At 68.7% G+C, this 47,399-nt stretch carries 35 protein-coding genes and 10 pseudogenes; 11 read left to right on the forward strand and 34 right to left on the reverse strand.

The features are described from left to right. The 3 genes from ACFUPX_RS35475 to ACFUPX_RS35485 form a co-directional block, all read right to left on the reverse strand. Positions 1-186: LacI family DNA-binding transcriptional regulator (locus ACFUPX_RS35475; protein WP_383332306.1), on the reverse strand; the 186-nt coding region annotated here is incomplete at its 3' end. A gap of 1,088 nt (positions 187-1,274) precedes the next feature. Further along, positions 1,275-2,093 (reverse strand): serine protease, encoded by an 819-nt coding sequence (locus ACFUPX_RS35480; RefSeq protein WP_383332238.1) that lies wholly within the window; start codon positions 2,091-2,093, stop codon positions 1,275-1,277. Further along, entirely contained in the window at positions 2,090-2,455 is a 366-nt protein-coding gene (locus ACFUPX_RS35485) for a CU044_2847 family protein (RefSeq protein ID WP_383332240.1), read from the reverse strand. Before ACFUPX_RS35485 ends, ACFUPX_RS35480 begins: the two co-directional genes overlap by 4 nt. A gap of 637 nt (positions 2,456-3,092) precedes the next feature. Between ACFUPX_RS35485 and ACFUPX_RS35490 the strand changes: the two are divergent. Beyond that, a pseudogene (locus ACFUPX_RS35490) lies at positions 3,093-3,445 on the forward strand (transposase family protein); the annotation flags it as partial. A 127-nt stretch (positions 3,446-3,572) separates the two neighbouring features. On the opposite strand, the gene ACFUPX_RS35495 reads toward ACFUPX_RS35490, so the two are convergent. Beyond that, positions 3,573-3,956, reverse strand: a complete 384-nt coding sequence (locus ACFUPX_RS35495) for an SH3 domain-containing protein (RefSeq protein WP_383332242.1) — start codon at positions 3,954-3,956, stop codon at positions 3,573-3,575. A gap of 1,252 nt (positions 3,957-5,208) precedes the next feature. Continuing rightward, positions 5,209-5,487 (reverse strand): annotated as a pseudogene (locus ACFUPX_RS35500) (transposase); the annotation flags it as partial. Positions 5,488-5,839: 352 nt separating this feature from the next. Between ACFUPX_RS35500 and ACFUPX_RS35505 the strand changes: the two are divergent. Then, positions 5,840-5,938: pseudogene (locus ACFUPX_RS35505) on the forward strand (IS5/IS1182 family transposase); the annotation flags it as partial. A gap of 28 nt (positions 5,939-5,966) precedes the next feature. Further along, positions 5,967-6,463: pseudogene (locus ACFUPX_RS35510) on the forward strand (hypothetical protein). On the opposite strand, the gene ACFUPX_RS35515 reads toward ACFUPX_RS35510, so the two are convergent. The 24 genes and pseudogenes from ACFUPX_RS35515 to ACFUPX_RS35630 all read right to left on the reverse strand — a co-directional run bounded on the left by ACFUPX_RS35515 (position 6,420) and on the right by ACFUPX_RS35630 (position 37,578). Next, the gene (locus tag ACFUPX_RS35515; protein WP_383332244.1) at positions 6,420-7,070 is read right to left on the reverse strand and encodes an IS5 family transposase; all 651 of its coding nucleotides are present in this window, start codon (positions 7,068-7,070) and stop codon (positions 6,420-6,422) included. The pseudogene ACFUPX_RS35510 and the gene ACFUPX_RS35515 sit on opposite strands and share 44 nt — an antisense overlap. A gap of 5 nt (positions 7,071-7,075) precedes the next feature. After that, positions 7,076-7,156: pseudogene (locus tag ACFUPX_RS35520) on the reverse strand (hypothetical protein); the annotation flags it as partial. A gap of 609 nt (positions 7,157-7,765) precedes the next feature. Beyond that, positions 7,766-8,638 carry an immunity 49 family protein gene (locus ACFUPX_RS35525; protein ID WP_383332246.1) on the reverse strand — a complete coding sequence of 291 codons (873 nt, stop codon included), beginning with the start codon at positions 8,636-8,638 and terminating at the stop codon, positions 7,766-7,768. Beyond that, complete coding sequence (locus tag ACFUPX_RS35530) at positions 8,635-13,764, reverse strand: hypothetical protein (RefSeq protein WP_383332248.1); 5,130 nt, start codon at positions 13,762-13,764, stop codon at positions 8,635-8,637. Before ACFUPX_RS35530 ends, ACFUPX_RS35525 begins: the two co-directional genes overlap by 4 nt. A 587-nt stretch (positions 13,765-14,351) precedes the next feature. Continuing rightward, positions 14,352-15,071 carry a hypothetical protein gene (locus ACFUPX_RS35535; protein WP_383332250.1) on the reverse strand — a complete coding sequence of 240 codons (720 nt, stop codon included), beginning with the start codon at positions 15,069-15,071 and terminating at the stop codon, positions 14,352-14,354. Between the two features lie 13 nt (positions 15,072-15,084). Continuing rightward, positions 15,085-16,464, reverse strand: a complete 1,380-nt coding sequence (locus ACFUPX_RS35540) for a hypothetical protein (RefSeq protein ID WP_383332252.1) — start codon at positions 16,462-16,464, stop codon at positions 15,085-15,087. Between the two features lie 31 nt (positions 16,465-16,495). Next, complete coding sequence (locus ACFUPX_RS35545) at positions 16,496-18,559, reverse strand: hypothetical protein (protein WP_383332254.1); 2,064 nt, start codon at positions 18,557-18,559, stop codon at positions 16,496-16,498. A gap of 4 nt (positions 18,560-18,563) precedes the next feature. Beyond that, on the reverse strand, positions 18,564-20,420 hold the full coding sequence (locus ACFUPX_RS35550; protein WP_383332256.1) for a hypothetical protein: 1,857 nt from the start codon (positions 20,418-20,420) through the stop codon (positions 18,564-18,566). Further along, a complete protein-coding gene (locus tag ACFUPX_RS35555) occupies positions 20,417-25,300 on the reverse strand; it encodes a hypothetical protein (protein WP_383332258.1) in 4,884 nt (1,627 codons plus the stop codon). Before ACFUPX_RS35555 ends, ACFUPX_RS35550 begins: the two co-directional genes overlap by 4 nt. Further along, positions 25,297-25,722 (reverse strand): GPW/gp25 family protein, encoded by a 426-nt coding sequence (locus ACFUPX_RS35560; RefSeq protein WP_383332260.1) that lies wholly within the window; start codon positions 25,720-25,722, stop codon positions 25,297-25,299. Before ACFUPX_RS35560 ends, ACFUPX_RS35555 begins: the two co-directional genes overlap by 4 nt. Before the next feature lie 2 nt (positions 25,723-25,724). Further along, on the reverse strand, positions 25,725-26,021 hold the full coding sequence (locus ACFUPX_RS35565; protein WP_383332262.1) for a PAAR domain-containing protein: 297 nt from the start codon (positions 26,019-26,021) through the stop codon (positions 25,725-25,727). 10 nt (positions 26,022-26,031) lie between these two features. After that, on the reverse strand, positions 26,032-26,670 hold the full coding sequence (locus ACFUPX_RS35570) for a phage baseplate assembly protein V (protein WP_383332264.1): 639 nt from the start codon (positions 26,668-26,670) through the stop codon (positions 26,032-26,034). After that, entirely contained in the window at positions 26,670-27,779 is a 1,110-nt protein-coding gene (locus tag ACFUPX_RS35575) for a phage late control D family protein (RefSeq protein WP_383332266.1), read from the reverse strand. Before ACFUPX_RS35575 ends, ACFUPX_RS35570 begins: the two co-directional genes overlap by 1 nt. Continuing rightward, on the reverse strand, positions 27,760-28,443 hold the full coding sequence (locus tag ACFUPX_RS35580) for a peptigoglycan-binding protein LysM (protein ID WP_383332268.1): 684 nt from the start codon (positions 28,441-28,443) through the stop codon (positions 27,760-27,762). Before ACFUPX_RS35580 ends, ACFUPX_RS35575 begins: the two co-directional genes overlap by 20 nt. Positions 28,444-29,774: 1,331 nt before the next feature. Then, positions 29,775-30,197, reverse strand: a complete 423-nt coding sequence (locus tag ACFUPX_RS35585; protein WP_383332270.1) for a phage tail protein — start codon at positions 30,195-30,197, stop codon at positions 29,775-29,777. 3 nt (positions 30,198-30,200) lie between these two features. After that, a complete protein-coding gene (locus ACFUPX_RS35590) occupies positions 30,201-30,389 on the reverse strand; it encodes a DUF6760 family protein (RefSeq protein ID WP_383332272.1) in 189 nt (62 codons plus the stop codon). Beyond that, on the reverse strand, positions 30,386-30,724 hold the full coding sequence (locus ACFUPX_RS35595) for a hypothetical protein (RefSeq protein WP_383332274.1): 339 nt from the start codon (positions 30,722-30,724) through the stop codon (positions 30,386-30,388). The genes ACFUPX_RS35590 and ACFUPX_RS35595 overlap by 4 nt, the downstream gene beginning before the upstream one ends. Positions 30,725-30,756: 32 nt before the next feature. Further along, positions 30,757-31,197, reverse strand: coding sequence for a phage tail protein (locus tag ACFUPX_RS35600; protein ID WP_383332276.1), 441 nt, complete (start codon positions 31,195-31,197; stop codon positions 30,757-30,759). Beyond that, the gene (locus ACFUPX_RS35605) at positions 31,194-32,711 is read right to left on the reverse strand and encodes a phage tail sheath family protein (protein WP_383332278.1); all 1,518 of its coding nucleotides are present in this window, start codon (positions 32,709-32,711) and stop codon (positions 31,194-31,196) included. The genes ACFUPX_RS35600 and ACFUPX_RS35605 overlap by 4 nt, the downstream gene beginning before the upstream one ends. Before the next feature lies 1 nt (position 32,712). After that, positions 32,713-33,621, reverse strand: a complete 909-nt coding sequence (locus ACFUPX_RS35610; protein WP_383332280.1) for a hypothetical protein — start codon at positions 33,619-33,621, stop codon at positions 32,713-32,715. Further along, positions 33,618-34,298: a hypothetical protein gene (locus ACFUPX_RS35615; RefSeq protein ID WP_383332282.1), complete on the reverse strand. Its 681-nt coding sequence runs from the start codon at positions 34,296-34,298 to the stop codon at positions 33,618-33,620. The genes ACFUPX_RS35610 and ACFUPX_RS35615 overlap by 4 nt, the downstream gene beginning before the upstream one ends. Next, positions 34,295-34,861, reverse strand: coding sequence for a DUF4255 domain-containing protein (locus tag ACFUPX_RS35620; protein ID WP_383332284.1), 567 nt, complete (start codon positions 34,859-34,861; stop codon positions 34,295-34,297). Before ACFUPX_RS35620 ends, ACFUPX_RS35615 begins: the two co-directional genes overlap by 4 nt. Beyond that, complete coding sequence (locus ACFUPX_RS35625; protein ID WP_383332286.1) at positions 34,858-36,852, reverse strand: ATP-binding protein; 1,995 nt, start codon at positions 36,850-36,852, stop codon at positions 34,858-34,860. Before ACFUPX_RS35625 ends, ACFUPX_RS35620 begins: the two co-directional genes overlap by 4 nt. A 60-nt stretch (positions 36,853-36,912) precedes the next feature. Further along, positions 36,913-37,578, reverse strand: a complete 666-nt coding sequence (locus ACFUPX_RS35630; RefSeq protein WP_383332288.1) for a LuxR C-terminal-related transcriptional regulator — start codon at positions 37,576-37,578, stop codon at positions 36,913-36,915. 425 nt (positions 37,579-38,003) lie between these two features. Here ACFUPX_RS35630 and ACFUPX_RS35635 point away from each other — a divergent pair, with 425 nt between their 5' ends. The 3 genes from ACFUPX_RS35635 (at position 38,004) to ACFUPX_RS35645 (ending at position 41,216) form a co-directional block, all read left to right on the forward strand. Continuing rightward, the gene (locus ACFUPX_RS35635; RefSeq protein WP_383332290.1) at positions 38,004-38,648 is read left to right on the forward strand and encodes a LuxR C-terminal-related transcriptional regulator; all 645 of its coding nucleotides are present in this window, start codon (positions 38,004-38,006) and stop codon (positions 38,646-38,648) included. A 95-nt stretch (positions 38,649-38,743) separates the two neighbouring features. Beyond that, positions 38,744-39,097, forward strand: coding sequence for a hypothetical protein (locus ACFUPX_RS35640; RefSeq protein ID WP_383332292.1), 354 nt, complete (start codon positions 38,744-38,746; stop codon positions 39,095-39,097). A 307-nt stretch (positions 39,098-39,404) separates the two neighbouring features. After that, positions 39,405-41,216 (forward strand): P-loop NTPase fold protein, encoded by a 1,812-nt coding sequence (locus tag ACFUPX_RS35645; protein WP_383332294.1) that lies wholly within the window; start codon positions 39,405-39,407, stop codon positions 41,214-41,216. A 329-nt stretch (positions 41,217-41,545) separates the two neighbouring features. Here ACFUPX_RS35645 and ACFUPX_RS35650 read toward each other — a convergent pair whose 3' ends face one another. The 4 genes and pseudogenes from ACFUPX_RS35650 to ACFUPX_RS35665 form a co-directional block, all read right to left on the reverse strand. Then, the gene (locus tag ACFUPX_RS35650; protein ID WP_383332296.1) at positions 41,546-42,007 is read right to left on the reverse strand and encodes a hypothetical protein; all 462 of its coding nucleotides are present in this window, start codon (positions 42,005-42,007) and stop codon (positions 41,546-41,548) included. A 97-nt stretch (positions 42,008-42,104) separates the two neighbouring features. Next, positions 42,105-42,233: pseudogene (locus tag ACFUPX_RS35655) on the reverse strand (AAA family ATPase); the annotation flags it as partial. 137 nt (positions 42,234-42,370) lie between these two features. Beyond that, the gene (locus ACFUPX_RS35660) at positions 42,371-42,583 is read right to left on the reverse strand and encodes a hypothetical protein (RefSeq protein ID WP_383332298.1); all 213 of its coding nucleotides are present in this window, start codon (positions 42,581-42,583) and stop codon (positions 42,371-42,373) included. 630 nt (positions 42,584-43,213) lie between these two features. Further along, positions 43,214-43,363, reverse strand: a pseudogene (locus ACFUPX_RS35665) (AAA family ATPase); the annotation flags it as partial. A 668-nt stretch (positions 43,364-44,031) separates the two neighbouring features. Between ACFUPX_RS35665 and ACFUPX_RS35670 the strand changes: the two are divergent. The 4 genes and pseudogenes from ACFUPX_RS35670 to ACFUPX_RS35685 all read left to right on the forward strand — a co-directional run. After that, positions 44,032-44,574, forward strand: coding sequence for a tyrosine-type recombinase/integrase (locus ACFUPX_RS35670; protein WP_383332300.1), 543 nt, complete (start codon positions 44,032-44,034; stop codon positions 44,572-44,574). Further along, entirely contained in the window at positions 44,571-44,885 is a 315-nt protein-coding gene (locus tag ACFUPX_RS35675; protein ID WP_383332302.1) for a helix-turn-helix domain-containing protein, read from the forward strand. Before ACFUPX_RS35670 ends, ACFUPX_RS35675 begins: the two co-directional genes overlap by 4 nt. 311 nt (positions 44,886-45,196) lie before the next feature. Then, positions 45,197-45,670, forward strand: a pseudogene (locus tag ACFUPX_RS35680) (RHS repeat-associated core domain-containing protein); the annotation flags it as partial. A 153-nt stretch (positions 45,671-45,823) separates the two neighbouring features. Beyond that, positions 45,824-46,172 (forward strand): annotated as a pseudogene (locus ACFUPX_RS35685) (IS630 family transposase); the annotation flags it as partial. A gap of 53 nt (positions 46,173-46,225) precedes the next feature. Here the strand turns inward: ACFUPX_RS35685 and ACFUPX_RS35690 are convergent. After that, the gene (locus tag ACFUPX_RS35690) at positions 46,226-46,852 is read right to left on the reverse strand and encodes a GrpB family protein (protein WP_383332304.1); all 627 of its coding nucleotides are present in this window, start codon (positions 46,850-46,852) and stop codon (positions 46,226-46,228) included. Between the two features lie 286 nt (positions 46,853-47,138). Between ACFUPX_RS35690 and ACFUPX_RS35695 the strand changes: the two are divergent. Then, a pseudogene (locus ACFUPX_RS35695) lies at positions 47,139-47,399 on the forward strand (hypothetical protein); the annotation flags it as partial.

Genomic DNA, 47,399 nt, shown 5'->3' on the forward strand with positions numbered 1-47,399 from the left:
ATAGCCCAGCCGTTCGGCGACCTCGCGGACATGGCGTCGGGTGGCGTCCGGGAGCCGCCCTTTGCCGTTAAGAGCGTCGGAGACAGTCGTGATGGTGACACCGGCGGCGGCGGCGACGTCTCTGATGCCCGCTCGACTCTGCCGGTTGCCCCGGCGAGCGGTGCCGGCTCGCGAGGATGTCCTCACCGCCACGCCGGACTCGCCGCGCACCGTGCCTGCCTGCTGCGTAACTGACGACTGACTAACCTGAGTTCCACGTCGCCGGCCCTCCTGCCGCAGGGCAGGGCCATCGTCGCGTTCGGCAGACCGGATTTTGTCCGTGGAGACCAATGATCCGGAGGCGGCAACCTGCTGCGCGCCCCGCGCGCCCTCCATCAGCACAAGTGCCTGGGCGTCTTGTATCCGGAGCAGGTCCCCTGCTTCCCGAGCCGCTTCGAGTTCCGCGGCGGCGAGATTGGCTTGGGCCGATCGAGACAAGGGATGATCAGGGCCCAGCGTGGCGGCCGCCTTCTGCGCGGCAACGGACAGGACACCAACGCACCGTTCCTGCCGCTCCCGGTCTCTCGCGCAGAGCGCTGAGACGAACTGGGCACGAGCGACCGTGACCAGCGCGGACAGCGAGGCGGGATGCTCACCGCCAAGATGCTGCACCAGCCGTCGGGCGGTGTGGGCGATGGCACTCACCAGCTGATCGGCCGCAACGTCATCGCCCTGGCGACGGGCTGCTTCGGACAGAACCGACTCCGCCAGCAGGCGGATCTCGATCTGCTCGTGAGGAGCGTCCCCGCCCTCGTGCAGGCCCAGCACCGCGCGTCCGGCATCACTCTGGGCCTCCGCGCTGTCGCCCATACGTAATTTCAGGGCCGCCAGGTTCGCCAGCGTCCGAGCAGTGGGAATATCGGGCGTCGGGCCGATGGCTTCACGTGAGCTTAGGGCGACGGCTGTTGACAGCAGGGTGACGGCAGCCGGGATGTGGCCACGATCTGCTAGGGCGACCGCCAGTTCGTTCCTGACGACATTGGACAGCGACAACGCGGCCGGGTCCCACAGCAGGCGGGAGACCACGTGCTTGAACAGCGATTCTGCTTCCTCCGCAAGGTCGAGGGCCTCCAGCAGGGACGCAAGGTAGGAGACTCTTCGGCCAATGTCCGAGCGCTGCAGCAGCGTTGCGTCCGCGCTTAGTTCCGCTGTCATGGTTGCTGCGCGTTCGCGGGACGTCATGTCACCTCGAAGGGCTTTCTCGGCAGCAGCAATGGCCTCATGCCAGGGGTCGGTCATGCCGTCTCGCCGCCCAACTGACGTTCGATAGTCATTTTGGCGACCCTGAATTTGAGGTCGGCGACCTGCGCCGGATCGAGCACTTGACGTCGTGCCCAGGCGTCGATCTGGAGGAACCACGACTCCGCCGACGCGATCGCAGCAACATCGCTCCTGCCCTCCAGCTGATCACAGTGCCGCCTAGGCGCACTCTCGGGGTGCACGACGTCCATCAGATGCTCCACGTCGAAGTGATCGAAGCGACGCATGGCTTCCCCGATGGTGGCGGCGAAGAGCACATTGGAGGCACGATCGGCTTTTGCTCGGTCCGGAGCCTGTTCCAGGAGAAGGCCCACGACCACCTGGTCGCGACCCTCGGGTGTTCCCTTGACGACCGGCCCGCCCGAGTACCCGGAGTAATCGCCCAGATGCTGGTTCGTCGTCAGCTGGAGTGCCTGGATTTCTGCACCACCCTCACACAGGTACCGCACCGCTCCGTTGTCGACCTCTCCTCGAAGATGTACCTCTGTCGATGCGGGCCGGTAGGGACCGTGCCATCGATCGCCGCCGTGGGCGACACCGGTGCGCGGGATCCGGGCCGCCCCGGAAGCGCCCAGAATCATGATTAGGGCCAGGTCTGCGTCCTTGTCGCGACGGCAGACCTGCCCGTCGAGGCGGTTACCGTCCGCCAGGACTACATCCACCTGCTCGTCGAACTCGGCCAGGCCACGCAAGCAGTGCGCCGCAGTGAGCACATAGCGTGGAGCCAGCAGGAGTCCGCCCCCCAGCCGCTGCTGGGAGCGAAACAGCTCGACCCAGCAACTGGCTTGCGTCACGGTGTCTCCGGGATCCGTGCGACGGTGAGGGTAACTTCGAAGGACGCTTCGGCAGATGCCTTGGACAAGATCACTCCTGCTTCCGCGGCCAGTGTCAGGCCGAAGGTCACCTCCATACTGGAGACCTGCCAGCCGTCGCGGCGAGGGACTTGCGCCAGTGACTCCTGAGCGATGGCCGATGCTTGCACGATGGCTTCTTCCAGCTCTCCGGCCCGGTCGCCCAGTGAGGAGCTCGTTCGCGTACGACTGGAGATCTGCCGGGTCCCTGACGCGTCCAAGGGCACCGTCTCGACTCTGACTTCAGTCACGAACTCCCCCATGCCAACGCTTGATTCAGTCGCAGAAAGCGTAGCCGTCTGCATGGCCAGTAGGGGGTCATTCATACCTATCCGGGACAGTTCAACATGGCCATCCGTCGCGGCCCGTTCCTGCCCGGGGCACCGGCCGGTGGTGCCAGCCTGCGTGCACCTGGCCGGGCCCGGCGCAGGTCAGTGCGGCGAGAGCAGCTGCGAGCGCCCGGCGTGCATCCGAGGGACGAGCTGGCGCGCTTCAGCGACCGCCCTGACAAAGCGGCGGCACTGAAATTCTGGCTGGCTGCTCTCACAAGGGAGTAACAGGGCAGCTTCGCCGAACTCGCCGCGTTCGAAGCCGCCGCCCTGGTCCTTCCCGCGAGCGTCGACAGCGCCCACTGGTACAGCGGATGGAAGATCCTCCAGGACTACCCGGGCTCGACACCCGACAGCCTGCGCACCCAGGCCGATGAACTGGAGTGCCTGTACGCCCCAGCGGTGCTGCGCGGCAGCAAGGGAGGACAGACTCGGGAACAGGCACTTGAGGGCGAGGCACCGGTGGCGGCAAGAATGCCGGGGCGCCGGGGTCCGCGTTCGGCCACCAGGCCCGTCACGACGCTCGCTGCTTCCTGAGCTGTCTGCTCCGCCTCCAGATTGCCGACGGTGCGCTGGGTGAGGCGCCGATCGTGCTGGGGCCCAGCCCCGTGCTGGCGGCCGGCTGCTGTGGCTCTCGCCCGCCCTGCCGGGCCGCACTACGACCTGACCGCCGCCCGCACCCACCGGATCATCCGCATCTGCGAGCGCCAGGGCGTTCCCATCGTTGCCGATCTCGCCTACCAGGGCGCCGGTCCGTGGCTGACCACGAGCCTCAAGCGCAGGCCCCTGCAGGAACTGACCCCCATCGAGAAGGCCCGCAATTGTGCCCTGGCCGCCACGCGGGCACCCGTCGAACGCGGCATCGCCCGCCTGAAGTCCTGGCGGATCTTCCGCAGGTCCCGATGCGGGCCCCACCGCATGACGTCAATCGCCAAGACCGTCCTCACACTGGAGCTGCAACGCTGAAGATGCTCAGTGATGAATTCGGAGGCCGGTCGGAGGTAGCGGACAGGCCGTCGGCCGCCGGAGGGATGTCCGGCGGCCGGCGGCCCGTTGAAGGGCTGGAGAACGGTGTCCTCGGCGCGGGCCCCTGTCACTCGCAGGGATAGCTGGTGATGCGGACGGTGTAGGCCGAGGAGACCCAGCGGTTGGTGCCCACCTTGCGGAAGCCGTTGGTGGTGGACGCCGACGCGAGGATCGTGGAGCCGTTGGCGTAGGACCCGACGACCGAGTAGCCGGTGCCGGGACCGCTGCGGATCAGCAGACCGCCGCTGGCGTTGACCCTGTAGTAGCACTGGGTCGCGAGCGCACCCGTCGGCGCGAGCTCCACGGCCGCGCCCGTCGTGCGGGCGGGTGCGGCGGCCTGGGCCGTGAGACCGCCGCCGAGGAGCGCGGCGGCGGACAGGGCCGCCACGGCCGCCGTGCGGGCGGCGATGCGACGCGGTGACATGGTGTGGCGGGCTGCTGTGGCGGTCATGGAATCGATTCCCCTTGCGTCGTCGGTTCTGGGTGCGGAACGCGTACGTAGGAGCAGGCCCGGGCCGGACGAGCGGTGTCACCGCTCAAAGACACCGGAGCCGCGCACGACGTTAGCGCCATCGGGGCAATCAGCCGCCTGACACACGAGAACTCCCCAACCGGAACGGAGGAAGTGGCCCGTTTGAGTTGGGGAGTCCGTAAGACGCTGAATCAACGTAATCGAGACGTCAGACATCTAGATCAACAGCCCGGGGGCCTCGCTCGTTTCGCTTCACGGACCGTCACCCGATCGGTGGCCACATCCAAGAAGCTCAGTCAGCTGGCCATTGTGAGCCTTCCCGGGCTCCCGCGCGGTCCTTCCCGCTCCCCGCGGAAGCCCGGGAAGGGGTGGCGCCTTGCGGAATGCAACTAGGGGGGAGGGGGGAGCCGTCCCGCAAGGCGCCCGCGACCCGCCACCGGGGCGGCTGGGGAGCTCAGCCTCCGGCTGCGGCCGTCGCCCACGCCGCGGCGATGGTCGTGGCAATGGTCAGCATCACGGGCCGCGCCGGCCGCCAAGTGCCTGGCGTGCGTTCACTGCCGACCAAGCCCTCCTGCCGGAACGGTGCCGCCTTGCCCTTCGCCGGTTCGGGCCGACACGACCCGCCAACGACCACGCAGAAGAGTCGACCATCAGCCGGTATGCCTTCGGCAGCGCGGCCTGAACCGCAGGGTCCAAGACGCCTTCGGCGTTCTCGACTTGCCCCATGACCGGGCAACGAGGCCAGTCCTGGTGAAGAAACGGCTACGTCCTCTAGACCGCGCCCCACCCTCAAGCGGTTTTCCAGCAAGTGGACTTGACCCCACCTGTACCGGTGCAGTGGTTCACCTCCGGTGCAATGACCGCGTGCCCTGGTGGCGAGAACAGGTGACTCCGTCCGCTAGCGCCTTACGTCACCACACCGCCTCATCGGGGGACATCGACAACATGTCCGTGCACGACCTGACGGAAGTGCAACTCGAACGGAAACAGGTCACGTTGCTCGCCATGATCGGCACCCGACAGGCGGCAGACCCTGATGGCCATTGGGCGATGTGGGACTGGGTGGAACTCAAGGTGAAATCCTTCGGCATGGCGGCCCCCGGGCCGCTTGCGCCGCCGTGCCGCCCCACGGCCCAATGGGAAGGGAAAGGGAGCGCCTCACCGAGCTCCGGCTGCAATCCCTGTCCGGGATACGGCCCTCTTGTTTGCCGCGAGTGTTTGCCGCGAGGGGGCCATCAGCACGGGGCGACGGCAGTCCGGCCTGCACGGTATGCAACCGCTCGACGTCAATTCGGCCGTGGTTGAGAGCTCTGTACAACGCGCCGTGCCCACGCTGATGTTCGGGCGCCAGCGCCAGATCCACTGGCGCGACCACCAGCCCGTCGACGCACAGCACCCCGTCAGCCAGTTCGAACCGTTCGTCCCGACGGGCGGTCAGACACGCGTAGCACTTGCTGCGGAAACCTGAGGCGTTCGCGAACGCCTTCACCCGGACAGCATCAGCCAGCAGACGTACCGTCACGGCTTTCGTCGCAGTGCCCCACGGCCGCAACCGGCCGGAGCCTTGTGCGTACGAAGTCCTCCGCCGTGGCGCGGCAGATGATCAACAGAAGTTTAAAGATGGGCTCTGAGAGGTCTTTTTCATCCTGAGTGTGGTGTTCTGAGTTGTTTTGATCTGCCTCCTCATGTGCTGCTGATGAGGCTGTAGGGGCTGCCTCTCTGCATGAGGCTGGTGGTGTGGCGAATGAGGTGGCGGGCCGCTTACGCCTGTCTCGTTCCAGGACGCCCGAGTCTGTCCCGTGCTTCGACGCTGCAGGAGGTACGCCTGGGCGCACGCTTCCGAGCTGCGGTATGCCCAGGTTATGGCTGACCGTCGTGCGTATCCAAGTAACCTGTCCGATGCTCGCTGGGAACTGATCGAACCGGTGATGTCCGCCTGGCGGTTCGAGCGCCGCGGCCGGGCCCTGGACTTCGGCCGGCCACCACGGCATGAACGAGTTGCGGGAGGAAGCCGACCGTGTCCAGGCCGAGTTGGCCGTGGCCGAGCGGGAATGGAAGGAGTGGGCCATCGCCTGCTCGCGGGTCGGCGAGGTGCTGGCCCCCGTGGACGAGAGCGGGCAGGACCCCGCCCGGGCCGAGGGGGCCGCGCCGGCCGCCGAGGAGCAGACCGGAAAGACGCTGCAGGTACCGGATGCGGCGCAGACGAGGTCGCATGTGCCGGTGTGGCACCAGGGGCTGGCCTGGTCGGTGCTGTCGGTGGACTACCAGCGCATCCTGCAGGCCCTCACGGACCGGGCACGGCTCCATCAAGGGCCGCTGACCTGCAGGAGATGGCCGCGGCGTTCGGCATGGACGTGGTGCCGGCACGGGTGGAGGCGCTGCGGTCGAAGGTGAAACGCCTGGTCGCGCGGGGCTGGCTGACCGAGCGGCAGCCGGGCCGGTTCACGCTCGCGCAGGCTGTGGCCGGGCCAGGAGGCGGGTCATGAGCAGGGTCATCGACCAGTAGATCATTGCCTCGGCGCTGGTGGTGCGACGCTCGTAGTCGCGTGCCAGGCGGCGGGTGCGCATGAGGTGGACGAAGAGGCGCTCGACGATCCACCGTTTGGGCAGCACCACGAAGCCGCGCATGTCGTCGCTGCGTTTGACGATTGCCAAGACCAGGGCGAGCGAGGCCAGGTAGTACTCGACGAGGCTGCCGGTGTAGCCGCCGTCGGCCCAGACCAGCTCCAACTGGTGGTGCGCGTCGGCGACTTGCTGCAGCAGCACCTGGGCGGCGGTGCGGTCGCCGACGTCCGCGGCAGTGACCATCACGCCCAGCAGCAGGCCGAGGGTGTCGACCACGACATGCCGCCTGCGTCCGTTGATCAGCTTGCCGCTGTCGAAGCCGCGGCTGTCGGAGCCGACGACTGCGTCCGCCTTGACCGACTGCGAGTCGATCACCCCGGCCGACGGCTCCGCATCCCGCCCCAGCCTCTCGCGGATCCTCGAGCGCAACCGGTCGTGGAACTCCTTGACCAGGCCGTGGTCACGCCAGCGGCGAAAGAACGCGTATACCCGGTCCCACGGCGGAAGTCGGCGGGCATCGCCCGCCACTTGATGCCATTGTCGACCAGGTAGTGGATCGCATCGAGTATCGCCCGGTGGCAGTACGCCTCCGGTTGCCCTCCCCGCCGGCGCATCCAGCCAGGAACCGGCAGCAACGGCCGTACCGCCGCCCACTCGCGTCCGTCATGTCCGTCGGATAACGCGACTGCCGAAACCCGTTGTCGGCGGCGTTTCCGAACCGATGAGCCAGACAGTCACACTCCAGCGTGACGGAACTGGACTGCGCGCTCATCAACACGGAACACTGCGGCACCAGGGCCTCCTGATGTTGCTCGGTGATTCGACACCAACGAGCTGTTCAGGAGGCCCTGCTCGTATGCGCCGAACACCCCGCGACCACCCAATCGAGACCTCCGTTCGACGGACAACCCTCAAGATCGGAACAACAACAGCTACTAACGTCCCGTATGGCAAGCGATCGTGCACCTGAATCCGCTGCAGGCCGCGCCGTGGCCGACGCTGGTGATCTGTGGAGCCTGGCAGGACGCGCCGGAGACGTGCCGCAGGTACGCAGGCGAACCTCTGATCGCTTGCGCCGAATCCGTAGCCGACGCTGTAGACGCCCGACTGCTGCGCGTCCCGGCTAGTACCCCACACTCAGCAAACCGCCATCGTGGAACTCAGCGTCGATAGGTGTAGCACCGTCCCGATCTATGATCGCGATCGCCTACGGTCGCATAGCCTCACGTAGGGAACTCGCCCAACCAGCTGCGCTGCAGCAGATGCTTCGGCAGGTACTCCGACTCGACGCCGATCGGGATTCCCCCGTCGTAAGCTAGGCAGGCTATGGCCAGTGGCCCCAGGGCGATGCTGCCGTCGATGTCGGCTTCCCGCTCCTCGTTCAGCGTCCAGTACGTCTTGTGCAACTCCAATGCTTCCACCAACGCGGGACTGAAACCTTCTTCATCCCTGCGTACGAAGTGGTAGAAGAGATTGATCGGTGGATAGAGCAGACCATCCAGCAGATCGCGTGGGGCCACCCTCGCGACGGTGGGATCCGACGTCTGGAACGTAGCGGTGAGCTTTTCCACCAACCCCGGACGACGCAGCCAGTACGTCTGCAAAGTGTCCACCCAATGATAGATGTACTCGTCGTACTGTCCGTCAGGTGATCGCATCCGTTCCACTGGAATCTCGCACAGCTGCGTCATCCGGCGCTGGTTACGGCAGATGACAGCCAGCCAGAATGCCGTCAGCCAGCTTCCCGCGGCAGCGGTCGGCATCGGACCGATGGCTGGAAGCGTCCGCACCTTCCGATTGATACGGCACTCGACGGCCCCCTCGTCGGCCCCCGTCACGGCGAACAAAGCTGATCCCAGCTGCATGGCATTGACTGCCGATTCCCATGTCTCCAGCGCCGCCGCTTGCGGGTCGACGGCACAGCGGGCACGCAGCAGAAGGAGTGCGGTGTCGAGGTATGAGTCAATCAGTCTCGCGAAACCAATGGATTCATCGAGCTGATCGATGCCCTGCGTCAAATGTGTGCCCAGCCCCTCGATGAGCCGCATGACGTCAGGTACTGCCGATAGGTCGTGCCGGGAGATGGTTCTGATCACGGTAGGGTTCCCTTGCTGATATCGAAATACTGGTACTGGAGGCCAGTGTACGTCCCTGTATTCCTCTCTCCCTTGACTACGACATAATCCAGCTTGCCCCTACCTTGAGCCAGTTTGATTGTCTTCACGACCTCGAATTCTCTTCGTTTATTCATTAACTCAAGAATGCGGTTGAAGTATTCCTGGCTACCTTGGGAAACTCTCCTTCCGCCCGGAAGGATGCGGTCGCCAAGTTCCGCGCTAGTGCTGCCCTTGGCCTCGACAACAACTACGCGACCGTCCGTATGTACCCACACTTGATCGAACTGATCATTTCCGTTCTTCGGGCCACCGAGTGTGGCCTTTTTGAAACCCGCGTAGTGTTCGGCGATAAAGTGCTCTTTGGCTGCCGCCTCTCCGAAATCCCGGCTTAGTTTTAGCATTTTTGCGTGGGAATTTTTGTAGTCTAACTTCGCCTTTTCCCGGAGCGCCTCTTTCTTTGGGGTGGCGTGATCATTGTACGCCTTCTCTGCTCTGTTCACCTGAATCTCGGCCAGCTTGTCCTCCTGTATGGTGCGGTGGCGCGCTTGAGCTGCTCTAGAGAGAATCTCTAGTCTGAACTTACTCGTGACGGTCTCTGCCCCGCGTGAAATGGGCTTCTCGGTGCGGTAATGGGGGATGGGGGCCTCAGGGCTATCCTTGGTTTTAGTGAATGGTGCGCCCTTCGATACTCGGGTCAGCTGCGGTGGAGTAAACCCGCTGTCATCCGTTCTGTCCAGGTATATACGGTCGCCGAGATGCTCGCCCCGCTTGTAATACTTCTCGAAATATCCGGGTTCATGGTTGGCTCGATAGACCTGGATTTCCTCGATCTGCTCCAGTGTGAGCGATCCGCGAGCCCCGTAGGGATTAGGTCCCTCCTGCATGAAGCTGGGGCGCGCGACGGCCCGGGCCGGGCTGCTCGATCCGCTGGCCTGGGGATTGCCTTCGCTTGCCCCGCTCGGCGTTTCGGGTGTGGGGCCCGAGGGCCGAGGCGGTCGGTGCTCTGCCTCCGGTGGTGGCTTTTCGGAGGTGGGGGCGGCAGCGGTTTCGCCCGGCGCCGGCGTGGGTATCGCGCCTCGGGCCGGGCGATGCCGGATCCGGGTGATGCCTTTACCGAGGGCCTCGGTACTCGCCCCCGTCACGAATCCCGTGCCCGCGCTTTGCAGCGAGGACATCCTCGCGGCCTCCATGATGACCCACAACGGGTTCTCGCTGGCCCAGGTCCGGTCGTCCAAGATTGCGGACACGACGCCCGACGGCAGACCCTCTATCGCCTCTCCGAGCGCCTCCGCCACCCTGGCCCCGGCGATGTCCCCGAGCCGTCCGGAGCGGGCGATCCTGATCATCGCCAGGATGGCCGGCGCCTTGGCGAGCCTCTCCAGCGCCGGTCCCACGAACTTGGCGCCGACGGCGGCGAGGACTGCTTCCGCCAAACCCTGCGCTAGGTCTATCGCGAATTGTTCACCGCCGTAGGCGGCGCCCTTGAGGCCCCAGTTGAGGGAAATGCTTGCGGCTGTCGTGGCGACCGCGCCGATCACGGCGCTCATGACGGCGGTGCTCGTGCCGAAGTAGGCGGCGACGGCTGTGACCGCCGCCGGGGCTGCGGCGCCGCCGGTGAAGGCTGTCACCGCGGCCGCGGTGACGATCGTTCCGATGGCCACGACGGTGTTGGTGATGGCCTCGTTGATGGCGTCCTGCTGGGCCCGGCGATGCTCGATGGCCTTGGCGCCGTACCCGGCCCAGCTTTCGAAGTGTTCCCGCGCTGCCTCAGTGCGGTCGTCGGTCGCACCGGACTGGGCGAGCAGGGTCTCGTACGTGTTTAAGGCCTGCTGCGCCTGGTCGACGGTCGCGATCAGGACCCGGGTCTCCTCGGCGGTCCAGTCGCCCAGGTAGCCGGTGCCGTGCTCGGTTTCCCATTCCGTGCGGGCCTGCAGGTAGGCCATCAATTCCTGCGGCGTGCCCGACCCGCACTCAAGCAACAGGAGCATGTCGGCCTCGTCGCGGTCGGACAGGTCCCAGGCGAGATCGTGGGCCAGGCCGCTCTCGGTGTTGTCGTGGTATTCCGCGACGATGCCCTTGAGTTGCTGCTTGGTTTTCCCCTGGAGAATCCGGCGGATGGTGTCCTCGTTGGTGCCGGCCCCGTAGATCGCATACTGGAGCTCTTTGGCGTCGGACAGTTTGCCGCCGGTTTCGACGCGTTCCCTCGCCTCGGCCTCCGAGGTGCCCGCCAGATCCCAGGCGATCATGAAGTTGAACGCACCTGCGAAATTGGACTTTTCGTAGGCCGCCTGCAGGTCCGTCATGTTCTGCTTCGCGGCAGAGTGGACGGCGAGGGGCGCGCCTTGCTCGAAGTGCAAACGGGCCGCCTCCCGCTGGTCGGGCGTCATGGTCGCCGTGCGCCGGGCGAAGTCGAGCTTCAGATCGCGCATGACCTCCTGCTCGGCGCGCTCGTGCTGCGCCCGCAGAACGGCGTTGATCTTGTCGTCGTCGGCCCAGAGGATCGACTCGTGCTCGATCTGGAGCTTTGCCGCGTCGATCGCGGTGCGGTCGACGGCCTGTTGGGCGAGTACGAGCTTGAGTTCGCCGCCCTCGAGGTCGTCCTCGAAGCGGGCTTTGAGCGCGGTCTCGCGCCCGCCGTACTGGGCGCCGTACGCGGTCTGCACGGCAGCGGTGCGGCGCTTGATCTCCGCCTCGATCTCAGCGGTCGTCATGTGCTGGTCCGCGCCCTTGGCCTCGACCTCGTCCCGGATCTGGGTATAGACGGCATTGATCGCAGGCAGCCGGGTGCCGGGTCCGCTCATTGCCTCGTCGAGCGCGATCGCGTCGGCTCGCGCGGTGTCACCAGCCAGCAGCGCATCGGCCTGGGAAAAATCGTTGCCCCGCAACTCCCAGCCGCCGAGCTCCTCCAGCAGGTCGACGTGGTACGTCCTCTTGTAGGCGACGACAATCGCGTCGCGCTGGGCGGGCGTTGCGCCGCGCAACGTCTGCATGATGGCCGCCTCATCGGTGCCCGGCCCCCATACCGCGTCGGCGATCGTCGCGACGGCGCTGGCGACCGGGTCGCCGGAGAGCAGCTTGTCGACCCGGTCCTGCTCGGACCAGACGACGTCGCTGTTGATGTCGTCGTCCATATCCCGTTCAAAGACGGCGGAGTAGGCCTTGCGCATCGCGGCGATCTGCACCGGGGTCCGTTTACTGAGGGCGTCGAAGAGCGGCTGGTCGTGGGTGCCCGGGCCCTGCACCGCGCGGCGGATGTCCCGGATGAGTTCGCCGGCCTTGAATGCCGTGTTGTGCTGCCGTCCGATCGCGTCGAGGTCCTCCCAGGTGAGATCCTTGATTGCCTGGGTTTCGATCTGTTGGGTGAGTTCGGGTACGCGGCGGGCACGGATCCTCGCGATGAGCCCGATGGCGACGGCGCCGATGGAGTCCCGGCCGCCGGACGCCAGGTACGCGACCACGATGGACCGCTGCTCCTTGCTCAGCCGGGTCATCTCGGCGACCACCGCCTGCCGATTGCCGGCGGCTATCTGCTCGTGCACCTCGCGCAGCATGTCGAGGTCGGCGGCGACCGCGTCGCGGGTCTCGGCGTTGCGCTGTGTCTCCCACGTCTCGGTGCTGGTCCTGGACTGGGCGAGCCAGTCGGAGACGAGGTCGAACAGCCGCTCCCACCATCCACGCTCGCGGCCCTCCTGGCGGGCGGCCCAGTGGCGGACCCGGTCGCGGCTGTTCTGGGCAACCACTCCCACGGACGCGGTCAACTTCATGGCTTCCTCGCCGGCTTCCCGGGAGAGGTGGGCGACGACTGCGTCTACTTCCAGGCTCTGCTGCTCGGCCCAGTCGCGGGCCGCCCCCATCTCCGTGCCGGTGCGCGCCCGGTAGTAGGCCTTGCGCTGGTCACCCAGCCGGTGCAGCTCAAGGGCCCGGGTCTCGTGCGCGGCGCGCAGCCGGGCAGCGGCCGCCGCGGCGCGGTCGGCGACCCGCCGCAGATAGCGGTCGCGGGTGGCTGTGATGCCGGTGAGGTCCCCGCCGCCGATAACCGCCTGCTGCTTGCGGTCGGCCTCCTCGTCAGCGGCGGTGCGGGCCGCGCTGATCCGCGCGGTCTGGTCGGTGGAGTGGCGGCAAATGTCACCCGCGGCGGTGTCGGCCTGCAGGCTGATCTGGCTGGAGATCGCTTCGTCCTGCTGCCGGGCCTGTTCGCGGGCGGCGAGCATCGCGGCGTTGAGCGTGGTCTCGGCGATGCCGGCCGCCGCGGCTATACCCCGCAGCTCGATGTCGAGGTTCTCCTGTTCAAGAGCCTGAAGCTGCTGTGTGATCGGCTGCAGCGCGGCTACCCGCCGGCCGGGATCGAACGCTGCGGTCGCAGCGGAGAGGAACTCCTGGGCGTGCGCGGGCGAGGACGCGAGGATGCGGGCGACCGCGTCACCGACTTCGGCCGCGTCGGCGGGCGGCAGCGGATCCAGGGAGGCGACATCCTGACTGGTCACCACGATCGCAGGCAGGGGGCCGATGAAGCCGGTGGGCACCGGGCCGACCGCGGCGAGACTGGTGTCGACGAAGTCGCCGCTGACGCCGGCGGCGGGGATGCCATCGAGCGGGTTGCTCGGGCCGAGAGCAGAGGGCTGGGCGGTGACCGGGGTCGGCGAGGCGGGCTCGCCAGGAGCGGGGACCGGGAGCGGCGTGGGCGGGGGGAACGTCTGGTCCGAAAGGCGAATGTTCCCGGCCGATTCGACGGCGTGTACGGCGTTGTCGGCGTCAGTGGTGTCGAGGGTGGTGTCCTTGGGGCCGGCCTTGGGGACGGGCGGCATTTGTTGCCGGACCTGTTCGGCCCAGTCCGGTTGGGCGGCCGCTCGGTTCAGCTCCAGAGCCCTTGCCCGCTGGGCGAGTTGCTCGGGGGAGGCGGCGGGGGCATCGAGGTTCGGAGGTGTGACGGCGGTGGTAGCCGCAGTGAAGTCGGCGGACCAAGCGGCGAGCTCGGCGTCGCCGGTGGCCGCAGCGGGCGGCGTCGCCGGTGCGGTTGGTTTGTCGGGGTGTGCCGCTTTGCGTGTGGTGAGCTGAGAAGTTTCGGCCGCAGGCGCGGGTGTGCCGGTAGCGGAGCTGTCGGGCATCGCGAGAGGGCCGGGCCTGCCGGCGGCCTCCGTCGGGGCGGGCGCAGGTGTTCCCGCCGATGGCACGTCGGCTGCGGCCATCAAACCGGGCGCGCCGGCATCGCCCCCGGAAGGGAGCGCGCCCGGCGTGGGCATCGCGCCGGGCGTGGCGCCCTTATCAGCCCCGTTAGGCGAGAGCGAGGGACCGGGCAGGGGTGCGGGCGCAGAGACGGTCACGTCGGCGGAGAGCTGGCCAGGATGCAATGAGGACTCTGGCGTGCTGGCGGCGGGCACGGGGACGGACGGGGGAGGAATCAGGCCGCTGTCGGCATCGTCGGCCGGGGGCGGGGCGGTGTCGGCAGGTTCGGGTAAAGACTCGGCGGGCGAGGGCGGCATGCCGCCAGGCGCCCCGGTGTTGCTTTGCGCGGACGGGGCAGGGGCCGACGGCTCGAGAGGCTGCATGGCCACCGACACCCCGCCGTTGCCCAGGCGTCGTTGCAGGTCCGCAGGCGTGCCGGTGGTCACCTGCGCGGGGCCTGGTTGTGCCCCACGCGAGCGTGTGGCACCGCGTGGCACGGGTTTGGGGCGCGTGCGGCCCATCCGGACGTCTACTCCTTGGCCGGGGCCGGGGCCGGGGCCGGGGCTGCGGGCGCAGACGGGGACGAAGGCGCGGGGGCGCGCAGCGGGTTGACCCAGGCGCGGTCGTCCAGGTTCGGGTCCTTGTCCGTCTTGCAGAAACCCTTGTCGTCGAGCTCGATGCTGCCGAGCAGGATCCAGCACTTGCCGCCCTCGCACCCGCAGCAGTCGTCACGCTCCTCGGAGGCACGGCAGATGTCGCCGGGCAGCGCGTTGAGTTCGTCCGGGGAGACGGCCTTGACCATCACGTGCTCCCGGACCCGGCGGCAGGCGGAGTGCTCGTCCTCAGTGGCGCAGTCGCAGGGCTTCTCCTGCGAGGTGGCTCGCCGCAGCAGGATGAAGATCTCATCGGATGGTGCCGCGTAGCCGCAGGCGTCCGGTCCCAGGTCGAGCTCGACGGGTTTGCACAGTTCGAGCGGATAGCCGTGACAGTCGATGGCGACGCCCCGATCGACGACGAGCACCGTGGCCGGCCGGCCCCCGGCGGGTTTCTTCAGCCGCAGATCCAGGCCGCAGACCACGCCGCAGCCGAAGTACGCGCGCAGTACGGTCTTGAGCAGCGAGGCCGCGTAGCGCTGTGCCGTGTCCAGATCCTCGGCGGTCACGACCATGCCATCGCGGAACTGGACGCTGTCGATGTCGGTCGGCCTTGTCCGCTCGGGGAGCGTGCCGCCGCGCTGGTGTTTCCTCATGTCCTTCTTCCGATCATCGGTGGTAGGAGCGCCGAGGACTGACCTGGAACGCCGAAATGAAGTCGCCGCCGGGCCGGGCGGCCCCGCGGCCGCGGGCGCCGACCGGCCGCGCGTCGAGCATTTGGTCGCATGCGTCGTGCAGCAGCTGGCCGCGGATGGTCAGTTCGAAGTGCGACCCGTCGAACAGGTTGGACCGGCTGCCGGTCACCTCGGCCTGGAGCCAGTCGCGGGTGGGGTGCAGCCGTACCCCCCAGGCCAACTTCCCGTCGCTGTCGAGCGGTTCGACGCCGGGCACCCAGTAGTCGGGGTAGCGCTCCCATTCGGTGGGGACCCGGCGCGGTTCGCTGTAATCGACATCCGGATGCGCGATGACGGCGGTCAGGAAAATGCTCGCCTCGTGCAGGGTCGCTACCTGCACCGGGCGGGTGAACCGGATCTCGAAGCCCCGGGTTATCTGCTCGCGGAAGTCGTCCCAGGACACCTTCGCGAACCAGTCCCGGTCGATCCAGTGCTGCCAGGAGATCTGCTCGACCCGGGGCCGGGCGATGTCGCAGCCGTTGGCCAGCTCGTACAGCAGCGGGTTGCGGTAGACGAACGGGCGCACCAGGCAGGTTGGGACCTGTGCCGGGCAGAAGCCGTACCGGGGCCGGTGGCCGCGCCCGGTCCAGTTACCGACGGTGTCATTCGTATCGTGTTCGTGCTCATCGGCGCGGCGGTTGGCGTGATCGCAGATGCGCAGGCATGCGATCGGCACGCCGACCTCGGGGTCCGGGTCGTACATCCAGGTGTCGGCGGGGGCCGGAGCCAACCGGCCGGGCCGGCGCCGCAGCCAGTTGACGTCCTGACTGACCGCCACAGTGTCGTCGAAGTCGCCGGGCAGCGCGCCGGTCCGCCGGCACAGGTATTCGCCGCAGCCGACGCACCCGCCCAGCGGGTGCTCGGGGCAGCTCCGGTCGGCGGCGTCGCAGCCGCGCCGCAGAGTGAAGACCACGCCTTCCGCATGCCACTGGGAGCGTTCAGAGTAGGGCGGGCAGTCGTCGGTCACCGGTGGCTGGGCGGCGTAGTGCACGGTCAGGGTGTAGTGGCCCTCGTGCTTCGGGTGGTGTCCGGCGAGGTCGTCGAGGCGAATGCGGCCGCCGGGCCAGTAGAGCATGCGACCGTGCCGGTCCAGGGCCAGCCCTGCGGATACCTGGACGCAGTCGTCGTACAGGTGCAGGCGGCCGTCGTCGTCGGCGACCAGGCCGAGGCCGATGACCGCGCCGTAGCCGTGGATCGCCTGATTGAGCAGGCGCTGGCGCCGGGTTTCGTCGTCGAGACCGGCGTTGAGCTGTTCGGCGGTCAGCGACTGCCGGGGCATGAAATGGGGCCGATGAGACCATGCGCTCTGATCCACGGGATGGCTCCTTTGCGAAAAGGTGCGGCGGTCAATCCGGCCGGGGCCGGGCGTCGAGGCGGGTGCCGCGGTCGAGGACCGCGGGTGGCAGGGCGGGTGCGGCGAGCGGCCAGCGGCCAAGGCGGGTGGTGGACCCGAGCCGCCAGTCGCAGTCGTCGTGCAGGTGCAGACTGGGACCGGGGTCGCCGGTGGTGTGCAGCAGCCGGACCCGGCAGTGGGCGGGGACGAAGGTGGGCAACAGCCGCTCGATGATCGGCGCCAGGTCCGGTGCCTGCCGCAGCGCGATGGTGATGAGCGAGACGTGCTGGGCGAGCAGCAGCCGCGGATCAGGGCAGCCGGGACCCAGGGCGCTGGCGCCGGCGACCATCTGGCCGGCCCGGGGCGGTTGCGGCCGGGTGGCCAGGGCGAGAGTGTCGTAGCCCAGCCGTGTCGGTGGTGCTCCGGCCGCCTCGATGCGGGCGGGGCCGAGAACCCATCCGGCCGGGTCGTCGGCGGAGTCGTGCACCGTGGCGCGACCGTCGGTGACCAGGTCCAGCAATAGCTGTAGCCCGTCGCGGGTGCCGCGCCGGGCGAGCAGGGTCCCGGCATCGCTCAGCAGGGCGCGGCGGATGGGCGCGGGCAGGTCCCCGAGCGGAGGGAATCCCAGCCAGCTCAGCAGGTAGGCGGTCCAGTCATCGGCGGCGGTCAGCGGGTCGAGGCGCTGCGCCAGCGTCGCCAGCACCTCATCGAGGCCGTCGAAGAGGACCTCGTAGGGTGCCAGGATCCGGCGCAGCTGCGGGGCCGATCGCGGGTTGTCGCGATAGAGCGCCGGCAGGTTTTCGAGATAGCCGGGGGCGGAGTGTGTGACGCGCAGGCGGGCCAGCTGCGGCGGGGTGCGTCCCGGTGGCGTCCGCAGACGGATCCTCAGCCAGACGGTGTCGTGTTCGACCTCATCGAGCAGGGCGGCGAGGCGTTCTGCGGCGCCGCTGCCGGCGCTGGGGTAGGTGACGGATCCCGGATGCCAGGGCAGCAGGGTTTCCAGGTCGGCGACGACGGTGGCGGTCATCGGCCCGTCGAGCAGGTGGCCGGCACGCCGGACGATGAGGGGGTCGTCGGTGGACGCCCAGCTCAATTCCATTGCGGTCCCGGCGGGCAGGGTGATGTCGGCTTCGGCCCGGTTCCAGCCGCCCGGCGGGCCGGGCGGAGCGAGCAGGGCGGGGGTGATGAAGGTGGAGTGCCGGTCGCCGGTGGCCAGGCCGTGCGGCACGATCCGGCCGATGCCCCGGGTACCGGCGAGCACCAGCGTCGAGGTGAGCGCCTGCGGTCGGCCCAGCGGGGAGGGGACCCGCAGTTGCTGGTGGTCGTCGATCTCTCCGTCGCTCAGGTTGATTGCCTGGTGGACGAGGGTTCCGGCCGGATCGAGGTGGGTCAGCAGGTGGATCCGGTCGTCGGCGGCGAGCAGGGTGGGCCGCCGGTGGTGCACCGGGTCGAGGTCGAAGTCGGCCACGGTGCCGGCGCCGGGGTCGACAACGTGAGCGGTGGTGGTCTCGAGGGGGTCGATCAGTACGAGCCGGGTCCGGTCGGTGCTCGCGGCGACGCGCAGGTTCCGGCCGGGGACGTTGAGGTTGATCGGGTCGTTGCCGGGGCGGCCCCACCGGTCCAGGTGGCGCAGCTGCCAGTGTCCGCCGGTGTCGGTGGCGGCGAGCCACAGGTCGTCGCCGGCGGCGGTGATGTCGGAGATCCACCAGTCGTGGGCCAAGACCGCCGGGCTGAGCTGCTGGAGGGTGTCGGCGTCGTAGCGGTCGAGGCGCGACCCGGCGAGGACCCACAGAACGGTGCGGCCGGCGGCGAACCGGCGGGCCGGGTAGCGGCCTGGCAGGCTGCCGCGCTCGATCACCGCCCACGCTGTCCGGTGGATCAACTCGCGGGTGTGCGGCCGCAGCCAGAGTTGTCCGCAGGTGGTGGCGGCCGGCAGGACGCCGGTGTCGGCTGAGCTGGCCCCGGGCAGGGGCTCGATGGTCAGCGGTTGCGGGACTTGGAGCTGGTCGTCGCGCACGGTGAGGTTGCGGCGGGCGCCGGCGGCCCAGTGTGCGGCTGTGTGGAAGTCGACGAGCATGGCCTCAGCCCCCGCCCGGCTCGATGGTGATCCAGATGGCGGCCGCGGTGACCACGCCGTCGCGGGGCGCCGTCACGGGGGCGTCGCCGACGGCGCTCCCGGCAGGCGCGAGTCGGGTCAGCGGGACGTCGGCGACTCCGGGGACGGCGGCCGCGACGGTGGTGACCTCGACGGCGGTCAGTTCCCGGCCGAGCGGTCGCTCGTCCAGGGACAGCCGCGCGCGCAGGGCCTGTTCGGCGGCGGCACGGACGGTGGCGGCGACTGCGCCGGGGGACAGGGTGAGGGTCAGCCACAGGTCGGCCGGTACTGGGATGGGCTGCTGGACGAGGAGACGTTCGCCAAGCAGCCGCCGCGGGGCCAGCCGGGCTGCGACCTCGGCGAGATAGCGGCCGGGGCGGGGAGCTGGTGCGGCTGTCTGCACGTTGTTGCGGTGGGGTACGACGATGAGGCTCCGCACGCCGTCGATGTGGATCCCCGGTAGTCGCGGGTCGTGTCCGGCGAGGACTTCGGCCCGGCGTATGGCCATGCCGGGCAGGGTGAGCGCCGCCTGGATGAGGTCGTCGTCGGTGAGCAGGGCGGTGCGGTGGGCGGCGGCGTCACGAGCGGCACCGGTGATCTCGCCGGCGGTGGTGGCGTCCCGCCCTCCGGTGAGGGCGTGTCGGTTGCGGGCCAGGCGGGTGCCGTCCGCGTCGAGGGCCGGCACCGACCAGGTCAGACCGGGGCGCAGGTTTCCGGCCGGTCCGGCGGTGCGGGCGAGTTCGGTGTGGGTGATCGGTGCGCCGGCGGTGGGCCGGCGGCCGTTGATCCCGTTGCCGAACAGGATCAGGCCCGGCCGCAGCGTGTAGTGCGGGTCGGTGGGCCTGGATCGGGAGAGGTCGGTGGTCTGCGCCCAGCGTTCGCGGTCGATGTCGATCTCCAGGGCGGGGCCGCCCGCCCGGCCGGGCGGGGAAACCAGGCCGCTGGTGTCGAACGTGATCTGCTGGTCCGGCAGCCCGGTCCCGTGCTCCTCGAAGGGCGCCTTGTCAAGATGGGCCCGCTGCACCACCGGAAGGACGTTGAGCTGGACATCGCGGAGCTGCGGGGAGACCGGGAAGAAGCCGCAGTCCAGGGAGAGCCGCAGCCGGCTGCCGCCCGCCGCGGCCTGCCGGGGGATGGCCAGGATGGCCACGCCGGTGGCGGACAGGCCGGCGGTGTTGTCGTGCAGGACGCGCACCTGCGTCCAGTCCGATCCGCCGGTGCGGTAGGCGTAGCGCACCGGGCCCCACGGCCGGTCGGTGCGGATAGGCAGCGCGCCGGGCGGCGTAAGCAGGTCGAAGCCGAGTGCGACCGGCGTCTCGTCGTCCGCCGCGTGGAGCGGACCGTCGAAGAGCAGTTGCAGGGCGGGGCCGAGCAAAAGGGCGCCGTCGGCGGAGCCGGGGGATGGCAGCGTCACCTCGCCGCAGGTGGTGGTGAGGATGATGCCGGTCATCGTGACCGGCGGCAGGAAGAGGGTGTGTTCGAGGGCGAAGGCCAGGTCGGGGTGGGCCCGGCAGGTGACCGTGGCGCCGGCCGCGAGTCGGCGTCCGGCGGTGATCGGGCGGACCGGCCAGAGTAGTCCGCGGGCCGGGGCCGGGGGGCGGGGCCGCTGTCCCAGCAGGGCGGCGAAGGCGCGGCGGTGGCGTCCGCCGACGAAGCCGGTGCGGTAGACCTGCTGGTCGACGATCCAGGCGAGCAGGTCGATCAGGGTCATGCCGGGGTCGTGCAGGTTGTGGTCGGTCCAATCGGGGGCGTAGCGGGGGATGGCGGCGCGGGCCTGCTCAAGCAGTTGGCTGAACTCGATGTCGTCGAGAGCGGGAACGAAGGCGCTGATGGAGTCGGTCACGGGGGGCCCTCCGTGGCGGTCACGACGACCGTGATGGCGGCCGCCTCGGTGCAGATCAAGGCGTCGGGGGGCAAGGGGCCGGACGGGGTGATCGCGACGTTGCGGACCTGGTCCAGGCCGGGGACCGCGGCAAGAGTGCGCAGCAGGTCGCTGCGGGTCGGGCGGCGGCCGAACGGCCAGCCGGTGCCGGTCGGCCCGCCGGTGACCGGGTCGAGGAACGTGATCAGGGCATGCCGGGCGCTTTGCTGGACCTCGGCGAGGCGGTCGCCGGGCGCGGCCAGCTGGGCAGTGACGGAGGTGCGGATCCAGGTCGGTCCGGTGACCCGTAGCGATGCGTCGGTGAGGCCGCCCCAGCCTGCGTCGCGGATGGCGGCCGCGACGGCGTCGCGTTGGGCGAGCGTGGCTGCGGGACATCGGCCGCGGCCGCGGACTGCGATGGTGACCCGGACCGGGTCGCCGGGGCGGTCCGGGCGGGTGCAGCGGGCCCGCACGATGTCGGAGGACGAGGCGACGGCGACGGCCTCGACATCGGCGCTGGTCAGGGCATGGCCGGCGTTTCGGAGCCGGTGGGGTGCGGTGGCGAGCAGCGACCGGGCGGCGGGCACGCTGAACCCGCCGGTCGTGTCAATGGGCAGGGCGATCGTCTCGGCGCCTTCGACGGCGGAGATCAGCCGGGCCGGCGACCACGCGTCGAGGTTGCCTGCGCCGCCGCCGCCCTGCTGGTAGCGGAAGCAGCGGATGTTGTCGCGTCCGGCTGGGGGGATCTTGCCGGTCCAGCCGTCGCCGAAGCGCAGCTGGCCGGTGGCCGGGTCGAGCAGGTACACGCGGGCGTCGCCGTCGTAGCCGGTGAGAGTGTCTACCCGCTGCCACCGCACCCAGGAGCCCGGGAAGCGTTCCGGGTCGGTGCGGATGAACGCCTCGTTGTCTTGTGGTTGGGGACGTTGGTGCTGCAGCTGGGTTTGCTCCTCGTCACTGAGTTCCTCCCGGACGCGCAGTTCGACGCTGTCGGGCAGCACGGGCGACTCGGCCAGTTGCAAGGTGAGAGCCGGTTCGCCCGGGCTGGAGCCGACGAGCTCGTTCGGCATGGTGCGGGCGTGGGTGATTCCGGTGGCGTTCAGCAGCAGGCGGTGCACCACCGGGGCCCAGGTAGCGGCGGCGCCCGACGGGTGCAGGCGGAGCCAGATACGGTCCTGGCCGAAGAGGCGGACCGGGGCGGGGTCGGTGTCGAAGGTGATGGTGATCAGGCCGCGGCGGCGCAGGCCCAGGGTCCGGTCGTCGACGGGCAGGGGCCGCCAGCTGTCGGGGGTCCGCAGGTCGGCCAGCAGCGCGGTGTCGCCGTCTTGGTCGTCGGCGTCGGCGAACAGGGTGAGCGGGCCGGTGCCGGGTGTGGCGGTGAGCCCGGCGAACAAGGCGCGGCCGACGGTGAGTGCGGACGACCCTTGGAAGAGGTCGAAGCGGGCGGCGTCGGTGGCCGCGGCGGCGGTCTGGTCGAGGACATCGAGGTTGTTCTCCACCAGGACGATTTGCGGCGGGATCCGGTCGGAGAGGACGAAGGCGGCCTCGATGGCGAGGATCTCCGGGGGGTGCAGGTCGGTGGTGTCGACGGTGACGGTCTGCGTCCGGATTCCGCCGGGGGTGGTTTCCTGGACGATGTACTTGGCCCGGCCGTAGTCGCCGCCGATCAGGCGGGCCCGTATCCAGTAGTCCTGCTGGCCGCCGATCTCGGTGGTCCGCAGTTCCCTGGGCACGGTGAACTTAATGTCGCCGCTGGTGGACAGGTGCTGGGTGTGGTCGACGAAGTCGTCGTCCAGAACGCGCCAGCCGCGGCCGTCGAAGAACTCCCAGGACAGCTCGGGATTCTCGTACCCGCGAGTGAACGCGTCCACGGCCCAGACGGGTTGCCTGGGGGCGCCGACCACCACGACCCGGCCTTGGCCCGGTGGTGCGGTTGCCCAGGCGTTGCCGAGCCGGGCCCAGAGGGTGTTGCCGGACTTCTGCTGGCTCTGGATCGTCGGGGTCTGTGGTGCGGCGGGGGCTGCGAAGTGGAGGGTGGCGGGCGGTCCGCCATCGGTGCCGGTGTCGAGTTCCACCAGGGTGCGCAGGTCGGCTCCGGTGATCTTCCGCTGCTGCAGTTGTTCAGCCGGCGAGTAGCGGGGCGTCGGGTCGTTGCCGGTCACCTCAGCCGAGAGCCGGGCGGCGTGGTCGGCCAGCTCCTCGACCCGGTAGCTCGCGTTACCGATGATCAGCCGATGGCCCTTGCGGGTGGTGGTGTCCTGGGCGTCGAGGCGCAGCCGGGTCCGGTCGTCGTGGTTGCCGAAATCGCCGGTAAAGGGTTGGGCGGTGGGCCGGATCAGGCGCAGCAGACGTACGGTCGTCCGGGCGCCGAGGGGCCGGTCGACCTGGTAGACGCGGACATCGGCGTTCTTGATGCGACAGGTGAGGCGGGCCATTACGGAGGCAGCGGGGTCGTTCAGTAGTGCGGTCAGTTCGGCGTGGTGGGCCACCCGTTCGTGCTTGAGTTTGATGCTGTCGTGCAGGGTGTAGTTGGCCAGGGGAAGCTTGATCGGGGTGCGCAGCAGGCGTTCGCCGGTGCTGGCGACGATCAGTTCGGTGGCCTGGGTGCTGCCGAGCAGCAGCGGGTGGCCGGTGACGTCGGCGCCGGTCAGCGGGACGGGCGTGGTGCTGTCAGCGCCGAGCCAGAGTAGCGCCTCCGCACGGTCGGGGGGCAGCCCGGCGGTGACTGGCTGCCCCCCGATGCCCAGTGGCGCGGCGGGGTTGCTGTGCAGCCCGGAACCGGCCCGGAGCAGGATCTCGGTCGGGTGGTGCTCGGAAACGGCTCCGTTGCGGATCAGCCCGTGCAGGCGGAGGTCTTGGCCGTAGCGCGCGGCGTACGCGACCCAGAGCCGGGTCTGGCCGCCGACCGAATAGCGGGTGGCGGCCGGGTGCACATTGTGGGCGGCGACAGTGCCAGAGCCGCCGATATTGGTCCAGTTGAGGTCGAGTGGGGCGTGGGCGGGGGAGAGGCCGAGCCAGAGCGCGCCGCTGTTGTCGATTGCCACCACTTCGAGGCCGGCGTCGGGCTGGGTGCGTGGCCAACCGCTGTCCTGCACAGGTGTCAGCCGCCAGTTCCCGGTGAAATCGGGTGCGGCATCGAGGGCGTGCCATCCGCCGACTGCCCGGCCCAGATCGTCGACGGGCAGGGCGTGCAGTCGGCCCTGCGCGATGTCGAGCAGCACTACCCCGGGTTGGCTGGGCACGACCACCGGGCGGGGTGCGGCGCCGTTCAGCGCCGGCAGCTTCTGCCAGCCACTCGTGTCGACGGAGGCCGGTCCCACTGCCGTAGGCCGCTGGATGCGGGCGGCCCAGAGCCCGCCGAGACGGTCGCGGATCACCACGAGGTCGACGTTTCGCCCGGTCAGGCCAACGCTGGCCGGGGGGCCGCCGAGCAGCAGCTGCCGGCCGTCGCCGACGGTGCTCAGCTGCTGCCAGTGGAAGGTGCCGGCGGAGTTGCGGTGCAGCCGGTGCAGGTAGCCGTTCCTGCCGGCACCGTACCCGCTGTCGTTGGGTGTGCCGGTGGTGATGTCGAAGCTGGTCAGCGACGCATCGGCCATAGTGACGGCCAGGGTGACCCGGGCCCCCTGTTTGGACAGCGCCTCGGGCGCGGCCAGGGCGAATTCGTCAAAGCGCAGTGGCTCCGGGCCGAAGGGGTAGAACCGGCGGGCAGCGGAGAGCGGGGTTCCGTTGTGGGCGGCCCTGGTGATGGTCCGGCTGACCTGCTCGGGCTCGGCCGGCGGCGGTGTGGTGGCGGAGGCGGCACCGAGGCTCAAGCGGGAGGCGCTGGTGGCCTCGGCGACAGCTCCGGTCAGCAGGGCCCGCAGCCAGCGGCTGCGTCGGCCGGCGACCTCGGTCTCGTCGATGGTGCCGGGCCAGCTCTTGGCGAGAGCGATTTCGGTGGCGCCGGCGCCGATCAGGTCGAGGTCGTGCCAGGCTGGCTCGGTTTGGTTCTCGGCGGTGCCGAACACCGCCCAGGTGAGGTCGAGTCCGGCGAGCTGGCGGGCCAGGCTGCCCGGGGCGAGTCCTACCGTGACAGTGGCCGGCTGCTCGATATTGAGCAGGTCCGCGTGGCCGAGATAGAAGGCGTGCCGTTGCCGGTCGCGCAGAGTGAACGACTCCAGGGCGTCGATCCGGGTGGCCGGGGCCCCGGCAGCGGCGGCGGCCGGCAGCAGGTCGTCCAGAATGACCAGTCCGTTGCCGTCGGAGGTGGCGACTCGATGGGTCTGCCCGCCGATGCGCAGCAGGTCGCCGGTGGCCAGGCCGGCGGCGGGGCTGAGCTGCACGGTGGCGCTGTGTTGGGCGGCGAACGTGACGAGCCGGTAGGCCCGGGGGCGTATCGGGGGCGGCTGGGTGGCAGTGACCAGTGCCGGGCCGGGTTCGATGCGGTCGGTGGCGGGGTCGAGGGTCAGCAGGGTGTCGATCTGTCCGGGCACCACGCGTAGCCCGCGGATGGTTTCGAAGGTGATGTCGTTGCCGGCACTGATCTGGGTGCGTGCCTCGGCAAACACGGCACGGGGATGGTTGGCGGCGAGCGCCAGCACCAGCACGCCGGTGGCGGCACGCGGCGGAGTCGGAGTCAGGCCGAGGAAGTCGAAGAAGGCCAGGGCGTCGCGTTCGGCGGTCCGGTCCAGGCGTCGGGTGGTCTGCTCGGCGAGCCGGGCGGCGATCTCCAGCAGGGCGGTGCCGAAGTCGTCCCGGCCGCGGCTCGGCGTCCAGCCGGGGGTGAGTGCCGGCGCGAGTCGGTGCAGGTACGCGCGCAGCTCTGCCACCCGCCGCCGGTCTGTGGGAGGGTGGGCGTCGGCGCGGGGGAATCCGTCAGCGGTCACCGGTTTGCCGATTCCTGGAAGTAGAAGGGGTAGACGACGTTGCCGGGCTGGTTGGTGGCCCGGACCTCGTAGTGGATGTGGACCTCGAGGTATCCGAGGTCGAGCCGGCCGGTGTCGACGCGGACGTCTCGCACGTCGATGCGGGCCTCGTGGTCGCGTAGGGCTTCCCGGACGGTGGCTGCGATCTCGGCGATCCGCTGGGTGGTGATGGCGGCGAACACCAGGTCGTGGATGCCGCAGCCGAAGTCCGGGCGCATCACCCGTTCACCCTTGGCGGTGCTGAGGATGATCAGGATGGACTGTTCGATGTCCTGCTCGTAGGTGGCGCGCGCGATCAGGCCGGTGTCGGGTTCGACGGTGACTGGGAACGCCCAGCCGACCCCGAGGAACTCGCAGCCCAGTCCTGCCTCGTCGCCGGCCATGGTCAGCCGATCAGGACGGTCGGTGCACCGGCCGCGATCTCGTTGGGCGGGCCGATTTCGAGGACCTGGTCGCCGAGCCGGGCGGCCGGCAGCCCGCCGATCAGCACGGTAGTGCTGCCGATTGCGATCACTCCGCCGGCGTGGGGTTTCGGGCCGTCGGAGAGTGGACAGATGTGGGTGTCGCTGCCGGCGCGCCAGGCGGGCCGGCCACCGATCAGCACGGTGGGGCAGCCCGGTCCCGGGCTGAGCGGGGTGCCGTGGCTGGTGGTGTCGGTGACGCGGGCCGCCGGTTTTCCCATGTCCGTCCCCTTAGTTGATTTTGACGAGCGTGCCGTTGATCGTCAGCGTTCCGGAGGATTTGACGGTCATCGCAGCGGATGCCTCGATGGAGACGTTGGCGGCCCGGAGGATGAGCTGCTGGCCGGCCTTGATCTCGATCGTGCCGGTCGCGGCGGTGAGCGTGATGACGTCACTGCCGTCGTCGATGGTGATCTTCTGCTGGTCGAGCAGGATCCGTTTGCCGTCGGCGAGGCTGACCTCGACTTCGGGTTTGGCCTTGTCGTCGTTGAAGCGCACGGTGTGCCCGGACCTGCTTTTGATCATGCGGGTGTTGTTCTGCCCGTCGCTGTTGTTCTGCGGCGGGCGCTGCTTGTTGTTCCACAGCATGCCGAGGACGTAGAGGTGGGATGGCTCGCCGTTCTCGGCGGCGACCAGCACCTCGTCGCCGACCTCGGGCACGAAGTAGCTGCCGCGCCCGTCGCCGGCCATCGGCATGGCGGCCCGCGCCCAGAAGCTGGTGCCGCTGCCGGCGTGCCAGGGCAGCCGCACACGGACCCGGGCCAGGTTTTCCGGGTCCTTGTTGTCGGTGACCTCGCCGACGGCCAGCCCGGCAAGGAACCCGTCGGACTCGCGTTCGGCTTCGGCGACCTGGCGCCACATTTCGTTCATCACACCGTCGTCTCCTGAACCGTGAAGGTGGTGTGGTAGCCCCCGCCGTCGATACGGTGGGTGGCCTCACCGAGGTAGTAGGTCTTGCTGAACGCCGGACCCAGCCCGCTGATCGCGACGTTGGTGTCCGGCAGCAGTTCGGGCAGTCCGACTGACTCGCCGCTGCCGGTGAGGAAACTCTGCGCCCGTTCCTCGAGGATGGCCTTGGCGCGCGCATCGGCCTCTGACTGGGTACGCACCGCAGCGCGCGAGTTCAACACCGTGTCCTTGCCGAGGGCGGTGACGATGCGTTCGCCGCCGCTTCGCGCCCGGGTGTCGCGGCCGCTCTCCTGGCCGCGCCGGGCCTTGCCGACGATCGCCGCGCCGGTGGTCACCGATCGGCCGTGCACGCGTACCTCGGAGACCTGCCGGGTCAGGGACACCTCGGGGCTGAAGCCGAGCAGACCCCGGCCCCACTCGAGCTCCACCACATCGGCGAGGTCGTTGCGACGCGGACCGAAGTACAAGGTGCGGTCCCGTTCGTAAAACGTCACGCCGTTGCGTTCGGCGAGCTTGAGGATGAACGCCATCTCGCTCTCGTTGTTCTGGTCGATGCACGCCATGACCGGGGTGGTGGTCCGGACATCGGCGCGGATTCCGGCAGCGCTGGCCAGATCCTGCACCGCAGTGCTGTCCGGCTTGTCCTCCCAATGCCGACTGGCCTTGCCGACGGTCAGCGGATACAGACCGTCGTAGCCGCTGACCGTCAGCTCCGGGGTGCCGCCTGCTCCGAAGTCGGTGGTGATCTCGGTGAGCAGCCCGGTCAGCATCGGTCGCAGGCCCCCGCGGTCGCCGTAGCCCATCGAGATTTCCACGGTGCTGCCGAACCGGAACAGTTCGAGCAGGTCCACACGTTGCCGGCCGCGGGTGGCCAGGAATTGGCGGGCCTCCCAGTCGAAGGCGTTTGTCACAGTGAAGGTGAAGTGGCCGGCCGCCTTCTCCTTGAGGTCGACACTGACCGCCGAGACCGCCAGGAACAGGTCCTGCAGCACGTTCTTGCCGCCGACCCGGATGGCGAACGCCGGCACGTAGAAGCCGTCGTGCCGCCTGTCAAGCTGCTCCAGTCGCACCGTCCACCTCCCGTCGCCGTTCCTCGTCGAGCGGCGGCAACACCAGCACCTGCCCCGGTTCGATGCGCCGGGGGTCCTCGATATCGTTGGCCCTAGCGACCACCCTCCAGAACCGGGGGTCGCCGTATTCGCGGGCGGCCAGCAGCCAGATGCTGTCGTGGGACTCAAGCACCCGCCGCTTGGTCTTGTCTGCGGAGTTGCGGCGCGGCTCCTGCAACTGTTCAGCGATCGGCCGGTACTGCTTGAAGGCGACTGTGAGGGTGGCTCGGACCGGGGTGCCGTCGGAGCGGAACATGGTGAACCGCTGCGTGATGCGTTCGACGACGGCGACGAACTGGAACACCCCCCAGTGGAATTTCACCCGCGGCGGGGCGTGCAGCGTCCCGTCGATGGAGAGCAGGTCGGTCAGCGGCTTGGTCGCGTCGATGACGTTGCTGCCGCCACCGTTGGTCCAGGTGTCGAAGAACAGATCCATCGACAAGACCTGGGCGTTGCCGTTGACGAACTGCAGGATCGGGTTGGACAGGCCGGGCGCCGCGGTCTCGCTGAACGACGCCGAGTATTCGACGTTGTACTCGGAGGGGTTGAACAGCACGGCGATCTCGTCGCCGGCGCCGCGCCCGTCCAGCGGGGTCACCGTGGCTTTCGCCAATTTCTGGGCCATCTGCGCTCACCCCCTCCCGCGGCGTTCCTGCTCGATGCGCATCTGTTTGGTGAAGCGCCGCCACAGGTCGCGGCTGAGCGCGTCGAGGTCCAGGGCGGGTCGGGCCGGTTGGGCGGCGGGTTGGTGTGGGTGCGGGGTTGCCGGCGGTGCGGCGGGCTCGGCCGGCAGCGTGCGGTGTACCAGCTGGGCCGGGTGGTGTGCTGGCGCCAGGACTGTCGCCGGCGATGCGGGGTCGGCAGGGCGGGGACGCCGGGGTGTGCTGGCCGGGCGGTGGTCCAGGTCCAGCAGGTGGGTGAGAGTGAGGCCAGTGAAGGGATAGGCGGCCCGGAGCGCGAAGGGTGCGTGTGGCGGGGTGCGGGGTTTGGGCGGGTCGATGGCAGGACCGTGCGATGGGCGGATCGAAGGGGTGGGGGTGGCCCACGGCCGCGGTGCGCCGATCGCGGTGGCGGTGCTGTCGCTCAGCTTTGTCCGGGAGTGGGCCGGGGGAGCGGTCCAGGGCGCCGGGCGGGGCAGCCATGGTGTCCGGCTCGGTTCGCGTGTGTCGGCGGCGGATTGCGGGCGGTGCGGCGTGGCGGTCCGGAAGGTCTGTGCCGGCGGCCCGGTGCGAGCGGCTGCCGGGGCTGGTGCGGTTCGGCCGGCCGGCGGAAGGGCGGCCGGAAGACGTCCACGGCTGAGCGCGCCGAGGCCGAGTGCTGGTTGGGCCGGTTGGGGCGAAGCGGACGGCGTGGCCGGAAGATGCGGCAGATCGGTGGGGTCCGGCCGTCGTAGGGCCTGCGGGAGTCGCGGGGGGAGCGGCGTCCTCAGGGGAGCCGGCGGTTCTGCCGTGGCCCAGGATGCCAGCGTGAACTGGGGCCGCGGGATGATCGGCGGGCGTACTGCGGCAGGCTGCGGTAGGCCGGTGGCGCAAGGTCGCGGGCCGGGAGTGGCGGGCGCCTGCTGATGACGGAACAGGACCTGGACCGTCGTGGTGCGCTGCTGGAACGGGTCTGCGAGGGCGCGTTGCACGATGCGGGTCCATTGACCGGCTGCGAGGAGACTCGGCAGTGGACTTTGCCCCGTCCTCCGCGAGTCCGGAGGGCCGATCATGGCCGGCGGCGCGACCGGCCGGAGCAGCGCCGCTGCGATCTGCTGGGTGAGCTGCAGCCGGAGCGTGAACCGCACGGTCATCTCGACCAGGGTGCCGTCGGCGCAACGGTGGGCCGGCGCGGGGGCCGGCGGGGTGCGGAAGATCAGTGTGAGCGGGCGATGGCCGCGCCACCGGCGAGAGGCGATGCTGGGCGTGCCGGGGTGGACCCGCATGGGTGCGGGACGCAGCGGCAGCCGGCCGGTGGTCATTGGCGGGTGATCCCGCAGTGCACCAGCTCGACCGACTCGGTGGCCACGGCGTCGGCGAGGGCGTCGAGTTCGGGGCCAACCCACCGGGCCGGGTAGGCGTCGAGACAGATCCACCGCCAGGCCTCGGCACGGTTGTCGTCGAGCAAGATCACCGAAACGGTGCGGCGCTGGACAGCGCCGCCGATCACCTGCTGGTGCCAGTCCCAGAGCGTGGTGTCGGCCAGGCCGCGCTTGAGTACCAGCGGCGGATAGGTGGTCACGCCGGCGATCTGGTGTTCGAAGTCGTTCACGCCGCCCTCCCGGTAGGGCTCGATCTGGGTCTGCCGTTCGATGCCGGTGATGGTCTGGAAACCGGCGACGGTGGTGCCGTCGGCCTCCACGACGAAGCGGAACCCGCGGTACGGGTCGGCACGGACCATCGCTCACCTGACCCCGATCTCTAAGAGGCCGGTCGGAGTGCCGTTGAGTTGCCGGTTGATCTGGGAGATCTTCTCGCACCAGTGCCGCCGTTGCTGATGTTCCAGCGACATCAGTTCGGTGTGCGGCCAGTGGAAGTGGTAGGCGATGAACGCCATTTCCGCGTAGAGCTGATCGACCGGGTACGCCCTCATTGGGGGTCGCCCACCAGCGGGAAATCCGGCACCACGCCCGGGGCGGCATCATCGTCGTTGAGCGATTCGTAGAGCTTTTGCAGGTAGCTGAGGTCGCTGGCAAACAGACCCTCGACCACCTTGGTGTTCACATCGGGCAGCGACCCGAGCCGGGTGATGACCCGGGCCAACACGATGATGGTCAGGTAGGCCGGGTTCTGCTGTACCCGCGGGTCCTTCAGCGGCAGGATCTCGTCGGCCCCGGTGGCCAGCCGCATCACGCCGTCGGTGTGCAGTGCGCCGTCCTGGTCCAGATAGCCCTTGGGCAGGGTGAAGTTGACTTCCGTGGAGAACATGGGACACCCCTTCTACGGGAGGATGCGTTCTGCTATGCGATTCGCCGGATTCCCTCGTTGCACAGTTCGAGGGTGTCGATGGCGACCTCGTTGCCGGTGCCGTTGAGATCGGTCGGGTCGTACTTGCACGGCCACGCCCGGGTGATCTCGAAAGCCGCGCGGTCCTGGCCAGCCTCGTCACGGATGTGGATGACGACGGTCTTGCGGATGCTCTCCAGCGGTGTGGCGCCCTGGGCGACCTCCTGATGCCAGTCGGCCAGCTCCATGGAGTCGGTGATGCCCCACTTGCACGTGACGTTGGCGTATTTGACCAGACCGTTGAGCTTGCGCACGGTCGGTATCTCGTCGCCTTCCCGGTACTCGATCGGGTCGTTCGACAGGTCGCCGATGGTGACCTCGGAGAAGCCGGCCTGGGAGAGCCCGTCGATCTCCAGGTAGAAGCGGAAGTTGCGGAGCGGATCCGGGCGGGTCACGACTTGGCCTCCTGAGTCTTCTGGAAGATTCGGAAGATCACGAACTCCGCCGGGCGGACCGGGGCGATACCGATCTCGATCACCAGCATGCCGTTGAGGATCTCCTGTTCAGTCATGGTGTCCCGGCCCACGGCCACGGAGAACGCCTCCTCCTCCTTGTCGCCGAAGAGCGCGCCCTCGCGCCACTGGCTGCGCAGGAACAAGGTGACGGTCTGTTTGACGCGGGCCCAGAGCCGGGTGTCGTTGGGCTCGAAGACGACCCACTGGGTGGAGTTGTAGATGGAGGCCTCGAGGAAGATGAACAGACGCCGGACGCTGACGTACTTCCACAGCGGGTCGCTGGACATGGTGCGTGCGCCCCAGACCCGGATGCCGCGGCCGGGAAAGCGGCGTATGGCGTTGGCACCCTGCGGATTGAGGACCTCTTGGGTGCGCTGGTTGATGTCGTATTCGAGGTCGATCGCGCCGGCGATGACCTCGTTGGCCGGTGACTTGAAGACGCCCCGGGTGATATCGGAGCGGGCATAGATGCCGCAGACCGCGCCACCGGGCGGGATCTTCTTGCGCATGCCGCTGCGCGGATCGCTCACGTAGATCCATGGGTAATAGAAGGCGCCGTACCGCGAGTCGGTGACCTGGTCGCGGGGTGCGATCGCCTGGGCCGACGCCTGATCGGGCAGCGCGTCGACCACGGCGATCCGGAACCGGTTGCGATCGCAGTGCGCGACCACCAGGTTCGCGGTGGCGTAGTCGCAGCCGGGGGCGTAGACGATGGCCACCGAGCGGAACTGGTCCAGGTCGAGCGCGGCCAGGCCGGTCGGCCGGTTGGGGTCGGGGTCGCCGTCGAAGCCCGCCGGGATGACGGCGCCGCCGTCGCTGCCGCCATCGAGGCGCTCGGCGGCCGGCTGCGGGATCGCTGCGCCCTCGGGTGCCGCAACCTCGGCCAGCACAGAGCTGAAGTTGTTGATCCGTTTGGCGAAGTAGGAGGGGGAAGCCGGGTCGATACTGAGGTCGTCGAAGTCCTCCGAGACGGTGGGCAGCACCGGGGCGGTGTCGATGCTGTCGGCGTCATCGGGGACGTGTTGCGGTTCGGCCCAGTAATCCAAGCGCAGCCGGAACCCGATCGGGTCGCCGTTGCCGTCACGGGTGGTGCCGGGCAGGATCCGGACCCACACCTGGTTGTAGGACTCGCCGGGGCCGAGCGCGGTGATAGTGACGTCGCCGAGGACCCGCTCGGCGGTGCCGGCGTCGGCACCGGTGATCCGGGTGATGAAGCAGCGGCGGCCACCGTTGTCGAAGAATGCCCTCACCGCGTACGGCATGTACTTGCTCTGGTGGAAGATGTCGCCGAAATAGCGGACGTACTCGCCGTAGCTGGTGACCAGCCGCGGCAGGCGGGGGCCGCGCAGGGTCTCGCCGAGGAAGGCCGCAGTGCTGGTGGCGACGCCTTCGATCGGTCGCGGACCGCGTTCGATCTCCTCGATGAATACGCCTGGCGCTAGGTACTCGGGCATGTCACTCCTCCCCTCCGTCGGGCCCCTGGTCGTGCTCCTGGGCGGGTGGGGCAGCCGGTGCCTGGCCTGGCGTCTGGTCCTGCTCCCGGTCTGGTGCGGGAGCCGTTGCCTGGTCTAGCGACTTGTCCTCTGGCGCCGGGATCTTCTTCAGTTGTTCGCGCAGCCGGATCTCGCCGTTCTTGATGTGGTCCTCGAGGGCGGCCTGAGCGTCGGTGTACGCGATCTTTGCGTCGGCGACCGCGCGTTCCTGCTTGACGAGGTCCGCCTCGGCCGAGCTCTGGGCTTCGAGCGCCTCGAGTAGCTTCTTCGGCAGATCGGCTGGCTCGATAAGCTTGGGCGCGGCGTTCAGCAAGTCGGTGAAGCCGCGGATCAGCAGCAGGTAGGCGAGGGCGTACTGGCGTTCGTTGCCGACCTTGTCGATCTCGTCGCGGCTCGTCTTGAGCGAGTTGTGCCGGGCGGTGACCGAGGCGGCGAGCTTCTTGTACTGCCCGGCCAGGTCGGTCTTCGCCTTGACGGTGGTCTTGGCTGCGTCCCGGGCGGCCTCGGCCGTCTGCAACTCCCCAGCCTTGGTGTCGACCTCCTGGCGCAGCGTGGCCAGTGTGGTCTGCAGGGCAGCGCTCTTTTGCCGTACTTCGCGGGCGTGCTCTTTCAGCAGGCCCTCCAGGGTCGTCTTCTCGGTGCTGCGGAAGTCCTCGAAGGACTTTTGGCCGCGCCGTAGGTCCGGGTAGGCGGTTTCGTAGGCTTTCTGGTTCGCGTCGATCTCGCGTTGGGCGGCGCGCAGGGCGGTGAGCCGGTTCTCGGTGTCGGTGAACTTGTCGTCCGCGGTCGCCTTGGATTTGCGGTCCTCGGCAGCCTGCCTCGTCAACTCGTCGATCTTCGAGTCGATGACGGTGGTTTCGGGATCCGTCACGGCCGGGCACTCCTTCCGATCTCGTGGGTGAATGCCGGGCGGGTGTCACCGTCCAGGTCGATGTCTGCCGAGAAGGTGTGCGACCGGCCGTGTTCCAGGTCGACCAGCAGGTCCCGGGCCCTCTCGAAGTGCAGGCGGGTGCGCACCGGGGCGGGTTCGCCCATGGCGAGCGCAGTGATGCCGACAGCGAGGGCGAACACGCCGTTCTCGTCGGTGGTGGCCGGGAACTGCCGGCCGGCGACGTCGGGCGGTGGTTCGGCGATCACCGTGAGGCCGGCCACTGGCACCCGGACGCCGGGGTCGCCGCCGGAGCGGATCACGGTGCCGCGGACCAGCACTGCGACGTCGCCGAAGTCGGCGTCCGGCCGCCGCTGAAGCGCCTGGACCCGCAGGCGGCCGTCGCGCGATGGCCGGAACGTGATCAGGTCTGGGTTCCGGTATCCGCCCCGGGTGGCCGTGACCCGGAACGTCAGGTCCTCGTCGGCCGGGTGGTTGAGCAGTACGAACAGGCCGCTGCGGTTGCGGACCGATTGAGCCGGGCGGGGTGTGCGCCTGCTCGGGTCCCACAGCTGTACCCCGACGCCGTGTGACACGGTCCGGCGGGTCAGCCCGTCGATGAGGTGCACCACGGCAGTGACCACGTCGACGCGGTCCCGGTCGAAGACAAGGTCGCTCATGGCAGCACCGGTCCTGGCTGCATCGATCCCTGCCGGTTGCTGCGCCGGACGACCGGCGCGCCGGTGACCGGCGGGTCGAGCTCAACTGTCACCGGGCTGACGAGATACACCATCGAGGTGCGGTACGAGGTCTGCGGGAACAGCCCCCACACCCGGCTCAGCTCCTCCATCGAGTACGGCTCGACGGTGATCCGGGCGTCCTCGACGAAAGGCCGCTCATGCAGCGCCTGGACGGCCTGCCCGAGGGTCACCAACTCGTCGGGGTCGGCGTTGCCGTTGCCGCCGACGCCCGCCGTGCGGAACACCGACAGGAGGTAGCGCAGGTCCAGCGGCAGTGCCTCGGTCTCGGTCAACGGGCCGTTGGCGTCACCGGCGGGGGACACGTAGCGGGGCTCGTTGCGCATCGTCTGGTTGGCGACGATGTGGAAAAGGAACAGGCACAGCTTGCGGGTGCCGACGTCCTCGGCGACGGGCGGGCCGATATACACCTCGTCGGTGCCGATCACCGCGGCGAGTCGGGCCTGCAGCACGCGGGTCACCTGGTTGATGGCGGTAGCGGTCATGAGGACACCGCCGGCTGCTTGGGCAGGTCCCGTTCGGCGCTCAGCATGCCGATCTTGTGCAGTTCGCGGCGGGTGGCGGCCAGGACCGCGTCGGGGCTGATCGGGTCGCCGCTGGGCGCGGCGAGGAACGCGGCGTGCAGCGCGATGTTCTGGATGCTGCCCCCCGGGATCGCCAGCCGGTTGGCCAGCGGATCGATGTCGACCTCGCGGGCCAGCGGTGCGTCGCCGGGAAACGCCTTGCGCCAGATGCTGCGGCGCTCGGCAGCGGTGGGCATGGTGAAGTCGACGACGAACCGCAGCCGGCGCACGAACGCGCCGTCGATGTTCTGCTTCACGTTGCTGGTCAGGATCGCCAGGCCGCGGAAGGACTCCATCCGTTGCAGCAGGTAGGAGACTTCGACGTTGGCGTGCCGGTCGTGTGCATCCTTGACCTCGGTGCGCTTGCCGAACAGCGCGTCGGCCTCGTCGAAGAGCAGGACCGCACCGGCCCGCTCGGCGGCGTCGAAGACGGCCTCGAGGTTCTTCTCGGTCTCGCCGATGTACTTCGAGATGGTCTTGGACAGGTCGATATGGAACAGGTCGACGCCGAGTTCCCTGGCGATGATCTGCGCGGCCATCGTCTTGCCGGTGCCGCTGGGGCCAGCGAACAGGGCCACCACGCCGTGCCCGTAGGGCAGGCGGCCCGCGAAGCCCCACTCCTGCAGTACCCGACCGGCGTGCAGTACGTGCGCCGGGATGGCTTTGAGCAGGTGCTTGCGCTCCTCGGCGAGCACAATGTCGTTCCACCCGTACACCGGCTCGACCTGTCGGACACCCGGCGGCAGCCCGGTCCGTGACAGGTCCCGGGCGGCGCGCTGCACCTGGGCGACGTGGGATTCGCCGTCGGCGCAGGGGGTCGTGGCCAGGATCCGGTCCATCTGCTCGGGGTCGATCAGGGAGGTCGCCGCGAGCCGGCGGATGTCTGCGGGGCCGAGATCCAGGCCGCCACGGGTGGCGGCACTGCTCCACCAGCGGGCCCGCTGCGTGCTGGTGACGACGGGGGCGCGGAGCAGCAGGCCGGTGAGAAGGTCGCTGTCGGCTGCCACGAGCCGTACTGTTTCGCTGGCCGTGATCAGCCAGTGGTGCTCGGAGGGGCCAGCTCCACGAAGCATCAGGCCGCTGTGGGTGAGCCGGCTGAGCACTGTCCAGTCGGCGACGGCGTCGCCACGCGCCTCGACCGTGGTGAGGTCACCGATGATCAGGGGTACGTCGATGGAGGCGGCCAGCCTTTCGAACCAGCTTCCGGCGTCGGCCAGCCGGACCACGGTGTGCCGACGCAGCCGCCGCGCCATCTCGGTCTCCTCTGCGGACAGCTCGATGTCGCCGCCGGGCGGCCGGTAGCGGGCGCCGATCGCCACCGCAGCCTTGTCGGCCGACGGCGCCAGCAGATGGGCGACGACTGCGTCTGCGGGGGCGATGCCGGCGTCGACCGTCGGAGCACCGGTGGTGGTGTCGGGTCGCAGCAGGCCGGCTGTGACCATCGACGCGTACGCGGTGCACCGCAGGTCCCAGACCGTGGTGGGTTGCGGCATCAGCTCGGCCAGGAGGGTCAGGCCAGGCCGTCGGTGATGCAGGTCGTCCTGCAGGACACCGATCACTGTCGAGTACCGGCCGTCCAATTCGGGGGCCAACACCAGGCAGAGCAGACGCAGTTCGGTATCGGAGAGTGCGAAAGTCTCGGCCACCTGGGCAATCCTCACCGGCAGGATGCTGCGGGTGCGGACCAGCAAGTCATCGGCCTCGGCCTGCCGGGTCGCCACGTCGGCCGCGGCGTTCGGCTGCGGGGTGATGCCGAGCCGGCCGAGCGCGTCGCGCGGGGAGACCGACCAACCGGGCACGCCGGAGGCCTCGGGGCCGAGGCGGCGCAGCAGGCACCGGCCCAGGCTGAGGTCCAGCCAGGCGGTGAGCGGCGTCAGGGCCACCGAGTCGGCCGGAGGCGACTGCGAGTACATGCCGGAAAGCGTGAAGCGCGGGATCGGCCGGTGCCATGGGCCGTTGGATCCGGGAAGGGTTCAGCGCGGCTGGGCCTCGTACCAGGAAGCCGCGCCGGAGCGGCCGGTGAGGCGAAGCTTCTCCAGGATGTTGTGCACATGGTTCTTGACCGTGGAGAGCTCGATGAACAGCCGTCGGCCGATTTCCCGGTTGCTCAGTCCTTCGGCAAGCAGGCCCGCGATCTCCCGCTCCCGCGGGGTCAGCGGCTTGGCCGGCGTGAGGCCGCGTCGCTCGTCGCCGAGGGCGGCGAGCCGGCGGAAGAGGCTGCCCGTGACCAACGGAGAGCAGACGGCAACGCCCTCGATGACCTGGCGGAGCGTCTCGACGAGCCCGGTCAGGTCGTCCTCAAGGGGCACGCACGCCGCCACCCCGGCCTCCAGACAGGCGATGACGTCGTCATCGCGTTCAGGCACGCCGATCGCGACGGTTCGGATCCCGGGTAAGCCAGTGGTCAGGGTGCGCAGAGAGCCCACGGCGCCGGCCGAGGTCACATCGACCAGCACGATATCCGGGCCGAGTCGGCGGATCCGGGTGACGCCGGCGGCGTCCGGGCAGGCGTCGCCCAGGACGATGACCTGCGACCGGCGCACCAGTGCCTCTCGGATCGTCTGGCGGTAGAGGCGGACCGGGCCGAGTATGGCTACCCGCATTGCCGCATCCTCACTGCTCTCGCGACGGCCTGACATGGTCCGGAGGATCCAGAACCAGGACCAGACCCAGCCGCTGGGCGCGCAGATCGTGTCGAGTTGATCCGTGGCCGGTCAGCCTCCGCTGCAGGTACTCCTGATGCTTGGCGATCGCCCGCGAGGATGCCGAGCGGCGACCGGTTGCGGAGAGCCTCAGACGCCGGACGGCAGCGGTGGGCAGGGCGAGCCCCAGGGGGATCCGGCGGTCGCATGCCGGACATCGAGACCAGCACAGCGTCCGCTATTCGGGAGTCGCACTTCGCACTCATCGCCATGGCTGCATCGTTGCGCGACGAGGCAACGCGGCACGGTGAATGACTCGCTCAAGGAGCTGTCTCGACCAGCATCTACGTGCAACGGCGTATTTCGCGGCCCGGTGATGACTGGTCAGTATGAAGAAAGGGATATGTCCAGAATGGCAGGTCATGAACGTAGTGATCATCGCGGCGGTGCGCCTCTACCGGGACGGTCTGGCCGACGTCCTGCGGCAACACGGAACGATCACGGTGGCCGGGGTGGCCGCTAACGGGTCGGCCGGCGTCGAGTGTGTCCGGCGCTGCCGACCGGATCTGGTCCTGGTCGACACATCGACCCCCGGAGGAGCCGACACCCTGACAGAATTGCGGGCGGTGGCCCCGCAATCGCGCGTGGTCGTGCTGGGCGTTGCGGAGAGCGGGGCCGAGATCCTGGAATGCGTTGAGGCCGGTGCGGTCGGTTATGTGCCGCGCGACGGGTCGCTCACCGACCTGATCGCGACGCTGGAACGCGCCGGACGAGGTGAGGCGGTGTGCTCACCGGACATCCTGGCGGAGTTGCTGCGCCGAGTCGCCGAACTCACCGGCTGCAGCCCCTTCACCGCCAACGGCAGTGACCAGCTCACCAGTCGTGAGTTACAGGTGGTCCGCCTGATAGAAAACGGACTCACCAACAAGGAGATCGCCGACCGGCTTTCGATGGCCGTGCCGACGGTGAAGAACCACATTCACAACATTTTCGGAAAGCTGCAGATCCGCCGCCGTTCCGAGGCCGCCGCCTGGGCCCGCCAGCACTACCAGCAGGGTCGAACCTGAACCCTCTTCTGGATCTGCTGCCCCATGGTGGAACGCCCGGGCAGTGCGGACACTGCGAAGACACTTCCGGGCAGAACAGGACTGGCGTGCGACAGGTGACCGTTCTCCTCGATCTCGGCGGCGTTCTCGGCGGCGTGGTGGGAGCACTGCTGCAGGACGCGTACGGACCCGCGGCCGTGCGGGAGGTGCCGCCGGGTGTGCCGCTTGCCGAGGCGGTCGGCGATGATGGCGTGCTGATCACCACACTCGATGGCGAGGCCGATCCGTCCGCTGTCCCCCCGTCGCTGGTCCGCCTGCTGCTCGACCACCCGCACCTGCGCATCCTGGTGGTGGAAGGGGACGGCCGCACCGGCTCACTGTGGGAGCTGCGCCCGCACCGGATCGCCCTTGGTGAGCTCTCCCCGCACCAGTTGATCCGAGCTGTCGGTGAGCATCCGCCGGAGCAATGAGCGAAGCGGGCTCCGCGGCACCATGGACGCTCTGCGTGCAGGTTCCTATTTGCCGAGCGGGTAGCAGACACACGTTCCGACGTCGCGTTGCTGATTGCTCGTCGGGTCAGCCGTTCTGCCCGGGCCTCGATCGCCCATGCAACCGGCAGCCACGCCAGCGAGCACGGCCGGGGCGTGGACTGCTCGGTAGGACGATGGAAGCAGTCCGAACCATCAGGCGCATGAAAAGTGCGCTTGCACGGCTGGATCCGGGCGGCCAGCACCCTGCCAAACTCAAGCTGTATTTTCCTGCACTTGAGGGTTGGCCATGACACAAACCAGGGAGCAGGAGTTCACCCTCCTGAGCGACGAGCCAGTCACGTCGGGCGAGGCCGACCTGCTCGAGGGCGGTCCCGTCGCCCGTGAACTGGCCGCCCTGATGCTTGCATCACGAGGCTCGACGCCATTCACGCTTGCCGTGGACGCCGGACGGGGCATGGGAAAGTCCACGCTGATGCACCTGGTCGATACGGAACTGGAGGAGGCCGGGGTCTGCACGGTCTGGTACGACGCGTGGACCGCTGGGCGCGAGGACTACCTCGAAGGGCTGATGAAGACAACGCTGGTCAAGCTCGACCCCAAAGTGCTGCGCCGTACTATGGCAAAGCTTTCGGGTAGCCGGGCTCTGGTTCGTGCTGTGCGCACAGGCTTGGTCATGGCCGCCGCACCACTCGGCGTAGGCCGCATGGTCGACGAGATCTGGCAGAGCCTGTCCGTTGATGCCAGGACGCGCAACGAGATGCGCGATGCAGTCGAGGAGTTGGTCGCTCAGTGGATGGCACAGGGGCCGGGCGCACCGAGCCGGTTTCTCGTCGTCTTCATCGACGATCTCGACCGCTGCTCGGACGCGGCCGTGCGCGCGGTGTCCGAGGCGGTCAAGATCTATCTGGGCGTCCCTGGGATAGCCTTCGTCGTCGGCTGTGACCGCTCCGCACATAGCATCGCCACCCTGCTGCGGAACTACTCGCCGGAAACCGCCGAGTTCATGGAGAAGATCTTCCAGACGTCCTATCGGATCCCGGGTCCGGGAGACGATCAGGTGGCGGCCTACATCCGCGGCTGTGCCCAACAGGCCGGTGTTGACCGGCTCCTGGATGACCGACTCACATCTCTGCTCGCCGACCGCACAGGGCGCAACCCCCGCCGCATCAAACGGCTTCTCAACGGTTTTGTCCTGGAGCATCGCCTCAACCCGCTGTGGAAGGCTTTCGCACCCGAGGTGCTGTTCCGCACCGTACTGTTGCAGTATTCGTACGGCGACTTCTACCGTCTGCTGGTCGAGGACGAAGAAAGCGGCGGCGGCGCGGTTAGCGAGTTCCAGGGGTATCACCACGTAAGGCAGGTGCTGCGGCGCGTGGCCGGCAGCGATCCCACCGACGACTCCTGGGCTCAAGTCACGCGCTTCTTCTCCGAGCACAAGGTTGCGGCGCCTCTGCGCCCAGATCCCGATGACTGGGGACGCTCCCTTGAGGAACTAGAGCAGCAACTGCCCCGTGAGTTCGCTGATCTGGTCGCTGACCGGCAGTTTGTTTCGCTGGTCTCCGAGCTGATGCGGCTGCCCCAGGCCAATGAACTCGTCGCCCGATTGAGGCGGCAGCCCTTGGTGGTCTGCCCGGTCAGGCAGGATCTCCTTGATCCGCACGAGGAGATGACCGACTCTCTCACCGGGCTGGACCAGGCATATGAGGGACTACGTGTCATGTGGGTGGACGATCACCCCCGTCACCGCCAGCGGGTTGTGGACGAACTGCGGGCGAGGGGCGCGACGGTGACCGAGGAGCGAGACACAATGACGGCGCAGCGCCGACTGCGCGAAGCAAACCCGGGGAGCAGCACCGCTTTCAACCTGGTGATCTCCGATTTCACACGCGGCGGGGACCCGGATGCGGGCTTCCGCACCATTGAGGGCTGGAAGAAGGAGGAGATCCACACCGGTCGGGTGATCTTCTTTAGCCACCGCGTCACTCCATCCCGCGAAGCACGTGGAACCGAACTGGGGGCGCAGGTCACCTCCGGCGAGGACCAGTTGCTGCGCTGGGCCTTCAGGGCCGCACGGGAGATCCGCGCGGAGAGCCTCTAACTGAGCTATTGGTCCATGGAGGTGTGTTCGGTCGCGGGCTCAGGGTGCGCGTCAGCGGGGAAGACTTCGGTGGTGTATGAGCCAGCCGATGCTCTGCTCGATCGTCCAGCGACGCGGAATGATCATGAACTCGCGGTGGGAGTTGGACGGGGTGTGCGGCTCGACGGTTGGCGCTCGGACCACGTTGATCCGAGAACGCAAGGAGCCCTGGGGCATGACGGGGGTGAGGGCTGGAGTGCCGAGGCCGGCACCCCTGGCGCGTACCGGCCTCGAAACCCCGCCCGGTACCCATGATGCGGGGCACCGGGCGCCGCTGTGGCGTTAGCAGCTCACCTGGTCCATGCGGTCAGGGGTGAATCCGCGCTGTTGGTGACACGGATCGGTACGCCCCACCACCACCGTCGGACCGTCTTTGTCTCGCCGGGGGACAGGGGGAGCCATTCCGGGTCCGGTCCCAGGACGGTCTGCACGTGGGCCTCGCCGTACGTGGAACCGTCGTTGCGTACGCCCAGCAGCGTTGCCCCGAAGAAGTACGTGGGGAAGATGGTGCTGTCCCCGCGGTTGTTCAGCCGGACTTCGGCTGCACGCGTCTGTACGGGTGCTGCGGTTCGGACAGTGGCGGGACCGCTGTCCGACTCACCAGTTGCGTCGTCCTTCGCGGCGACGGGTTGGAGGGCGTGCAACCGGTTAGCGGAAGCCGCGCCGACGGTCGCTGCGATGGAGCGAGCGATGCCGCCCACGAGCCCCACCAGTGCAAGCTGGGCGAGACCGTCACACGCATCGCAGCTCATCTGAATGCCGGGCCTTTGGCCCCAGAGCGGGTCCCGCTCGGATGACGTCAGCCTGGCCGGTCTTCAGCGGTTGCCGGGCAGGCGTTGAAGCAGTTGGTCAACGTGCTTCTGCGTGTTCGGCGCGGGCGCGGGCGCGGGTGCTGGCGAGGCGGTAGACGTCGGTGCTCGTTTCGATGATGGTGCCGTTGAAGGTGAGGCGGTCGACGTTGGCCGCGCAGATAGAGGGGGGGTTCGTGATCATTTCTTGCAAATCGAACGACACGTCACCCTCCGCGACGGCTCCCCAAGATCTGTGCCAGAAACCAGTTTTGACGGCACGAAGGGTGTGAACCGGCAGCCAGCCACCGACTATGTGGATGTCTGTCACGTGGTGTCACTGCGTCCGTCCCGTGGGCCGAAGGCTGCGAGAGCATCGGCATCGGTTGCCTGTGCTCGAAGGAAGTAGTCGGCCCACCGGCTGATTTCGGGGTAGGAGGAGTCCTGGGTCACTTGGGTGATCGCGGCTTCGATATCGAAGTTCGTGGTCCGCAGTTCGACGCCGGGACCCAGGAGCGCCCAGTGGGCTCCGATGCGCATGGCTAGGTAGGTCTCAAGCGAGAGCGTTTGTTGGTGGGTTTCGGCATCACTCGCCTTCCAGGGCACGCAGGAATGTCGGTGAGAAGTAGGAGCAGCTGAGGTGGCGCGGGCTCGCGATGATCACCTGCGGAGGCAGCCTGGTCCGTGGCACGATGGCGGGATGTTGATCCGAAAGGCCGATGCCGCGTAGGCGTCCGAAGGGGCTGCGCTCGGAGCGTTGGCGGCCCAGAAGAGGTATCCCAGTTCGCCGGATCGCCGGTGTGACTGCGGCGACTCGTGTGGCGATCCGGAAGTTGGAAGAGGACCGGCTGTGGCCGGGGGTTGTAGTCGCTGCTCTGGCCGAGTGCCGGTGGTATCTGAACCAGCCAGGGCGCGTGTTGCCGGATCCGGTGATGGCTTGTGAGTGCTGTGATCCCATCGTGGCGAGGGACCGGCTGGAGGACGTGTTGTTGTTGCTTCCCCGTGGCGCTCGCGCGGACCTGGGCAGGCTCGTCGCCAGGCTCGATGCCGAATTCGACCGCCGGGCTGTTCCCCTCAGTCCTCACCTCATGTTGGCGAGCCCGTGGGGTGCATGCGGGTGGTGGCGCCGCCGCCTCATGGATGGCTGAAGGGCCGGGGGCTTCTCGTCGCTCAGCCGACCGCCTGTTGTTCTTCGGCTCGTGCCCGGGTGGTGGCGAGGCGGTAGGAGTCTGTGCCGGTCTCGATGATGGTGCCGCCGAAGGTGAGGTGGTCGACGATGGCCGCGCAGATGCGGGGGTCGGTGAAGGTCTTGGTCCAGCCATCTGGGGCTGGCACATGTTCCTTTTCGAGGATCGCTGCTGCCACCGGCCCGTATCCACTTCCTGCGGTCCTCGTTGGTTTCCATGGTGGTCCTCAGATTCTCCAGGTGCTGCCTTGATCGGTCAGGTGCGAGGAAGGTGTGCCGGTGGCATCCCAGTTGCGGGTGATCGAGGGTGGTGCCGTCCTGCTGGAGCCGGTGACCGCCGATCCGTGGGAATTCCAGGCCGAGTGTGTTGAGGCGTTCGTCGCCTCGTGGCGGGCCCGCGGGTTCAGCCCGGTGACTGTCGAGAACGACATTGGCCTGCTGGAACGAACGCTCACTGCGTTGGGCCGGCCCGCGTGGGACGTCACCCCGGAGGACATCGACCGCGTCGTCGGCGACCTGGCCCTCGCCGGGCGGGCGGCATCGACCCGCCGCGAGTATGTGCAGATCTTCAAGGGCTTCCATCGGTTCCTGCAGGTCCGCAAAGCCGTTGAGATTGAAGCGGGGTTCGGTGTCCGTCTGGTCTGCCCCGTGGACGAGTTCAACGCCTCGCGGCATGTCGGGGACGATTCCCCGGCTCAACTGCCGCCGCCGACCCCGGAACGGGTGGCGGAGTTCTTTGATTTCCTCAAGGCCCGGATCGCTACCGCACTGCAAGTGCAGACCTGCAGCCAGGGACTATGCGATGTTCCGGACCCTGTATTACGCCGGCCTGCGCTCGGAAGAAGCCTCCCTTCTGGACCGTCCCGACGTCCACTTCTCGCGGGGCCCGTTCGGGAAACTTCACGTACGTTTTGGCAATGGCGCCCGCACTTCCGGCCCCAGGCCGCGCTGGGTGCCTATGCTGGACGTCCTCGACCTCGTCCTGCACTGGTTCCTCGACGACGTGCGGGGCAAGTTCCCCGACTCGCCGGTGCTGTTCGCGGACGAGTCCGGCGGCAGCCTGCACCGCGGGACGATCCGCAACCGCCTGCGCTATCTGATGGAACTCGAAGGACGCCCGGCCGCCGACCGGTTCAGCCCCCATGCCCTGCGGCGGGCCTGCGCGACCCACAACTACGAATGCGGTGTGGACCTCGTGGCGATCCAGCAGCTCCTCGGGCACTGGACGGTCAGCTCGACCATGCGATACGTCCGGCCGTCCGCGACGTTCATCGAGGACGCCTATCGCCGCGCGGTGACCACCACGCTGGGCGAACTCACCGCCGGGGAGGGCAGCCCCGCATGAAGATCCGATGGCGCCTGCGGATGGCCGCCGCCCAGCGTGAGGTCTGGACCGGCACCCAGCTGCAGCGGCTCCTGGCCGAACGTGCCGGCCTGCAGATGTCCTCCGCGTCGGTGTCTGCACTGTTCACCAAAGAACCCTCCCAGGTGAAGATGTCCACTCTGATCGCGTTGTGCACCGCACTGGAATGCACTCCCAACGACCTTTTCGAGGTCGACTCCACCCCCGTCGAGCACCCTGCCACCCCACCGCGGCCAGTCGCTGACCTGCCCAAGGCAGACTCAGCCCGCGGCCGTTCGATGCCGCCGCTCTGACCCGGGTGGCATCGTGGGCGTCAAACAGAGCGACTGCATCGGCTGCGGGGCACCGGTCGGCATCATCGACGGGCAGTACTGCTGTCGCTGCACGGCCCGGCAGAAGGAAGCGGCGGCCAGGACCGCTTGCCCCCGCTGCGGCCAGCAGCGCGTCCTCCAGGAGGGCACCGGCCAGTGCATCACCTGCTCACGCGTGTGCACCGCCTGCGGTCACCCGGTCAGAGACAAGACAGCAACGATGCGCCGGGGCTCACGCACGGCTGAACGCGACGCCGCCAAGGCGCCCTGTCCTCGGTGTCACCGGCCCGGCTATCGGTCTGTCGGCAACGTCAACTGCGGGTGTGGACACGGGTCGTAACCGGGAACCGGGGGGGGGCACACTCAACTCCATGAGCCGTGACGGAAAGGCGTACTACTACCTCACCGACGCCCTCGGCTCCGTCGTCGCCACCGCTGACGAATCCGGCGCGAAGATGATTTCGTAGTCCTACAGCCCTCGCGACGTCACCCGCACTGCGAGCAGCGAGAAGGTCGCCCAGCCTTACCGGTTCGCCGGTGGTTACCAGGACCCGACGGGCATGTGCCACTTCGCGGCCCGCTACTACGACCCCAACATCGGCCGCTTCAACAGCCCGTTGCTCGGCGCTCAACTCGGCCTGTCTGAGCTGGGCTTGGATGGCATCGGCGACTTCGACGGCGTTGCCGTTCAGGATGGCGAGGGCATGGGCGGCGACCCAGTTTTCGGCAGCCTGGTCGCCCGCGTAGTGGAAGCACCAGCTCGCTGACCATAAATATTCGAGCACGTGGACGATGTCGATGACAATGTGCACCTCGGTGGGGCGGAATCGGGCCTCGGCCCGGATCAGGTCGAGTTGGTGCTGGGCGTCGTCCACGAGAACGACCCAGCAACGCCGATGATCGTGGTCGCGCGCCTCGGCGTGGTCGCACTGAAGTCGATCCGCGCCGCCCGGCCCGACGGTGCACCGATCTACGTATCATGGACAACCCAAGGTCGAGTTGTGCTTCACCCCGACCTGCGCCTCGTGGGCGAACCCCATCGAGGCGCAGGTCGGACCGCTGAGGCAATGCACCATCGCCAACTCCCACCATCCCAGCCAGACCGTGCAGGCCCGAACGCTGCACGCCTACCTGCGGTGGCGTAACGCCAACGCCTCCCACTGCGTCCTGGCCGCCGAGCGCAAGGAACGGGCCCGCATCCGCAGCGAGAAAGGAATCCGATGGGGCGGACGTCCCTTCACCATCGCCGCATGCCCAGCCATCCAGTGATCATTTCCGACGACTCTGCCGGGGAGTCGCGCCTGAGGTCGGCCCCGGCTCGCCTACGTATCCGACTCGGAGCTCTCGCCCGCCATCGGCCGGTCGAGGATCGCCGCAACGACATCGGACTTGGCATCGGCGTAGTTCTGCATGTACTTCCAGGACTGCCGGGACAGCGACCGCTTGGCGTCCGCGTATAGCTTGCGGTCGCCGCTGTCTGTGCGCAGCCGGTTGCGGAAGCGCAGCATACGGACGGCTTCCTGGCAGTCCTCGGGCAGGACGTGGAGGTTGGCTGATTCGGCGCTTGGGTCGAGGCTGTGCTTGCGCAGTACGCGGTGCTCGTACCATTGGGGCTCACGGATGACGAGCGTGAAGCCAAGGCCCTGCAGGGCCGGTACGTAATGCGACTCGTCGCCAGGATCGGGGACGGTCAGGAGCATGTCGATGACCGGCTTGGCGGGCAGGTCCGGCACGGACGTGGAGCCGACGTGCTCGATCCGGTGGCCGACATGGCCGAGGCACTCACGCATGCGGTCGGCCTCCCGCTCGAAGACCACGGGCCACTGTGGGTCGTACTCCCGCAGCGTGACCTGGCCGTTGAGCTTGGGCGGCACGACCAGGTGGGCCGCATCGATCTCCTCGGCGGTCATGGGGATGCGCGGCGCTTCTCTTTCGGGCCGTTCGGGCATGAGGGCTCCCGTCAGCACTCTGAGGTCATGGAGCCAGGACCTGTGGCAATGAATAACGGCTCGTTGGCCCCAGCGCGGCCGTGGCCATCGTTGCACCACCGCACATCCAACCGCCACGACCGCCAACCCGGCGAACCTGTGCGGTCAGAGCATCAGTGAGGCGACGGCAGCAGTGGAAGATCGGTGGGCTGGAGGTCTGGAGGGGGCTTCTATGTTCTTGGTCAAGCGTTTGGGTAGCTTCGGCTTGGGTTTCGATCTTCCCTGTGGAGCGTGAGACTGTCTGGTCATGCCGGAGATGACGAGTGGGTTGAAGGTGGCCCTGGCTGAGGCATCGTCTCCTTCATGGGAGCAACGTGTTCGTGCCGGACGTGATCTTGCTTCCTCCGCTGATGTTTCTGAGGTTGCGGAGGCGTTGGTGGGGCTGCTGCTGGACGTTGAGGACACGGCGGTGGGCCGGCAGACGGCAGAATCTCGCCACATCCCCCGGCGTTGGGATCCGCTCGGATGCGATGCCGGCGCACGGGATGGCGCCAGCGGCCGGAGGTAT

The sequence above is a fragment of the Streptomyces sp. NPDC057302 genome (genome assembly GCF_042667685.1).
Classification (GTDB): Bacteria; Actinomycetota; Actinomycetes; order Streptomycetales; family Streptomycetaceae; genus Streptomyces.

Excerpts from the sequence above, each read along its gene's own strand:
- ACFUPX_RS35645 (WP_383332294.1), top strand. The coding sequence starts at position 39,405 with ATGACACAAACCAGGGAGCAGGAGTTCACCCTCCTGAGCGACGAGCCA.
- ACFUPX_RS35625 (WP_383332286.1), bottom strand. The coding sequence starts at position 36,852 with ATGTACTCGCAGTCGCCTCCGGCCGACTCGGTGGCCCTGACGCCGCTC.
- ACFUPX_RS35590 (WP_383332272.1), bottom strand. The coding sequence starts at position 30,389 with ATGAGGGCGTACCCGGTCGATCAGCTCTACGCGGAAATGGCGTTCATC.
- ACFUPX_RS35485 (WP_383332240.1), bottom strand. The coding sequence starts at position 2,455 with ATGCAGACGGCTACGCTTTCTGCGACTGAATCAAGCGTTGGCATGGGG.
- ACFUPX_RS35660 (WP_383332298.1), bottom strand. The coding sequence starts at position 42,583 with ATGCGCATCGGAGCCCACTGGGCGCTCCTGGGTCCCGGCGTCGAACTG.
- ACFUPX_RS35560 (WP_383332260.1), bottom strand. The coding sequence starts at position 25,722 with ATGGCCGGCGACGAGGCAGGACTGGGCTGCGAGTTCCTCGGGGTCGGC.
- ACFUPX_RS35620 (WP_383332284.1), bottom strand. The coding sequence starts at position 34,861 with ATGACCGCTACCGCCATCAACCAGGTGACCCGCGTGCTGCAGGCCCGA.
- ACFUPX_RS35615 (WP_383332282.1), bottom strand. The coding sequence starts at position 34,298 with ATGAGCGACCTTGTCTTCGACCGGGACCGCGTCGACGTGGTCACTGCC.
- ACFUPX_RS35605 (WP_383332278.1), bottom strand. The coding sequence starts at position 32,711 with ATGCCCGAGTACCTAGCGCCAGGCGTATTCATCGAGGAGATCGAACGC.
- ACFUPX_RS35585 (WP_383332270.1), bottom strand. The coding sequence starts at position 30,197 with ATGGTCCGTGCCGACCCGTACCGCGGGTTCCGCTTCGTCGTGGAGGCC.
- ACFUPX_RS35565 (WP_383332262.1), bottom strand. The coding sequence starts at position 26,021 with ATGGGAAAACCGGCGGCCCGCGTCACCGACACCACCAGCCACGGCACC.
- ACFUPX_RS35635 (WP_383332290.1), top strand. The coding sequence starts at position 38,004 with ATGAACGTAGTGATCATCGCGGCGGTGCGCCTCTACCGGGACGGTCTG.
- ACFUPX_RS35530 (WP_383332248.1), bottom strand. The coding sequence starts at position 13,764 with ATGCCCGACAGCTCCGCTACCGGCACACCCGCGCCTGCGGCCGAAACT.
- ACFUPX_RS35545 (WP_383332254.1), bottom strand. The coding sequence starts at position 18,559 with ATGCTCGTCGACTTCCACACAGCCGCACACTGGGCCGCCGGCGCCCGC.
- ACFUPX_RS35630 (WP_383332288.1), bottom strand. The coding sequence starts at position 37,578 with ATGTCAGGCCGTCGCGAGAGCAGTGAGGATGCGGCAATGCGGGTAGCC.
- ACFUPX_RS35690 (WP_383332304.1), bottom strand. The coding sequence starts at position 46,852 with ATGCCCGAACGGCCCGAAAGAGAAGCGCCGCGCATCCCCATGACCGCC.
- ACFUPX_RS35595 (WP_383332274.1), bottom strand. The coding sequence starts at position 30,724 with ATGTTCTCCACGGAAGTCAACTTCACCCTGCCCAAGGGCTATCTGGAC.
- ACFUPX_RS35580 (WP_383332268.1), bottom strand. The coding sequence starts at position 28,443 with ATGGCCCAGAAATTGGCGAAAGCCACGGTGACCCCGCTGGACGGGCGC.
- ACFUPX_RS35495 (WP_383332242.1), bottom strand. The coding sequence starts at position 3,956 with ATGACCGCCACAGCAGCCCGCCACACCATGTCACCGCGTCGCATCGCC.
- ACFUPX_RS35535 (WP_383332250.1), bottom strand. The coding sequence starts at position 15,071 with ATGAGGAAACACCAGCGCGGCGGCACGCTCCCCGAGCGGACAAGGCCG.
- ACFUPX_RS35650 (WP_383332296.1), bottom strand. The coding sequence starts at position 42,007 with ATGAGCTGCGATGCGTGTGACGGTCTCGCCCAGCTTGCACTGGTGGGG.
- ACFUPX_RS35675 (WP_383332302.1), top strand. The coding sequence starts at position 44,571 with ATGAAGATCCGATGGCGCCTGCGGATGGCCGCCGCCCAGCGTGAGGTC.
- ACFUPX_RS35570 (WP_383332264.1), bottom strand. The coding sequence starts at position 26,670 with ATGAACGAAATGTGGCGCCAGGTCGCCGAAGCCGAACGCGAGTCCGAC.
- ACFUPX_RS35670 (WP_383332300.1), top strand. The coding sequence starts at position 44,032 with ATGTTCCGGACCCTGTATTACGCCGGCCTGCGCTCGGAAGAAGCCTCC.